Origin of the sequence: Actinosynnema sp. NPDC049800 (genome assembly GCF_040656635.1) — a bacterium.
In the GTDB taxonomy this organism is placed as follows: domain Bacteria; phylum Actinomycetota; class Actinomycetes; order Mycobacteriales; family Pseudonocardiaceae; genus Actinosynnema.
In genome coordinates, this window is sequence record NZ_JBFAMT010000022.1 from 57,672 (window position 1) to 115,342 (window position 57,671).

Annotated in this window: 48 protein-coding genes (2 of these 48 cut by a window edge); 37 read left to right on the forward strand and 11 right to left on the reverse strand. The window is 72.9% G+C overall.

Features of this window, described 5'->3' with window-relative positions; translation table 11 throughout:
* The 23 genes from AB0I91_RS24275 to AB0I91_RS24385 form a co-directional block, all read left to right on the forward strand.
* Window positions 1-4,917, forward strand: partial view of a proprotein convertase P-domain-containing protein gene (locus AB0I91_RS24275; RefSeq protein ID WP_499638942.1) — the 3' portion only. The gene continues 3,531 nt to the left of window position 1, outside the view; only the last 4,917 of its 8,448 coding nucleotides appear in the window; its start codon lies beyond the left edge, outside the window; the stop codon is at window positions 4,915-4,917.
* 246 nt (window positions 4,918-5,163) lie between these two features.
* Window positions 5,164-6,348, forward strand: coding sequence for an NAD(P)/FAD-dependent oxidoreductase (locus tag AB0I91_RS24280; RefSeq protein ID WP_499638944.1), 1,185 nt, complete (start codon window positions 5,164-5,166; stop codon window positions 6,346-6,348).
* The gene (locus tag AB0I91_RS24285) at window positions 6,348-6,605 is read left to right on the forward strand and encodes a (2Fe-2S)-binding protein (RefSeq protein WP_499638946.1); all 258 of its coding nucleotides are present in this window, start codon (window positions 6,348-6,350) and stop codon (window positions 6,603-6,605) included. The genes AB0I91_RS24280 and AB0I91_RS24285 overlap by 1 nt, the downstream gene beginning before the upstream one ends.
* Window positions 6,598-8,004 (forward strand): FAD/NAD(P)-dependent oxidoreductase, encoded by a 1,407-nt coding sequence (locus tag AB0I91_RS24290; RefSeq protein ID WP_499638948.1) that lies wholly within the window; start codon window positions 6,598-6,600, stop codon window positions 8,002-8,004. The genes AB0I91_RS24285 and AB0I91_RS24290 overlap by 8 nt, the downstream gene beginning before the upstream one ends.
* Window positions 8,001-8,933, forward strand: coding sequence for a dihydrodipicolinate synthase family protein (locus AB0I91_RS24295; RefSeq protein WP_499638950.1), 933 nt, complete (start codon window positions 8,001-8,003; stop codon window positions 8,931-8,933). The genes AB0I91_RS24290 and AB0I91_RS24295 overlap by 4 nt, the downstream gene beginning before the upstream one ends.
* Window position 8,934: 1 nt before the next feature.
* On the forward strand, window positions 8,935-9,936 hold the full coding sequence (locus tag AB0I91_RS24300; RefSeq protein ID WP_498777310.1) for a proline racemase family protein: 1,002 nt from the start codon (window positions 8,935-8,937) through the stop codon (window positions 9,934-9,936).
* Window positions 9,937-10,089: 153 nt separating this feature from the next.
* Window positions 10,090-10,758, forward strand: a complete 669-nt coding sequence (locus AB0I91_RS24305) for a GntR family transcriptional regulator (protein WP_230565214.1) — start codon at window positions 10,090-10,092, stop codon at window positions 10,756-10,758.
* 378 nt (window positions 10,759-11,136) lie between these two features.
* The gene (locus AB0I91_RS24310) at window positions 11,137-12,828 is read left to right on the forward strand and encodes an ABC transporter substrate-binding protein (protein WP_499638953.1); all 1,692 of its coding nucleotides are present in this window, start codon (window positions 11,137-11,139) and stop codon (window positions 12,826-12,828) included.
* A 2-nt stretch (window positions 12,829-12,830) separates the two neighbouring features.
* Window positions 12,831-13,787, forward strand: coding sequence for an ABC transporter permease (locus AB0I91_RS24315; protein ID WP_499638955.1), 957 nt, complete (start codon window positions 12,831-12,833; stop codon window positions 13,785-13,787).
* Window positions 13,784-14,782 (forward strand): ABC transporter permease, encoded by a 999-nt coding sequence (locus AB0I91_RS24320; protein ID WP_499638957.1) that lies wholly within the window; start codon window positions 13,784-13,786, stop codon window positions 14,780-14,782. Before AB0I91_RS24315 ends, AB0I91_RS24320 begins: the two co-directional genes overlap by 4 nt.
* Window positions 14,779-15,609 (forward strand): ABC transporter ATP-binding protein, encoded by an 831-nt coding sequence (locus tag AB0I91_RS24325; protein WP_499638959.1) that lies wholly within the window; start codon window positions 14,779-14,781, stop codon window positions 15,607-15,609. The genes AB0I91_RS24320 and AB0I91_RS24325 overlap by 4 nt, the downstream gene beginning before the upstream one ends.
* Window positions 15,606-16,547 carry an ATP-binding cassette domain-containing protein gene (locus tag AB0I91_RS24330; protein ID WP_499638961.1) on the forward strand — a complete coding sequence of 314 codons (942 nt, stop codon included), beginning with the start codon at window positions 15,606-15,608 and terminating at the stop codon, window positions 16,545-16,547. The genes AB0I91_RS24325 and AB0I91_RS24330 overlap by 4 nt, the downstream gene beginning before the upstream one ends.
* A gap of 73 nt (window positions 16,548-16,620) precedes the next feature.
* Window positions 16,621-17,910 (forward strand): alpha/beta fold hydrolase, encoded by a 1,290-nt coding sequence (locus AB0I91_RS24335; protein ID WP_498777323.1) that lies wholly within the window; start codon window positions 16,621-16,623, stop codon window positions 17,908-17,910.
* Complete coding sequence (locus tag AB0I91_RS24340; RefSeq protein ID WP_499638963.1) at window positions 17,907-19,268, forward strand: aminopeptidase P N-terminal domain-containing protein; 1,362 nt, start codon at window positions 17,907-17,909, stop codon at window positions 19,266-19,268. The genes AB0I91_RS24335 and AB0I91_RS24340 overlap by 4 nt, the downstream gene beginning before the upstream one ends.
* Window positions 19,269-19,399: 131 nt before the next feature.
* Window positions 19,400-22,471 (forward strand): beta-L-arabinofuranosidase domain-containing protein, encoded by a 3,072-nt coding sequence (locus AB0I91_RS24345; RefSeq protein WP_499638965.1) that lies wholly within the window; start codon window positions 19,400-19,402, stop codon window positions 22,469-22,471.
* A gap of 440 nt (window positions 22,472-22,911) precedes the next feature.
* Entirely contained in the window at window positions 22,912-23,607 is a 696-nt protein-coding gene (locus AB0I91_RS24350; RefSeq protein WP_498777329.1) for a hypothetical protein, read from the forward strand.
* A 194-nt stretch (window positions 23,608-23,801) separates the two neighbouring features.
* Window positions 23,802-25,388 (forward strand): S8 family serine peptidase, encoded by a 1,587-nt coding sequence (locus AB0I91_RS24355; protein ID WP_499638967.1) that lies wholly within the window; start codon window positions 23,802-23,804, stop codon window positions 25,386-25,388.
* Between the two features lie 137 nt (window positions 25,389-25,525).
* The gene (locus AB0I91_RS24360) at window positions 25,526-26,647 is read left to right on the forward strand and encodes a hypothetical protein (RefSeq protein ID WP_499638969.1); all 1,122 of its coding nucleotides are present in this window, start codon (window positions 25,526-25,528) and stop codon (window positions 26,645-26,647) included.
* Between the two features lie 363 nt (window positions 26,648-27,010).
* A complete protein-coding gene (locus tag AB0I91_RS24365; RefSeq protein ID WP_498777334.1) occupies window positions 27,011-27,940 on the forward strand; it encodes an ABC transporter ATP-binding protein in 930 nt (309 codons plus the stop codon).
* Window positions 27,933-28,793, forward strand: a complete 861-nt coding sequence (locus AB0I91_RS24370) for an ABC transporter permease (RefSeq protein ID WP_499615579.1) — start codon at window positions 27,933-27,935, stop codon at window positions 28,791-28,793. Before AB0I91_RS24365 ends, AB0I91_RS24370 begins: the two co-directional genes overlap by 8 nt.
* On the forward strand, window positions 28,790-29,701 hold the full coding sequence (locus AB0I91_RS24375) for an ABC transporter ATP-binding protein (RefSeq protein ID WP_499615576.1): 912 nt from the start codon (window positions 28,790-28,792) through the stop codon (window positions 29,699-29,701). The genes AB0I91_RS24370 and AB0I91_RS24375 overlap by 4 nt, the downstream gene beginning before the upstream one ends.
* Entirely contained in the window at window positions 29,698-30,414 is a 717-nt protein-coding gene (locus tag AB0I91_RS24380; protein WP_498777338.1) for an ABC transporter permease, read from the forward strand. The genes AB0I91_RS24375 and AB0I91_RS24380 overlap by 4 nt, the downstream gene beginning before the upstream one ends.
* A 95-nt stretch (window positions 30,415-30,509) precedes the next feature.
* Window positions 30,510-31,016 (forward strand): hypothetical protein, encoded by a 507-nt coding sequence (locus AB0I91_RS24385; protein ID WP_499638971.1) that lies wholly within the window; start codon window positions 30,510-30,512, stop codon window positions 31,014-31,016.
* Between the two features lie 18 nt (window positions 31,017-31,034).
* Here AB0I91_RS24385 and AB0I91_RS24390 read toward each other — a convergent pair whose 3' ends face one another.
* Window positions 31,035-32,603, reverse strand: a complete 1,569-nt coding sequence (locus AB0I91_RS24390; RefSeq protein WP_499638973.1) for an MFS transporter — start codon at window positions 32,601-32,603, stop codon at window positions 31,035-31,037.
* 107 nt (window positions 32,604-32,710) lie between these two features.
* Here AB0I91_RS24390 and AB0I91_RS24395 point away from each other — a divergent pair, with 107 nt between their 5' ends.
* Window positions 32,711-33,307: a helix-turn-helix domain-containing protein gene (locus AB0I91_RS24395; RefSeq protein WP_499615564.1), complete on the forward strand. Its 597-nt coding sequence runs from the start codon at window positions 32,711-32,713 to the stop codon at window positions 33,305-33,307.
* A 95-nt stretch (window positions 33,308-33,402) separates the two neighbouring features.
* The gene (locus AB0I91_RS24400) at window positions 33,403-34,260 is read left to right on the forward strand and encodes a class I SAM-dependent methyltransferase (protein ID WP_498777346.1); all 858 of its coding nucleotides are present in this window, start codon (window positions 33,403-33,405) and stop codon (window positions 34,258-34,260) included.
* A 32-nt stretch (window positions 34,261-34,292) separates the two neighbouring features.
* Here AB0I91_RS24400 and AB0I91_RS24405 read toward each other — a convergent pair whose 3' ends face one another.
* Both AB0I91_RS24405 and AB0I91_RS24410 read right to left on the reverse strand, forming a co-directional pair.
* The gene (locus tag AB0I91_RS24405) at window positions 34,293-34,967 is read right to left on the reverse strand and encodes a class I SAM-dependent methyltransferase (protein WP_499615561.1); all 675 of its coding nucleotides are present in this window, start codon (window positions 34,965-34,967) and stop codon (window positions 34,293-34,295) included.
* Window positions 34,964-36,112, reverse strand: coding sequence for an ABC transporter substrate-binding protein (locus AB0I91_RS24410; protein ID WP_498777352.1), 1,149 nt, complete (start codon window positions 36,110-36,112; stop codon window positions 34,964-34,966). The genes AB0I91_RS24405 and AB0I91_RS24410 overlap by 4 nt, the downstream gene beginning before the upstream one ends.
* A gap of 96 nt (window positions 36,113-36,208) precedes the next feature.
* On the opposite strand from AB0I91_RS24410, the gene AB0I91_RS24415 reads away from it, so the two are divergent.
* The 4 genes from AB0I91_RS24415 to AB0I91_RS24430 all read left to right on the forward strand — a co-directional run bounded on the left by AB0I91_RS24415 (window position 36,209) and on the right by AB0I91_RS24430 (window position 39,307).
* The gene (locus AB0I91_RS24415; protein ID WP_498777354.1) at window positions 36,209-36,940 is read left to right on the forward strand and encodes an ABC transporter ATP-binding protein; all 732 of its coding nucleotides are present in this window, start codon (window positions 36,209-36,211) and stop codon (window positions 36,938-36,940) included.
* Window positions 36,937-37,728, forward strand: coding sequence for an ABC transporter permease (locus AB0I91_RS24420; protein WP_499638976.1), 792 nt, complete (start codon window positions 36,937-36,939; stop codon window positions 37,726-37,728). The genes AB0I91_RS24415 and AB0I91_RS24420 overlap by 4 nt, the downstream gene beginning before the upstream one ends.
* A gap of 371 nt (window positions 37,729-38,099) precedes the next feature.
* Window positions 38,100-38,651, forward strand: a complete 552-nt coding sequence (locus AB0I91_RS24425; RefSeq protein ID WP_498777358.1) for an RNA polymerase sigma factor — start codon at window positions 38,100-38,102, stop codon at window positions 38,649-38,651.
* On the forward strand, window positions 38,648-39,307 hold the full coding sequence (locus AB0I91_RS24430) for a hypothetical protein (RefSeq protein WP_498777360.1): 660 nt from the start codon (window positions 38,648-38,650) through the stop codon (window positions 39,305-39,307). The genes AB0I91_RS24425 and AB0I91_RS24430 overlap by 4 nt, the downstream gene beginning before the upstream one ends.
* Window positions 39,308-39,381: 74 nt before the next feature.
* Here the strand turns inward: AB0I91_RS24430 and AB0I91_RS24435 are convergent, their stop codons facing one another.
* Together AB0I91_RS24435 and AB0I91_RS24440 are read right to left on the reverse strand one after the other, a co-directional pair.
* Window positions 39,382-40,077 carry a DJ-1/PfpI family protein gene (locus tag AB0I91_RS24435; RefSeq protein WP_499638978.1) on the reverse strand — a complete coding sequence of 232 codons (696 nt, stop codon included), beginning with the start codon at window positions 40,075-40,077 and terminating at the stop codon, window positions 39,382-39,384.
* Window positions 40,078-40,153: 76 nt separating this feature from the next.
* The gene (locus tag AB0I91_RS24440; protein WP_498777364.1) at window positions 40,154-40,600 is read right to left on the reverse strand and encodes a hypothetical protein; all 447 of its coding nucleotides are present in this window, start codon (window positions 40,598-40,600) and stop codon (window positions 40,154-40,156) included.
* 258 nt (window positions 40,601-40,858) lie between these two features.
* On the opposite strand from AB0I91_RS24440, the gene AB0I91_RS24445 reads away from it, so the two are divergent.
* Complete coding sequence (locus tag AB0I91_RS24445) at window positions 40,859-41,860, forward strand: phosphotransferase family protein (protein ID WP_499638980.1); 1,002 nt, start codon at window positions 40,859-40,861, stop codon at window positions 41,858-41,860.
* Between the two features lie 22 nt (window positions 41,861-41,882).
* Here AB0I91_RS24445 and AB0I91_RS24450 read toward each other — a convergent pair whose 3' ends face one another.
* Window positions 41,883-42,335: a DUF1877 family protein gene (locus tag AB0I91_RS24450; protein ID WP_498777368.1), complete on the reverse strand. Its 453-nt coding sequence runs from the start codon at window positions 42,333-42,335 to the stop codon at window positions 41,883-41,885.
* A gap of 139 nt (window positions 42,336-42,474) precedes the next feature.
* Window positions 42,475-43,074 (reverse strand): hypothetical protein, encoded by a 600-nt coding sequence (locus AB0I91_RS24455; protein ID WP_498777370.1) that lies wholly within the window; start codon window positions 43,072-43,074, stop codon window positions 42,475-42,477.
* Between the two features lie 187 nt (window positions 43,075-43,261).
* On the opposite strand from AB0I91_RS24455, the gene AB0I91_RS24460 reads away from it, so the two are divergent.
* A complete protein-coding gene (locus AB0I91_RS24460) occupies window positions 43,262-44,503 on the forward strand; it encodes a PQQ-dependent sugar dehydrogenase (RefSeq protein ID WP_499638982.1) in 1,242 nt (413 codons plus the stop codon).
* A gap of 143 nt (window positions 44,504-44,646) precedes the next feature.
* Here the strand turns inward: AB0I91_RS24460 and AB0I91_RS24465 are convergent, their stop codons facing one another.
* Both AB0I91_RS24465 and AB0I91_RS24470 read right to left on the reverse strand, forming a co-directional pair.
* Window positions 44,647-46,089, reverse strand: a complete 1,443-nt coding sequence (locus AB0I91_RS24465) for a carboxylesterase/lipase family protein (RefSeq protein WP_499638984.1) — start codon at window positions 46,087-46,089, stop codon at window positions 44,647-44,649.
* A 24-nt stretch (window positions 46,090-46,113) separates the two neighbouring features.
* Entirely contained in the window at window positions 46,114-47,031 is a 918-nt protein-coding gene (locus AB0I91_RS24470; protein ID WP_499638986.1) for an MBL fold metallo-hydrolase, read from the reverse strand.
* A 138-nt stretch (window positions 47,032-47,169) separates the two neighbouring features.
* Here AB0I91_RS24470 and AB0I91_RS24475 point away from each other — a divergent pair, with 138 nt between their 5' ends.
* Together AB0I91_RS24475 and AB0I91_RS24480 are read left to right on the forward strand one after the other, a co-directional pair.
* Complete coding sequence (locus AB0I91_RS24475) at window positions 47,170-48,078, forward strand: helix-turn-helix domain-containing protein (protein ID WP_499638988.1); 909 nt, start codon at window positions 47,170-47,172, stop codon at window positions 48,076-48,078.
* A 187-nt stretch (window positions 48,079-48,265) separates the two neighbouring features.
* Window positions 48,266-50,665, forward strand: coding sequence for a glycoside hydrolase family 9 protein (locus AB0I91_RS24480; RefSeq protein ID WP_499638990.1), 2,400 nt, complete (start codon window positions 48,266-48,268; stop codon window positions 50,663-50,665).
* A gap of 7 nt (window positions 50,666-50,672) precedes the next feature.
* On the opposite strand, the gene AB0I91_RS24485 is transcribed toward AB0I91_RS24480, so the two are convergent.
* Both AB0I91_RS24485 and AB0I91_RS24490 read right to left on the reverse strand, forming a co-directional pair.
* The gene (locus AB0I91_RS24485) at window positions 50,673-51,689 is read right to left on the reverse strand and encodes a LacI family DNA-binding transcriptional regulator (RefSeq protein WP_499638992.1); all 1,017 of its coding nucleotides are present in this window, start codon (window positions 51,687-51,689) and stop codon (window positions 50,673-50,675) included.
* Between the two features lie 408 nt (window positions 51,690-52,097).
* Entirely contained in the window at window positions 52,098-53,126 is a 1,029-nt protein-coding gene (locus tag AB0I91_RS24490; protein ID WP_499638994.1) for a LacI family DNA-binding transcriptional regulator, read from the reverse strand.
* A gap of 172 nt (window positions 53,127-53,298) precedes the next feature.
* Between AB0I91_RS24490 and AB0I91_RS24495 the strand changes: the two genes are divergently transcribed.
* The 4 genes in view from AB0I91_RS24495 to AB0I91_RS24510 are tightly spaced (at most 36 nt apart) and all read left to right on the forward strand, a layout consistent with a single transcriptional unit that may run on beyond the window.
* Entirely contained in the window at window positions 53,299-55,464 is a 2,166-nt protein-coding gene (locus AB0I91_RS24495) for an alpha-galactosidase (RefSeq protein ID WP_499638996.1), read from the forward strand.
* Complete coding sequence (locus AB0I91_RS24500; RefSeq protein WP_498777388.1) at window positions 55,461-56,339, forward strand: carbohydrate ABC transporter permease; 879 nt, start codon at window positions 55,461-55,463, stop codon at window positions 56,337-56,339. The genes AB0I91_RS24495 and AB0I91_RS24500 overlap by 4 nt, the downstream gene beginning before the upstream one ends.
* Window positions 56,340-56,351: 12 nt before the next feature.
* Window positions 56,352-57,236, forward strand: a complete 885-nt coding sequence (locus AB0I91_RS24505; RefSeq protein WP_499638998.1) for a carbohydrate ABC transporter permease — start codon at window positions 56,352-56,354, stop codon at window positions 57,234-57,236.
* A gap of 36 nt (window positions 57,237-57,272) precedes the next feature.
* Window positions 57,273-57,671, forward strand: partial view of an ABC transporter substrate-binding protein gene (locus AB0I91_RS24510; RefSeq protein ID WP_498777392.1) — the beginning only. The gene runs 948 nt beyond the window's last position; the window shows 399 of its 1,347 coding nt (coding positions 1-399); the start codon lies at window positions 57,273-57,275; its stop codon lies off the right edge, out of view.

Genomic DNA, 57,671 nt, shown 5'->3' on the forward strand with positions numbered 1-57,671 from the left:
GGCACGGCCGGGCACGCCTACACGGCCGGGCCCGTGATCAGCACGGACGCGAGCTTCACCGCGTCCGCCTGGGTGAAGCTGGACGCCCTCGACCGCCACCAGACCGTGATCAGCCAGGACGGCGCCCACGGCAGCGGCTTCCGCCTGCACTACGACAAGGACGCCAAGGCCTGGTCGTTCACGGTCGCGGGCGACACCGCGGCGGGCGGAACGACGCCCGACGGCGCGGTCCGGGCCACGACCGAGCCCAGGCTGGGGGAGTGGACGCACGTCGCCGGTGTCCACCACGCCGCCCTCGACCAGCTCCAGATCTTCGTCAACGGCAGGCTCCAGCGCACCGCGCCCTACGTCGGCGGCTTCCGCTCCGACCGGGGCCTGGTGGTCGGCCGGGCGCAGGGCGTGGCCGGCTCCGTCGACCACCTGTCGGGCACCGTCGACGACGTGGAGGTGAGCGACACGGCCGCCACGCCGACCCAGGTGTTCGGGCTCACCGGCCTCGGCGTGCCGGTCGCGTACAACAACTCGCCCACGGCCGTCGCGGACCTGGCGACCGCGGAGAGCGCCGTCACGGTCCTCGGCCTGACGCCGGACGTGGTGAGCACGCTGGAGGTGACGGTCAAGCTCAAGCACACCTACCTGGGCGACCTGGTGCTGCGCCTGATCTCCCCGGACGGCACCGAGTACCTGCTCGAAGACCTCACCGGCGCCGGCGACGTGGACGACTTCGACAAGACCTACCCGCTCAACGCCTCCGGTGAGATCGTCAACGGCGCGTGGAAGCTGCGCGTCGAGGACAAGGCCCTCGGTGACACCGGCTCGATCACCAGCTGGGGCTTGCGCGCGCCCGTGAGCGACGACCCCGCCTACTCCGCGCCGTGGCGGCGGATCAACGGCACCGGGTTCGCGGTCGGCAACAACACCACGACCGAGCGCTCGGTGACCGTGTCCGACATCCCCGGCAACGCGCCGACCAACCTCAACGTCACGATCGACAAGACCTACTCCTCGGCCTCGGACACCAAGCTCAGCCTGATCTCGCCGGACGGCAAGGAGCACGTGCTGCACGACCCGGCGGCACCCTCGCCGCCCGTGCCCGCCAACCCGTGCGGCCCGTACGTCGACCCGTACGGCCTCAAGAGCCACTTCGTGGTGAACGTGATGAGCGCGCCCGCGAACGGCGTGTGGAAACTGCGGTTCAAGCACACCAGCGCCACGGGTGCGCCCACCGTCACCGCGTGGCAGCTGTGGTCGCCGATCAACCTCCGGGCCTCGACCTCCGCGCCGAACACGAAGTTCGCCAACGCCACCGACACGCCGATCGAGAACTGGCAGACGACCAGTGCCGCCGACGCCTGCGGCCTGCCCGGCACGGCGGCCAACGACGTGCGCGTCGCGGTCGACGTCCGGCACCCCAACCGGGGCGACCTGAAGCTGGAGCTCCTCGCGCCGGACGGCGCGGCGACCTACCTGCTGGAGGACTTCGCCGACGACGACACCGGCGACAACGTGCTCAAGACCTACACCGTGGCGGGTTCCGCCCAGCTGCCCAACGGGCACTGGACCCTGCGGATCACCGACAACCGCAACGACTGGGTCGCCCACCTCAACGAGTGGAGCGTGCAGGTGCTGCCCAGCGCGCAGTCGACGCTGCCCGCCGGGTGGAAGGCGGAGAACACCGCGGACGTGCCGATCGTCGACGACGGCTGGAGCGAGTCGCCGGTCACCGTCACCGGGCTGACCGGGATGGCGCCCGCGGTGTGGCGGGTCGACGTCGCGATCAGGCACACCCACCGCGGCGACCTGGCGCTGTACCTGGAAGCGCCGGACGGCACCGGGTACCTGCTGGAAGACCTCACCACCACCGAGGACGCCGACGACCACGCCAAGACCTACCACGTCAACGCCTACGGCGAGATCGCGAACGGGGTGTGGAAGCTCAAGGTCCGCGACGCGGTGTGGGGCGACACCGGTTTCATCGACTCCTGGGGCCTGTCACCGCCCTCGTTCGGCGGCGCGAACACCGACGTGCGGGTGCCCGTGGCCGACCTCCAGACCGCGGAAAGCCCGCTGACCGTGACCGGGGTGACCGGCGCCGTGCCCAACGGCGTGCACGTCCGCGCGACCGTCACGCACCCCAAGCCCGAGCAGCTGGTCGTCACGCTGGTAGCGCCGGACGGGACCACGACGTTCCCGCTGCACGACCGCAAACCCGTGCTGCCCAAGGCGTTCCGGCTCGACGCGTCGGCCGTCGCGTTCGCCGGCACGTGGAAGCTGCGCGTGCAGGACGCGGTGACCGGCGAGGCGGGGTCGATCGACTCGTGGGGTCTCGCGCTGGCGCCGGCCGTGGCGTGGCCGGAACAGCGCGGGGCGGCGTTCAAGGTCGACGGCACTACCTCCGGCGTGATCGCCACGGGGTCCAAGCGGGTCACCGGGATACCGGGCAACGCCCCGCTCGACCTGCGGTTGTCGTTGGACACGTCGTACTACTGGGTGAGTGAGTTGAAGATCGCGTTGGTCGCGCCGGATGGCACGTCGTACACGGTGCACGATCGGGGTGCGGTGTTGGCGCGGACGTTCACGGTGGACGCTTCGGCGGAGGTGGCCAACGGTGTGTGGAAGTTGTCGGTGCAGCGCAACAGTTCCAGCGGCACGGTGGACATCACCGGGTGGAGCCTGTGGTCCCCGGTCAACCAGCAGGCCACCGCGCCCGGACCGAGGACGAAGTTCGCCAACGGCGACGACAGGGCCCTCGTCGACGACGGCTGGTCGTCGACGAGCAGTTACGCCGAGGTCTTCGGCATCACCGGCGCCGCAGCCAACGACGTGCGCGTGACCGTGGACGTCAAGCACCCCAACCGCGGCGACCTGAAGCTCCAGCTGCGCGCACCCGGCGCGGCGGCGACCTACCTGCTGGAGGACGTGCCCGACGGCGACACCGGCGACGACGTGTTCACCACCTACACCGTGCCGGGCGTCGCGCAGATCGCCAACGGCTCGTGGGAACTCCTCGTCACCGACACCAGGACCGGCAACACCGGGACCGTCGACGGCTGGAGCCTCCAGGTGCTGCCCAGCCCCCAGGTCGTGCTGCCCGCGGACTGGCGCGTCGAGAACGGCGCCGACACCCCGATCGCCGACTACGCCACCGTCGAGTCGCCGATCACCGTCACCGGGCTGACCGGGATGGCGCCGAAGGACTGGCAGGTCGCGGTGGCGCTGAGCCACACCTACCGGGGCGACCTGGCGTTGCACCTGGTCGCCCCGGACGGCACGGCCTACGCGTTGGAGGACTTCACCGGCACGGGCGACGCGGAAGCGCTGGTCAAGACCTACACGGTCAACGCCTCCGGCGAAGCCGCCAACGGCACGTGGAAGCTGCGGGTCCGCGACGGCGTGTGGGGCGACACCGGCCACCTCGACTCCTGGAGCCTGGCCGCCGCACCCACCGGCACGCCCGTGCCGGCCGTCGCGTGGCCCAAGGTGTCCGGTGCGGCGTTCAAGGTCGACGGCACCACCACGGGCGCGACCGGGACCGCTTCGGTCCGGGTGGCGGGGACACCGGGCAACGCTCCGTCCGACCTGCGGTTGTCGTTGGACACGTCGTACTACTGGGTGAGTGAGTTGAAGATCGCGTTGGTCGCGCCGGATGGCACGTCGTACACGGTGCACGATCGGGGTGCGGTGTTGGCGCGGACGTTCACGGTGGACGCTTCGGCGGAGGTGGCCAACGGTGTGTGGAAGTTGTCGGTGCAGCGCAACAGTTCCAGCGGCACGGTGGACATCACCGGATGGAGCCTGTGGTCCCCGGTGAACCAGGTGCCGACCGCGCCGGGTCCGCAGACGAAGTTCGCCAACGGCGCGGACGTGGCGCTGCCCGACGACGGCTGGACTACGGCAGAGAGCGCCGTGCAGGTCGCCGGCGTCACGGGCACCGCACCGGCGAACCTGCGCGTCTCGGTCGACGTCAAGCACCCCAACCGCGGCGACCTCGTGCTGCACCTGGTCGCCCCGGACGGCACCGCCTACCTGCTCGAGGACTTCGTCAACGCCGACACCGGCGACAACGTGTTCAAGAACTACGTGGTCAACGGCTCGGCCGAGACCGCCAACGGCTCCTGGCGGCTGCGCGTGCTCGACGGGGTGTCGGGCAACGCGGGCACGATCGACGGCTGGAGCCTGCACCTGGCCGGCCTGACGGCCGTGGCGCCGGGCACGCGGTTCGAGAACACCGCCGACGTGCCGGTGCCGGACAACGGCACGGCGGAGTCGACGGTGTCGATCGCGGGCATCACCGGCGCGGTGCCGCCGGGGCTGCGGGTCGGGGTGGTGGTCCGGCACGCCCAGCAGGGCGACCTGAAGCTGGACCTGGTGGCTCCCGACGGCACGGTGTACCCGCTCGAAGACCTCACCGGCGCCGGCGACGCGGACGACGTGGTCGAGGACTACGGCGTCAACGCCTCCGCAGAACCGGCCAACGGCACGTGGCGGCTGCGCGTGGCCGACACCGCGCTGGGCGACGTCGGGGTGATCGACTCGTGGAGCCTCACGTTCCCCGCGCCGACCAAGTACCACAACCCCCGCGACGTCGCGATCGCCGACAACGGCTCACCGGCCACGAGCGTGATCGCGGTCGACGGTCGGACCGGCGCCGCGCCGGCGGACCTGCGCGTCGTGGTGAGCGTCAAGCACCCCAACCGGGGCGACCTGACCCTGGACCTGGTCGCCCCGGACGGCACCGCCTACCCGTTGGAGGACGTCCCGGACGGCGACACCGGCGACGACGTGCGGCAGACGTACTGGGTGGACGCCTCGGCCGAGCCCGCCGACGGGGGGTGGGCGTTGCGGGTGAGGGACGTGGTGACGGGCAACAGCGGCGGCCTGATCGACGCCTGGAGCCTCCAGTTCGGTGCGGGGTGATCCTCCGACCGGGGCGATCCCTCCCGCTGCCGCCGGGGGTGTGATCCGTCGTCGGTCGGCCCGGGCGGGCTCTCGTCCGGGCCGACCGGCTCATCCGCACCGGGTACCGCTGTCCCGTCCGGAGCACCTGCCCGCGCCCGTGCGCCGAATCCCGGGGTGCAATGTCACCGCGGGGAGGTCACGTGATCCCGGGCCCGAAACCTGCGGCCCTTTCCAACTCGCTGCACCATGTGACATGGTACCGGCGTGTCCACTCCTCTCCGAGTAGTCGTGGTGGGTGCGGGCATCATCGGCTCGGCGATCGCCCGGGCAATGGCCCGCGAGGACTGCGCGGTCACCGTGGTCGACCGCGGTGCCAGTGCGGGCGGGACGTCCGCCGGCGGTGAGGGGAACCTGCTCGTCTCCGACAAGGAACCCGGTCCCGAGCTCCGGCTCGCGCAGCGCTCGCTGGCGTCCTGGCTCAGCATCGAGGACGAGTTGCGCGACGAGCTGCCACCCGGGTTCCCCGGCCTGGAGCTGGAGCGCAAGGGCGGCCTCGTCGTCGCCACCACCGAGGCGGGCGCGGTGGCGCTGCGGGAGTTCGCCGACGCCCAGCGCGCCGTCGGGGTCCGGGCCGAGGCGCTCGACGACGACCGCGTCCGCGACCTCGAACCCGACCTCACCCCGAACCGCACCGCCGCCGTGTTCTACCCCGACGACATGCAGGTGCAGCCCGTCGTCGCCACCGAGGCGCTGCTCGCCGCCGCCCGCCGCCACGGCGCGCGGGTGCTCCAGGGCGTCGAGGTCACCGGGCCGGTGCTCGACCGGGGCAGGCTCGTCGGGGTCGACACCACGGACGGCGTGCTGACCGCCGACGCGGTGGTCCTCGCCGCCGGTCCGTGGTCGGGCGCGGTCGCCGAGCGGCTCGGGGTCGTGCTGCCGGTCGCGCCCCGCCGCGGCACCGTGCTGGTGACCTCCCGCATGCCGCAACGCGTGTGGCACAAGGTCTACGACGCCGACTACGTGGGCGCGGTCGGCTCCGGCGCGGCCGACCTCCAGGTCTCCAGCGTGGTCGAGTCGACGGCGGCGGGCACCGTCCTCATCGGCTCCTCCCGCGAGCGGCGCGGGTTCGACGAGCGGATCGAGTCCGGGGTGCTCGCCGCGCTCGCTGCCAAGGCGCTGCTGCTGTTCCCCTTCCTCGCCGACGTCCAGGTCATGCGCGCCTACGGCGGCTTCCGCCCGTTCGTCCCCGACCACCTGCCCGTGATCGGCCCCGACCACCGGCTGCCCGGCCTCTGGCACGCCACCGGTCACGAAGGCGCGGGCATCGGCCTGAGCCTGGCCACCGCCGAGGTCCTCCGCGACCAGGTCCTGCACGGCGCCGACCCCGTGGCCGCCGAGTTCCGCCTGGACCGCCCGGCCCTGCGCCCGCACCTCGAAAGGGCCGCCTGATGACGCAGATCCGCATCGAGGTCGACGGCGCCCCGGTCGAGGGCCTGGCGGGGCAGAGCATCGCCGCGCTGCTGCTCGTCACCGGCCGCGCGTCCTGGCGCCGCACCCGCGCGGGCCGCCCGCGCGGCGTGTTCTGCGGCATCGGCACGTGCTTCGACTGCGTCGTCACCGTCAACGGCCTGCGCGACGTGCGGGCCTGCCAACGCCGCGCCGCCGAGGGCGACCGCGTCGAGCTGCAGGAGGACGACCGTGCCTGACGTCGTCGTGGTCGGCGGCGGACCCGCCGGGATGGCCGCCGCGCTCGCCGCCCGCCGCAACGGCGCGAAGCGGGTCGTCCTCCTCGAAGCGGGCGACGACCTCGGCGGCCAGTACTGGCGGCACCTGCCCGCTCGGCGCGCCGACCCCGACGAGGGGACGTGGCACCACGGTTGGCACCGCTTCCTCGACCTGCGCGCCGCCCTGCGGCGCGACCCCGGCTGCGAGGTCGTCACGAACGCCCACGTGTGGTCCGTCGACCGCCGCGACGACCGGCCCCCGCTCGTGCACGCCCTCGTCGGCGAGGTCGACGGGCAGGCCCGAGCGCCGCGCACGTTCGACCCCGGAGCGCTCGTCCTCGCCACCGGCGCGCACGAGCGCACGCTGCCGTTCCCGGGCTGGGACCTGCCCGGCGTCGTCACGGCGGGCGCCGCGCAGGCGCTGGCCAAGGGCGAGCGGGTGGCCGTCGGCCGTCGGGTCCTCGTCGCGGGTTCCGGCCCGTTCCTGCTGCCCGTCGTGGCCGGCCTGACCCGCGTGGGCGCGCGGGTCGTCGGCGTGGTCGAGGCCTCCGGTCCCGCCCGGCTCGCGAAGGGCTGGGGCGCCAGGCCCTGGCGACTGGCGGGCGCCGGCGGCAAGGCCGTCGAGCTGGCCGGCTACCTGCGGGTCCTCGCCGCCCACCGCATCCCCTACCGGCTGGGCGCGGGCGTCGTCGCGGCCCACGGCGCCGACCGGGTCGAGGCCGTCACCGTCGCCCGGCTGGGCCCCGACTGGTCGCCGGTGCCCGGCACCGGGCGGCGCGTCGAGGTCGACGCCGTCTGCGTCGGCCACGGCTTCGTCCCGCGCGCGGAACTCGCCACCGCGGCCGGCTGCGCGGTCGGCGCGGACGGCGCCGTCGAGGTCGACGACCGGCAGCGCACGTCCGTGCCCGGCGTCCTCACCGCGGGCGAGCTGACCGGCATCGGCGGCGTCGAGCTGTCCCTGGCCGAGGGCCTGGTGGCCGGGGCCGTCGCCGCCGGGGGAGAACCCGCGCCCGCCGCCCTGCGCCGCCGCGCGGTCTTCCGCGAGTTCGCCACCAGGGTCGACGCCGCCCACGCCATCGGGCCGGGCTGGCGGTCCTGGGTGGACGACGCCACCGTGGTCTGCCGCTGCGAGGACGTCACCGCCGGAGCCCTGCGCCGGGCCGCCGAGTCGACCCGCTCCAGGGGGCTGCGCTCGCTCAAGCTGACCACCCGTGCGGGACTCGGGCTGTGCCAGGGCCGCACCTGCGGCGCGGCGGTCGAGGACCTGCTCACCGGCGTGCTCGACCCCGGCCGCACCGCCAACCGCCCCGTCGCCGTACCGCTGCGCCTCGGTGAGCTCGCCGACCACAGCCGCACCAGCAACCGAGAGGACGTCCCATGAGTTCCGGACCGGCTTCCCTGCGCGGGGTCATCGTCGCCACCGCCCTGCCGTTCAAGGAGGACCCCTCCGCGCCCTCCGGTCTGGCGGTCGACTACGACCGCTACGCCGAGCACTGCGACTGGCTGATGGCCAACGGCTGCCACGGCATCGGTCCCAACGGCTCGCTCGGTGAGTACTCCGCGCTGACCGACGCCGAGCGCCGCGCGGTCGTCCGGGTCGCCGTGGACGCGGTCGGCGACCGGGGCGTCGTCGTCGCGGGCGTGCACGGCCCCGGCTGGCACCAGGCCAAGCACTGGGCGGAGCTGGCCGCCGAGGACGGTGCGCACGGCGTGCTCGCCCTGCCGCCCACCATGTACCGGGCCGGCCGCGAGCAGGTGATCGAGCACTACACCAGGATCGACGAGGTCGGCCTGCCGATCATGATCTACAACAACCCGATCGACACCAGGGTCGACCTCGTGCCCGACCTGGTCGCGGAGATCGCCGAGCTGCCCAACGTCCGCGCCATCAAGGAGTTCAGCGGCGACGTGCGCCGGCTCTTCGCGATCGCCGAGCTGTGCGACATCGACGTGGTCGTGGGCGCCGACGACGTGCTCTTCGAGCTGATGGCCGACGGCGCCGTCGGCTGGTTCGCGGGCTTCCCCAACGCCCTGCCCGCCGAGTCGGTCGCCCTCTACGAGCACCTGCTCGCGGGCCGCCTCACCGAGGCCAGGGAGCTGTACAAGCACCTCGTCGCGCTGTTCCGCTGGGACTCGCGCACCGAGTTCGTGCAGGCCATCAAGCTGGGCATGGACGAGGTCGGCCGCTACGGCGGACCGTGCCGCCCGCCGCGCGGCCCCCTCACGGCCGAGCAGGCGGCGAGGGTGCGCGCGGACCTGGGCCGGGCGGTGGCCGGCATGGAGGCCCTGCGCGTGGCGGGGGTGGCCTGAGGTGCGCGCCTCCCGGATGTTCTCCGCGGTCGACTCGCACACCGAGGGCATGCCGACCCGCGTGGTGACCGGCGGCGTCGGGGTCGTCCCGGGCGACACCATGAACGAACGGCGGCTGCACTTCGTCGAGCACCTCGACCACGTGCGACGGCTGCTGGTCAACGAGCCGCGCGGCCACTCGGCGATGAGCGGTGCGATCCTGCAACCGCCCACGCGGCCCGACGCGGACTTCGGCGTGCTCTACATCGAGGTGTCCGGCTGCCTGCCGATGTGCGGGCACGGCACCATCGGCGTCGCCACGGTCCTGGTGGAGACCGGCATGGTCGAGGTGACCGAGCCGGTGACCACGATCCGGCTGGACACCCCGGCGGGGCTGGTGGTGGCCGAGGTCGCCGTCCGCGACGGGCACGCCGACGGCGTGACCCTGCGCAACGTCCCGTCCTACTGCGACCGGCTCGACGAGGTCGTGGACGTGCCGGGGTTGGGCGCGATCCGCTACAGCCTCGCGTTCGGCGGCAACTTCTACGCGATGGTCGACCTCGACGAGGTCGGGCTGCCGTTCGACCGCGCCCGCAAGGGCGAGATCCTCGCCGCCGGGCTGGCGATCATGGACGCGGTCAACACCTCCGCGCCGCCGGAGCACCCGGAGATCGACGGCGTGGACCACTGCCACCACGTGGAGTTCATCGCGCCCGGCTCGGACGCGCGGTTCTCGCGGCACGCCATGGCCATCCACCCCGGGTGGTTCGACCGCTCGCCGTGCGGGACGGGCACGTCCGCGCGGATGGCCGAGCTGCACGCGCGCGGCGAGCTGCCGCTGGAGCGGGACTTCGTCAACGAGTCCTTCATCGGCAGCCGGTTCACCGGCCGCCTGGTGGGGGAGACGACCGTCGGCGGGCGGCCCGCGGTGCTGCCGACCGTCACCGGGCGCGCCTGGATCACCGGGGTCGGGCAGTACCTGCTCGACCCGACCGACCCGTACCCGGCGGGTTTCGAGTTCTGAAAGGTGCGCCACGGCGCGAAGGGCGCGAAGTACCGAATAGCGAACTCACGGGCACGGGGGGTGGGATACTCGGCAGCTCTCATACGGGTAAGGTCAGCGCTGTGTGACATTGCAGTGCGGGGGCGTACCCCACGACAGCGGGAGGCCGCAGAGGTGAGTCCGTCGACCATCAACCCGTTGGCCGTGGGCGCGAGCCTGCGCGGCACGGTGGAGGACGCGGTCGCCGCCGCCATCGTCTCGGGCGAGCTGGCGCCGGGCACCCTGGTCACGGCGCCGACGCTGGCCGCCCGCTTCGGCGTGTCCGCGACCCCGGTCCGGGAGGCGATGCTCAACCTGCAGAAGCGCGGGTTCGTCGACGTGGTGCGCAACAAGGGCTTCCGCATCACCGACGTCAGCGAGCAGGACCTCTGGGAGATCGTGCGGCTGCGCCAGCAGCTGGAGGGCCCGCCGATGCGCGAGATCGCCAGGACGATGCAGCCCTCGACCGTGGCCGAGCTGCGGGTCAAGGCCCAGGCCATCGTGGACGCCGCCGCGGCGGCCGACCTGGCCGCCTACCTGGCCGCCGACCTGGACTTCCACCTGCGGCTGCTGGAGCTGCACGGCAACCGCAGGCTCATCGCGATCGTGAAGGACCTGCGCCAGCAGACCCGCATGGTCGGGCTGGCCGGCATGGTCGGCACCACCGAGCTGGCCAGGTCCGCGGCCGAGCACCACAGCCTGGTCGACCTCCTGGAGGCCAGGGACGGGCGGGGCGCGGAAGCGCTGCTGACCGACCACATCGGCCACGTGCTCGGCTGGTGGAGCGGCAACTCCGAGGACTGAGACCGAGAACGACCGACGAGCCCGCCCGGTGCACGGCGGGCTCGTCGTGCTGCCCGGGAACCGTCGGCGCGCGTTCCGGGGCCGTTGCGGGCCATTGCCGCGTGATCGTTCCCGGGGTGGACCACCCCGGCCGGAAAAATATCGCGTCGGCGTCTTCAAGTGCGAGGTGTGACATACTACTGTCGCCCTATCGGTGATAGCGGTCACTGCTCCTTCGTCCCGCGTGACCGGCCGACGCTGTGCTTCGACGGCCCCCGCGCGCCGACTCTTCCCCGGTGCGCCCGACCTCAACGCCTCTCTCAGTCGCCGGTTCGACCAGGCCGTCCGCCATCCAGGGCGACGGCCTACCGAGCCGCACCCGACGGAAGGTAGGACCCCGTGAGGAGAACCACCACCCTGGCGATCGCCGGGTTCACGGCCGGCGCGCTCGCCCTGTCGGCGTGCTCGGGAACGGACCAGGCCGCCACCACCGGCGGTGGCACGGGCGGCACCCCCGCCAAGGGCGGGACGGTCGGCGTCCTGCAGTCGAGCGACTTCTCCTACCTCGACCCGTCGAGGGGGTGGGACGGCGGCGTCAACGCCTTCTACCGGCTGGTCTACCGCCAGCTGGTCACCAAGGCGGCCGGCGACGCCGAGAACCCCAACGAGATGGTCCCCGACCTCGCCGAGAGCCTCGGCACCCCGTCCGCGGACGGCCTGACCTGGACCTACAAGCTCAAGCAGGGCCTCAAGTTCGACACCGGCGCGCCGATCACCTCGCGCGAGGTCAAGTTCGGCATCACGCGCGGCTGGGACCCCGAGATCGGCATCGGCGCGCCCTACCTCAAGCAGTTCGTCGCCGCGCCGCCCGACTACCAGGGCCCGTACCGCTCCGGCGACCTCGACACCATCGAGACCCCCGACGAGCGGACGGTCGTCTTCCACCTCAAGGCGCCGTTCCCCGAGTTCGACGCGGTGCTGTCCATGCCGAGCGGCACCCCGTTCCCGGTCGGCTCCGGCGGCGGTGACTCGTTCATCAACGACGTGGTCGCCTCGGGCCCGTACGACGTGAAGTCGTTCACGCCCGGCAGCCGCATCGAGCTGACCCGCAACCCGAACTGGGACGCGGCCACCGACAGCGTCCGCAAGGCCTACCCGGACGCCTGGAACTTCACCATCGGCGTCGACGGCGCGACCATCGACGAGCGCCTCATCGCCGGTCAGGGCGCCGACGTCAACGCCGTCGCGGGCCAGGTGCAGACCGCGACCATCGCCCGGATCCAGACACCGCAGCTCAAGCAGCGCACCGTCAAGGTGCCCTCGACCTGCCTCACCTACATCGGGCTGAACACCACCAAGGGCCCGCTGGGCGACGTGCGGGTGCGCCAGGCGATCAACTACGCGGTGGACAAGAGCGCGGTGCTCAACGCCACCGGCGGCAACCAGTTCGCCACCATCTCCACCACGATCCTGCCGACCTCGGTCTCCGGCCACACCGACTACGACCTGTACCCGAGCAAGGACCACGCGGGCGACGTCGACGAGGCCAAGCGGTTGCTGGCCGAGGCGGGCCACGCGGACGGCTTCACCCTGACCCTGGACGTGCGCTCGAACGCCGTCGCCCAGCGCCAGGCCGAGGCCGTCCAGCAGTCCCTGGGGCGGGTGGGCATCGAGGTCGGGCTGAACGTGATCGACGTGTCGACCTACTACGAGACCATCGCCACCCCGGCGGCCCAGCACGACGCGGCGATCACCGGCTGGTGCCCCGACTGGGCCTCCAGCGCCTCGACCTTCCTGCCGCCGCTGTTCGACGGGCGCAAGATCACCGCGAAGGGCAACCAGAACCTCGCCCAGCTCAACGACCCCGCCGTCAACGCGGCCATCGACGCGGGCATCGCCGAGACCGACCTGGCCGAGGCCGACACCGCGTGGGGCGAGCTGGACCGGAAGATCATGGAGCTGGCGCCGATCGTGCCGCTGAACGTCGAGAACCGCATCTTCCTGCCGGGCTCCAACGTCACCGGCTTCCACGCGCCCGGCGGCGACATCGACTACGCCATCCTCGGCCTGAAGGACGCGGGGAAGAGCTGAGGATGACCATCACGCCTCCCGCCCTCCAAGCGCAGGCGGCGGCCGAGCAGGGCACCGTCGGCACCACGCCGGACCCGCGCCCGGGCGTCACCCGCGCGCTCCTGCGCCAACCGTCGACGGTGGCCTGCCTCGGCTACATCGCCCTGGTGCTGCTGATGGCCGCGTTCGCGCCGCTGATCGTGAAGGTCGGCGGCTGGGACCCCTACACGTTCGACCAGACCGCCATCGACCCCGACCTCGGCGGCGTGCCGCTCGGCCCCTGGGGCGGCATCTCCTCGTCGCACTGGCTCGGCGTCGAGCCAGGCACCGGCCGGGACGTCTTCGCCCGGATCGTGTACGGCGCGCGCACGTCCATGCTCATCGCGCTCGCCGCCACCACCCTCACCACCGTGCTGGGCGTGCTGCTCGGCCTGCTCGCCGGCTACTTCGGCGGCCGCGTCGACATGGTGGTCTCGCGGCTCATGGAGTTCCTGATGGCGTTCCCGGCCCTCATCTTCATGATCGCGGTGCTGTCCGCGCTGCCCGCCGACGACCGGCAGGCCCTGGTGGTGGTCGTGATCGCGGTGTTCGGCTGGCCCTACCTGGCGCGGATCGTGCGAGCGCAGACGCTCTCCCTCAAGGAGCGCGAGTTCGTCGAGGCCGCCCGCGCTTCCGGCGCCTCGCGCGCCACCATCGTGTTCACCGAGATCCTGCCGAACCTGCGCTCGACGTTGCTGGTCATGGTGACGTTGGCGGTGCCCGGCTACATCGGCACCGAGGCCGGCCTGTCGTTCCTGGGCGTGGGCGTCGTCCCGCCCACGCCGTCGTGGGGCCAGATGATCGCCGGCTCGGTGGGCTGGTACTCGGTCGTGCCCACGTACTTCCTCGTGCCCGGCACGTTCCTGGCCCTGCTGGTGCTGTCCTTCATGGTCCTGGGCGACCGGGTGCGTGCGGCGCTCGACCCCGGAGGCCACCGGTGACCCGCTACGTGGTGAACCGGGTGTTCGGCATGCTCGTGGTGCTGTTCCTGGTGTGCCTGCTCACCTACCTGGTGTTCTTCGCGCTCTCGCCCGACCCGGCGGTGCAGATCTGCGGCAAGAACTGCACGCCCGAGCGCATCGACCAGCTCCGGGCCAACCTGGGGCTGGACGCGCCGTTCCTCACCCAGTTCGCGGCGTTCCTCGGCGGGCTGGTCGCGGGCCGGACCTACGGCAGCGGCCCGTCCCTGGTCGAGTGCCACGCGCCGTGCCTCGGCTACTCGTTCCAGACCTCGCAGCTCGTCACCGACATGGTCGTGCAGCGGCTGCCGGTCACCGCCGTCGTCGCGATCGGCGCGGCCGTGCTGTGGCTGCTCATGGGCGTGGCCGGCGGTCTGGTCAGCGCCGTGCGGGAGGGCCGGTTCGCGGACCGGTTCATCACCGGGCTCACCCTGGGCGGCATGTCGATCCCGAACTACGTGCTCGCGCTCGCGCTGCAGTACGTCTTCGTGATCTGGTTGCGGTGGCTGCCGTTCCCGCAGGCCGTGCCCTTCGCCGACGACCCCGTCCAGTGGTTCCTCAACTTCGTCCTGCCCTGGACGGTCCTGGCGATCGGCTACGCCTCCTCCTACACCCGGCTCACCCGCGCGAACGTCCTGGACACGCTGGGCGAGAACTACGTGCGCACCGCGCGCGCCAAGGGCCTGCCGCCCGCGCTGGTCTGGCGGCGGCACGCGCTGCGCCCCGCGCTGACCCCGGTGGTCACCATCGCGGGCATGGACTTCGCGGGACTGCTCGGCGGCGCCCTGATCACCGAGACCGTGTTCGGGATCAACGGCGTCGGCAAGCTCGCGGCGGACTCCATCACCAAGAACGACCAGCCGGTCATCATGGCCGTCACGTTGCTGGCCGCGTTCTTCGTCGTGGTCGGCAACGTGGTGGTCGACCTGCTGTACCCGGTGATCGACCCCCGGGTCAGGGTGGGTGCCGCGACATGAGCGAGCTGCTGAGGGTTCGCGGGCTGACCGTGTCGTTCGACCGTGTCCCGGCGGTCGACGCGATCGACTTCTCCGTGCCGACCGGCGGGGCGCTGGGCGTCGTCGGCGAGTCCGGTTCGGGCAAGTCGATGGCGAGCCTGGCGGTCATGGGCCTGCTGCCGCCGGAGGCGAGCCGGTCCGGCTCCATCTCGTTCGGCGGCCAGGAGCTCACGGAGCTGTCCGAGCGGGGGATGCGTGCCGTGCGGGGCAACCGGATCGCGATGGTGTTCCAGGATCCGCTGTCCTCCTTGAACCCCTACTACACGGTGGGCGCGCAGATCGCCGAGGCCTACCGGGCGCACCGGCCCGGTGTCTCCCGCCGCGCGGCCCGTGCCGCCGCCGTCGAGGCGATGGAGCGGGTGCACATCCGCGAGGCGGGCAGGCGCGTGGACGACTACCCGCACCAGTTCTCCGGGGGCATGCGCCAGCGCGTGATGATCGCGATGGCGCTCAGCGCCGAACCGGAGCTGATCATCGCGGACGAACCGACCACCGCGCTGGACGTCACCGTGCAGGCGCAGATCCTCGACCTGCTGACCGAGGTCCGCCGGGACACCGGGGCCGCGCTCGTCCTCGTCACGCACGACCTCGCGGTGGTCAGCGAGGTCGCCGACGAACTGGTCGTCATGCGCGGGGGCCAGGTGGTCGAGACCGGGACGGCCGAGCAGGTCTTCTCCGACCCGCGGCACCCGTACACGCGGGCGCTGCTGGACGCCGTGCCCCGCATCGACGGTCGCACCGACGCCCCGCGCACGTCGGCCCAGGCCACCACCGGAGGAGGGACATGAGCCCGGAACCGCTGCTGAGCGCCCGAAACCTGGTCAAGGAGTTCCCGGTCGCGGGCACCGCGGGCCTGCTGCGCCCCGCGCGCACGTTCCGCGCCGTCGACGACGTGTCCTTCGACCTGCACGCGGGCCGGACGCTGGCCCTGGTCGGCGAGTCCGGCTCCGGCAAGTCCACCACCGCGCGGCTGGCCACCCGGCTGGTCGACGTCACCTCCGGCACGGTGCGCCTGGCCGGCCGCGACATCACCGCCGCGACCGGCCGGGAGCTGCTGGAGGTGCGCCGCCAGGTCCAGGTGGTGTTCCAGGACCCGTTCTCCTCCCTCAACCCCCGGCACACCGTGGAGCGGATCGTCACGGCCCCGCTGCGCTACCAGAAGCGGCCGATCCCCGGTGGGGCCAAGGCATTCGCGCAAGGGCTCATGGAACGGGTCGGGCTGGCGCCGGACCACGTGGGCCGCTACCCGGCGCAGTTCTCCGGCGGGCAGGCGCAGCGCATCGGCATCGCCCGCGCGCTCGCGGTGAACCCCCGCGTGCTGGTGTGCGACGAGGCCGTGTCCGCGCTGGACGTCTCGGTGCAGGCGCAGATCGTCGACCTGCTGCGCGACCTGCAGCGCGAGGAGGGCTTCGGGTGCCTGTTCATCGCCCACGACCTGGCGGTGGTCCGGCAGATCGCCACGAGCGTCGCGGTGATGACGGGAGGCCGGGTGGTGGAGGCGGGGGAGCGGGACGCGGTCTTCGACGACCCGCGGCACGAGTACACGCGCGCCCTGCTGGCCGCCGTGCCGCGCATCCGGCCCGAGTGGGATCGGGCCCGGCTGCGCAACGCCGCCAAGCGCCGGGACCTGGCCGATGTCGCCGCGCGCGACCGGACTGATGCCGCCGCGCGCGACCGGACCGATACCGCCGCGCGCCACCGGACCGACACCGGGCTCACCGCATGAGCGGGCTCGCGAACGAGTCGTTCGGCGCGGTGCCCCGGGTCCCCGCGACGCCGAGCGCCGGCGGGGTGCGCGCGTGAGCCCGGTCGAGTACGCCCTGCCCGGCGCGTGGGTGCGCGAGTTCACCGTCGACGCGCCCCTGGACTGGTCCGACCCCGGCGACGAGACCGTCGAGCTGTTCGTGCGGGAGTTCACCGACCCCGACCGCAGGCGCGACGACCTGCCGCTGCTGACCTACCTCCAGGGCGGTCCGGGCGGGGCCAACCCGCGTCCCGCCGCGCTCGACGGCTGGCTCGCCGAGGCGCTGCGGCACTACCGCGTGGTGCTGGTCGACCAGCGCGGCACCGGCCGCAGCAGCCCCGTCGACGGCACGGTCGTCGCGGGCTTCCCGGACGCGCGCGCCGCCGCCGGGCACCTGCTGCGGTTCCGCGCCGACTCGATCGTGCGCGACCTGGAGCACGTCCGGAACCGCTGCTACGGCGGGAGGACGTGGGCGACGCTCGGGCAGAGCTTCGGCGGCTGGATCACGCTGGCCTACCTCTCGCACGCACCGCAAGCGCTCGCCGCGTGCTACGTGTGCGGCGGCATCCCCGGCATGCCACCGGACCCCGACGAGGTCTACCGGCGCACGTTCACCCGCGCCGAGGCCAAGACCGCCGACTTCTACCGCCGCTACCCGCAGGACGTCGCCGCCGTCGCCGCGATCGCCGACCGGCTCGCGGAGGGCGACGTGGAGCTGCCGGACGGCTCGCCGCTGTCCGTGCGCCGCTTCCAGCTCCTCGGCGGCGACCTCGGCTTCACCACCGGCCACCAGCGGCTGCACTGGCTGGTGTCCGAGGCGCTGCGCCGCGACGGCCGGCTCACCGACCAGTTCCTGGAGGCGGTGGGGGTCAAGACGTCCTACGCGGGCAACCCGCTGTTCTGGGTGCTCCAGGAGTCGATCTACGGCGACGGCGCGAACGGCCCGTTCCGCTGGTCGGCGCAGCGCGAGCGGGACCGGCGGCCGGAGTTCGCCGAGGACCGCCGGCCGCTGCTGCTCACCGCCGAGATGACGTTCCCGTGGATGTTCCGGGAGATCCGGGCCCTGCGGCCGTTCGCGCCCGCGATGGAGGAGCTGGCGGACGTCGAGGTCTGGAGCCGGCTCTACGACCCGGAGCGGCTGGCGGCCAACGACGTGCCGCTCGCCGCGGTCGTCTACCACGACGACCTGTTCGTCGACGCGGGACTGCAGCACGACACCCTCGGCAGGCTCGGCAACGCGCGGGCGTGGGTGACCAACGAGTACGAGCACGACGGCATCGGCGACGGTCGCGTGCTGCGCAGGCTGCGGGAGATGGTCCGCGACCGCGGAGGTGAGAGGCGATGACCGAGGCGACCGTGCCACCGCACACCGGGACCAGACCACCTCGCCTGGCCGACGAGAGCCCCGGCTTCCTGGCCGGCATCGGCCAGGGCTGGGCCGACCGCGAGGTCCCGGCCCCGGTCGACGCCGCCGCCGCACGTGCCGCCGCCGAGCACCGCGCCCGGCTCAGCGCCGCACTGCCGCAGCGCACCATCGTCCTGGCCGCCGGTCACGCCCCGCGCCGCAACGGCGACGCGGACCACGCGTTCCGCGCCGACAGCGACTTCGTGTGGGCCACCTCCTGCCAGGTCGAGGGCGGCGTGCTGGTGATGACCCCGCGCACCGGCGGCCACGACGCGGTGCTCCACCTGCCCCCGCCCGCCCGTCCGGGGGAGCGCGACTTCCACGCCGGCGCCGCCCACGGCGAGCTGTGGGTCGGCCCGTCCGCCGGGATCGCCGCCTGGTCGACCGCGCTGGACCTGCCCGTGCGGCCCGCGGCCGACTACGACGGTCGGGAGGCCGACGACCCGGAGCGGCTGCGCGCCGTGCTCTCCGACCTGCGGATGGTCAAGGACGAGTGGGAGGTCGGGCAGCTGCGCGAGGCCGTCGACCAGACCGTCGCCGGATTCGCCGCCGTCGCCGACGAGGTGCCCCGAGCGGTGTCGCGGGGCTTGGGCGAGCGGTGGTTGCAGGGCACGTTCGACCGGCACGCCCGCACGTTCGGCAACGGTCCCGGCTACCGCACGATCGTCGGCTCGGGCGAGCACGCCCCGATCCTGCACTGGGTGAGCTGTGACGGCCCCGTCCTACCCGGCGAGACGCTGTTGCTGGACATGGGCGTGGAGGCCCGCTCGCTCTACACCGCCGACGTCACCCGCACCATCCCGGTCGGCGGCGCGTTCACCCCGGCCCAGCGGTCGGTGCACGACCTGGTGGAGGCCGCGCACCGCGCGGGCATGGACCGGGTGCGCCCCGGCAACACCTTCAGCGACTTCCACTTCGCCGCGATGGAGGTCCTGGCGCGGGGCCTGCACGACTGGGGCCTGCTGCCGGTGTCCGTCGACGAGGCGCTCGCCCCCGAGGGCCAGCACCACCGCCGCTACCTGGTGTGCGGCATCGGCCACCACCTCGGCCTGGACGTGCACGACTGCGGCTCGTCGGGCTACGAGCGGTACCAGGGCGCGCCGCTGCGGCCGGGCATGGTGCTGACCGTCGAGCCGGGCCTGTACTTCCACGCGCACGACGAGACGGCGCCGCCGGAGCTGCGCGGCATCGGCGTGCGCCTGGAGGACGACCTCCTCGTCACCGCCGCCGGCCACGAGGTCCTGTCGGGTGCGCTGCCGATCGACGCGGCGGGCGTCGAGGCGTGGGCCGCCCGGTGACCCGCCCTTCGCCCTGGCCGGTGGGACGCACGCGCTCGCAGTCCGCTCGGGCCTCGTAGACGCTGCGCCGTCGATCCGCGACGCGGTCGACGGCACGACAGGAAGCACTTCTCGGGAAGGGACCATCTCCAGTGGCCGAACCTCGCAAGGGCCAGTTCACCCGACGTCTGTTCCTCCGGACCTCCGCGCTCGGCACCGCCACCGTCGCGGGCGCGGGGCTGTTCGCCCTCGACCCCGCGGCCGCCGCCGTGCCGGGCGGTGCCGTGCCGGCCGGTGCGCCGCAGGCCGGTCCGGGCGGGACGGCCCCGGTGCGGCCGTTCCCGCTGCGCGACGTGCGGCTGGGCGCCGGTCTGCTCCAGGAGAAGCGCGACCGCGTCAAGGCGTTCCTGCGCGCCTACGACGAGCGGCGCTTCCTCGTGCTGTTCAACAACCAGGCGGGCAGGCCGAACCCTCCCGGCGTCGCGGTGCCGGGTGGCTGGGAGGACGGTGGACTGCTCAGCGGCCACTGGGCGGGGCACTACCTGAGCGCCCTCGCCCAGGCGTACGCCGACGGCGGGGAGGCGGTCTACAAGTCCAAGGTGGACTGGGTGGTGGCGGAACTGGCCGCGTGCCAGGCGGCGATCACCGCTCGCCTGGACTCCGCGCCCGGTGGCGGTGACCAGCCCCCGCCGGCGATCGGCCGGGTGCCGGGGCGGTTCGGCAGCGCGCTGAAGCTCAACGGGACGAGCAAGGCGCAGTACTGCACGTTGCCGCAGGAGGCGATCAACCAGCTGACCGACTTCACCATCGCCGCCTGGGTCAACCTCGCGTCCACCGGCAGCTGGAGCAGGCTGTTCGACTTCGGCCAGAGCACGGCGGTGAACATGTTCCTCACCCCGCGCGCGGGCGTGGCCGGGAACGTGCCGCGCTTCGCGATCACCACCGGCGGCTCGGGCCAGGAGCAGCGGATCGACGGCGCCTCGGCCCTGCCCACCGGTCAGTGGGTGCACGTCGCGGTGACGCTGGCGGGCTCGACCGGCACCCTCTACGTCGACGGCCGACCGGCGGGCGTGAACACGAGCATGACGCTGAACCCGTCCCACCTGGGCAACCCCGGGAACCGGTGGATCGGGCGGTCGCAGTACGGCGACCCGCACCTGGACGCGGCGGTCGACGAGTTCCACGTCTTCGACCGGGCGCTGACCGGGGCCGAGGTGCGGTCCCTGCTGGACTCGCCGGCCGGGACCACCGGCGGCGGGAGCATCGCGTGGTACCGGTTCGACGAGGCCGACGGCACCACGCTGGAGGACGCCTCGCCGAACAACCGGGACGCGGGCGTCGTGGCGGCCTCCTCCGCCGGGCCCGCGGACTGGGTCCCGACGTTCCCCGGCTACCTCGGCGCGATCCCCGAGGACGCGGTGCTGCGCCTGGGTCCGCCGCGCTGGGCGGTCTACGGCGGCAACGCCCAGACGAACACGTGGGCGCCCTGGTACACCCAGCACAAGATCATGCGCGGTCTGCTCGACGCGTACTACCACACCGACAACGCCCAGGCCCTTGACGTCGTGACGAAGATGGCGGACTGGGCCCACCTCGCGCTCACCGTCGGGGACAAGAACCACCCCGCCTACGAGGGCCCGCTGACCCGCGACGACCTCAACCGCATGTGGGACCTCTACATCGGCGGCGAGTTCGGCGGCGCGAACGAGGTCTTCCCGGAGATCGGCCACCTGACCGGCGACCCGAAGCACCTGGAGACCGCCAAGTGCTTCGACAACCGGGAGTCGCTGTTCGGCGCCGCCGTCGAGAACCGGGACATCCTCGTGGTCACCCCGCAGAACCGCCCCGGCCGCCGTCGTCCCGAGCGGTTGCACGCCAACACCCACGTGCCGCAGTTCGTCGGCTACCTCAGCGTCTACGAGCGGGGCGGCGGCCGGGAGTACTTCACCGCGGCGAAGAACTTCTTCGGCATGGTCGTCCCGGGCCGCATGTTCGCGCACGGCGGCGTGGGCGGCAACTACCCCGGCTCCAACAACAACCTCGAACTGTTCCAGAACCGCGGCAACGTCGCCAACGCCATCGCCACGAGCGGCGCGGAGACCTGCGCGACCTACAACCTGCTCAAGCTGGCCCGCAACCTGTTCCTGCACGAGCAGGACCCGGTGTACCTGGACTACTACGAGCGCGGCCTGTTCAACATGATCACCGGGTCGCGGGCCGACACGACGGCCACCGGCGACCCGCAGGTGACCTACTTCCAGCCGGTGGCGTCGGGCACTGTGCGCGGTTACGGCAACACGGGGACGTGCTGCGGCGGCACGGGCCTGGAGAACCACACGAAGTACCAGGAGACGGTCTTCTTCCGCACGGCCGACGGCAGCGCGCTGTGGGTCAACCTCTACGTCCCCGCCACGCTCACCTGGCCCGAGAAGGGCTTCACCGTCACGCAGCGGACCTCCTTCCCGCGCCAGGACCGCACGGAGCTCGTCGTCGACGGCGACGGCAGGCTGGACCTCAAGCTGCGGGTGCCCGCGTGGGCGCGGTTCGGCTTCACCGTCACCGTCAACGGCCGGGAGCAGGACGTCGACGCGCGGCCCGGCACCTACGTGACGCTGAGCCGGGACTGGAGCCGCGGTGACGTGGTGGGGGTCCGGATGCCGTTCGGGCTGCGGATCGAGCGCGCGCACGACCGACCCGACACCCAGGCGGTGTTCTGGGGGCCGCTGCTGTTGCAGATCATGGGCGACCCCGGCGACGGGGCGTTCCGGGAGCTGTCGCTGTACCGCCACCTCAAGCGGGACGGCGACTACGGCCGTGCCGCGATCACGCCCGGCGCGGTCACGGCGTCCGGTGACCCGACGTTCACCGCGGGCGGCTTCACGCTGCGGCCCTACCACATCAGCGACAACCAGCCGGCGTCCTCGTACTTCCGGCGGGTCGAACCGACGGTCGTCTTCGGCTCCGTCGACACCGGCGTGCCCAACCGCAAGCGCAACGACGGCCTCCCGCGCTACGACGTCCCCGTCCAGGGCGTCGTCTCGCCCGGCGTCGACGGCCCGACCTTCCTGGACCTGCTCTGGGACCAGGCGCCCTTCGCCAACCACGGGCGGTTCGTCGCCTCGGTCACCGCCCTCGCCAACGCCTTCGCCACCGCGGGCGCGTTCACCCAGGCCGAACGGGACACGGTCGTGGCCAAGGCGGCCTCGGCCGAGCGGGAGCTGTAGCCGGCAGGTCTCCTCGACCGGGGACGGGTCTTCCCGCTCGGCGGACGTCGGTCGCACCGCCGCCGTGCCGCCGGAAGACCCGTCCCCGGCGAGCGCTCCGCCCGGTCCTGCAGCTCCCACGCGTGGTCGAGGACGTTCGCGGCGATCCGACGGGCGGCGTAAGGGCGGTCCGTCGGACAGAGGTGTGCCATCCGATCGGAGTATGCGCTTCCTCCTCCTCGGTTCCGACCTCCAGGCCGACCGCCCTCGTCGGAAGGACTCCACTGTGGAACGGGATCGCAAGCATTGCCGAAAGGATTTTCGGCTGCCACAGTGCTGAGAGGCGCACTCACCGCCGGTCGCGGGGCCGGCGGGCGAGTCGATGCGTCCTGTGTGGACGATGCGTCCTCCGCCGCCTCCCGACCGGACGATCAGCTCTCGCGTGAGGATGTGAGGATTCGATGAGGCGTTTCGGCAGAGTGGTCGTGCCGGTGCTGGCGGGCCTGCTCGCGGGCCTCGTGACGTGGCCGGGCGCGGCGCAGGCGGCGGCCGGCCCGCCGGTGGTGGCCCCGCCGACCGGCACCGTCCGGGTGCACCTGCTGGTCCCGTCCGACGTGCCGCACGACCAGCGCTACGTCGACGGCATCACCAGGGTGATGGTGGAGGCCCAGCGCTACTACAAGCAGGAACTGGGCAAGACGTTCCGGCTGAACACCCCGGTGGTCGAGGTCGTCACCGGCGAGCGCGTCCGCAGCTGGTACGAGAACACGCCCAACGGCTCGGACCGCTACTGGTGGACGGTGTTCAACATGCAGCAGGAGCTGATGCGCCGGCTCGGCCTCGGCGCGCCGGACCGCCGGTGGCTCAACGTCGGCGAGATCCGCGCGGAGGGCCCCGGCGCGGGCGGCGGTGGCGGCAGCGGTTGGGTGATCCTGTCCGGGCACGACGCCGACGGCGCGGCGGGCGTCAACGGTCCGATGAACCGGTGGTACGGCGGCATGGTGCACGAGCTCGGGCACGCGTTCGGCCTGCCCGACTCCCGCTACACCGACGGCACCCCGATGTCGGCGTCCTTCTACGACTACCCGAACACGCACTTCAACCAGAGCCAGAAGAACGCCATCCTCAACGGCCCGTACGGCAGCTTCCTGTACTGACGCCGGGCCACCGGGCACCACCGCACGCCGCTGGGCGCCGAGCATCCCGCAACCGGGGTGCGACCCGCGCTCCGGTGCCGCGCGCCGTCCCACGCCTCGCCGGCCGGGCGGTCCACCGCCGGACCTCCGGGTCGTTCGCCGTCATCGCGTTCAGCCCAGCCTCATCCCTGCGCTTCCACCAAGAGGTCTCCGTGTTGAAGAACTCGCGAACGACCGGTTCACGACGCCGGGCGCGCACCACCGCCGTCTGGCTCATAGCGGCGCTCTCGTTGGCGTCCGCCACGCCCGCCCGAGCCGCCGGGCCGGGCGCACCCACGTCCGAAGACCGTTACCCGACAACGGAAAAGCCGATCTCGACCGTCCTCACCGAGAACGACTCGCGTGAGCACGTGCACGTGAAGTTCGCGGAAGGGACTCAGGTCCGACTGCGCAACGCCGAGTTGACGTCGGCCGCGGGCGCGGACCTCTCGGCGGTCCGGAACGTGCTGCGGTCCCGCTCGGTCTCGGCGGTGCGGCGGCTGTTCACGGCGTCGGAGGAGGCGTTGCGGACGTTCACCGACCAGGCGGCGGCCCGCTCGGGTCGCGGGCAAGCCGACCTGAACCTGTGGTACCGCCTCGACCTGCGGCCGGGCACGGACCCGGCCGCGGTGATCGACGCGCTCAACGCGCTGCGCGAGGTCGAGGTCGCGTACGCCGAACCGCTCGCCGTGCGACCGCCGATCGCCCCCGACTTCACCCCTCGCCAGGGTTACCGCTCCGCCGCCGGCAGCGGCGGCATCGACGCCGACTACGCGCGGACGATCCCCGGCGGCACCGGCGCGAACGTGCGCGTGGCCGACATCGAGTACGCCTGGAACTTCGCCCACGAGGACCTCTCCAAGCTGCGGGCCCCCGGCGTGTTCGTCCGCAACGGCACCGCGACGGACCCGTTCAACGACAACAACCACGGCACCGCCGTGGCGGGCATCCTCGTCGGCGACGTCAACGCGGGCGGCGTGACCGGGTTGGTCCCGGACTCCCCGATCCACGTCACGAACGCCGCCAACGCCGAGCGCGGTTGGGACGTCGCGAACGCCGTCATCGTCCTGGCCCGCGCGCTCCGGCCCGGTGACGTGCTGCTGATCGAACAGCAGACGTCGGGTCCGGCCGGCTGCACCGGGTACGTCGCGCCCGAGTGGGTCCCCGCGATCTACGACGCGATCGTCGCGACCACGTCCTCGGGCATCACCGTGGTCGAGACGGCGGGCAACGGTTCGATGAACCTGGACAACCCGTGCTTCGGCAGCAGGTTCCCCCGCGGCAAGCCCGACTCCGGCGCGATCATCGAAGGCGCCGGTGCCGCTCCCGGGTGCGGCACCGCCCGCACCCGGCTGAACTTCTCCACCTACGGCAGCCGCATCGACGTCCAGGGCTGGGGAAACTGCGTGGTGAGCACCGGGTACGGGAGCCTCTACAGCAACGGCGCCAACGCCTACTACACGGCGACCTTCGGCGGGACGTCCAGCGCCGGTCCCATCGTGGCGGCGGCCGCGGCCTCCCTGTCCAGCATCGCCGAGCAGCGGGGCGTCACCCTCACCCCCGGCCAGGTGCGCGCCATCCTGAAGTCCACCGGAACCCCGCAGGTGAACCCCGGCACCGGGAACATCGGCCCCCTGCCGAACCTGCGCGCCGCGATCGCCGCCCTGCCGACCGGTGGCAACCGGCCACCGGCCACGTCCACCGCCGGGACACCGGACGAGGCGCCGGCCGGCCACCGCTCCACCGCGATGGCGCCCAGGTGAGCACGTCGTCCGGCACGTGACGGCGGGCCACCCGTTCCGCCCTGGCGTGCCGCCTCTCCAACCCCGCACCGACCGGCCGTCGCCATCCGGCTCGGCCCACGCGCGACCCTGCCCGACCTCCGGAGGTCCCAGTGTCCATGAAGAAGCTCCTCGCGGTGATCGCCTCCGGCGTGATCTCCGCGTCCGTCCTGGCCTTACCGGGCCCGGCTGCCGCGAGCACCCCCGCCCCGGTCGCCGCCCACACCTTCGACGACCACGACCACGCCGATAGCGCGGCGCCGCACTCGCACGGGCAGTCGGCTGCGGACCGTTGCCACCACGCCGACGAGTTCGCGCCCATGGCCGGGCTGGGCGAGCGCGTGTGCTCGTTGGGCAACGGCCAGTTCAAGGTGCGCACGGCGCACGGCGACCGGGTGACCCACTTCGACGCCCCCCTGGCCAAGGACAAGGGCGTTCGGGACGAGGTGACGTCGTCGGCGGTCATGCCCCTGGCTGCGCGTGCGCACCACTGCGCCACGGACTCGTACCGCATCCAGCTCGTGTACCTGATCCCCGCCGGTGCGCCCGACGCGTCGGCCACGATGGTGCCGCTGATGAGGCAGCACTTCCTCGACTCCAACGCCATGGTGTCCAACCGCGCCGCGCAGTACGGCGGGGACCTGGCGTTGCGCGTCGCGTGCGACTCCGCGGGCCAGCCGGCCGTCCGAGTCCTGCGCAGCAGCCACAACAACAGCGCCATCAGCGCCATCGACCAGGAGGTCGCGCGCCAGGGCCAGCGGATCACCGGTCAGGACAACGTCGTGTACTGGGGAGACGGTGGTTGCGGCGGCGGCGTCGCCTACGGCAGCGGTGACACGCGGCCCGGCGTGGAGAACGGCGTCAACAACGCGCCCGGCATCGCGGTGGTCTACGGGCGGTGCCCGTTCACGTACATGCTGCACGAGCAGGGGCACTCGATGAGCGCCGTGCTGCCGAACACCCCGAACAGCTCGGGCGCCGGTCACTGCAACGACGACGCCGACGTGATGTGCTACAAGGACGGCGGCCCGCGCTCGGGCAACTACCGCTCGAACGTGTGCCCGTCCCCGAACGGCAACCTGGACTACTACTGGGACTGCAACGTCAACGACTACTTCCACCCGAACCCGCCCGCCGGGTCGTTCCTCGCGACGAACTGGAACCTGGCGAGCTGCAACAACCGGATGGTGTACCGGCCGAACTGCGGCGCGACCCCACGGACGGTCCAGCTCCCGTCGTAACCGCTCCACCCGGCACCACCCACGACCGCCCGGTCGTGAGCCGGCCGAGCACGACGAACCCCTTTCACCGTGCGGCGGAAGGGGTTCGTCGTGCCCGGCGCGCCATCCACCTCGACCCGCGGGTCTTCCGGTCGAGGGACGGTGCGCCGGCCGCCCACATCCTCACCGCCGCCGGGGCGGTCGCGCTCGCGGCGCCCCGAGCCGCACGGGCGGCGTCGGCGTTGTCCCCCTCGCACGCCGACCGGGCCGAGGCCGAATCGATGCCGGGACCGCTCGGGACGGCCGACCCTTAGGGGTCGGGAGGCCACCGGTCTCAGGGTGCGGCCGGATGTGGCGGGTGGACGGCGGCCGTAAGGTCCTCGTGTGCCACTCATAGAGACCGCCGCGCTGGGAATGCGCTACGACGGCAAAGTGACCGCGCTGGCGGATCTGACGTTGGAGATCGAGGCTGGGGTCGTCGGCCTGGTCGGGGTCAACGGCGCGGGCAAGACCACGCTGATCAAGCTCGCGCTGGGCCTGCTCACGCCCACCAGCGGGCGGATCCGGGTGCTCGGGCTCGACCCGATCGCGGACGGGGAGCAGGTCCGGGCGAAGGTCGGCTACATGCCCGAGCACGACTGCCTGCCGCCGGACATGGTCGCCGCCGAGTTCGTCACGCACATGGCGCGCGTCAGCGGCCTGCCCGCGGCGGCGGCGCGGGAGCGGGCGTCGGAGACGTTGCGGCACGTGGGCCTCTACGAGGAGCGCTACCGCCGGATCGGGGGTTACTCCACCGGCATGAAGCAGCGGGTCAAGCTCGCCCAGGCGCTGGTGCACGACCCCGAACTGCTGCTGCTCGACGAACCCACCAACGGGCTCGACCCGGCGGGCAGGCGGGCGATGCTCGACCTGGTGCACCGCATCGGCACGGAGTTCGGCATCTCGGTGGTGGTCTGCTCGCACCTGCTCGGCGAGATCGAGCGGATCTGCACGTCGCTGGTCGCCATCGACGCGGGCACCCTCCTGCGCTCGGCGACGCTGTCGTCGATGACCGAGCACAACGACCTGCTCGTCGTCGAGGTCGACGAGGGCGCGGAACGGCTGGCCACCGCGCTCACCGCCGGGGGGCTGGACGTGCGCCGGCAGAACCGCGTGCTGACCGTCCGCCTCGGCGAGGACGACGGCGCGGTGTACGACCTCATCCGGGACGCCGTCGCGGACCTCGACCTCTCCCTGCACCGGCTCGAACGGCAACGGCACCAGGTCGCCGACCTGTTCCGCGACCGCCCGGCCCAGGAGGTGTCCCATGCCTGAGTCCGGCGTCATCCACGACATCGGCTACCAGCGCTACACCGGCCCGAGGCTCGGCCCCGGCCACTCGGCCCGCGCGCTGTACGTGCACAGCGTCCGCAGCGCCTACGGCCTCGGCCGCAGCCCGTGGGCGAAGGTGCTGCCGATCGGGCTGATGGGCCTGGCCTCCCTCGCCTCGCTGATCATCGTGATCATCAACAGCCAGCTGCCCGAGCCGGTGCTCGACTACGTCGGCATCGCCTCCACCTTCACCTTCGCCGCGGCGGTGTTCGTGGCCGTGGTCGCGCCGGAGCTGGTGTCGGTGGACCTGCGCACGAACCTGGTGCAGCTGTACCTGTCCCGGCCGCTGAGCCGGTCGGGCTACGCGCTGACCAAGGTCGCCGCGCTGGCCACGGCGACGTTCCTGCTGTTCGCGGCGCCCATGCTGATCATGTTCATCGGCATGGCCTTCGGCACCGACGACGGCGTCCCGGGGGTGCTGGAGGAGTTCGGCGGGCTGCTCGTCGGCCTGGTCGCGGCGGTCGTCCACGCCGTGCTGCTGGCGGCGCTGGGCCTGCCGATCGCCTCGCTGTCGGGACGGCGGGTGTTCGCCACCGGCATGATCATCGGCGTCTTCCTGCTCACCGCCCCGATCTCGGCGGTCCTGAGGGAGCTGGACTCCGGCACGATCGGCCGGCTCGCCGGGGTGCTCGACCCGGCGAGCCTGCTCAACGGCGTGGACCAGTGGCTGTTCGGCGCGGACGTCGACCTGGTCTCGATCGGCTCGTTCGGACCGGTGTACGGCCTGGTCGCGGTCGCGCTGGCCGCGCTGGGCACGATGGCCGCGGTGTGGCGGTACAGGGGGATGAAGTCGTGAACACCGTCGAACTCACCGGCGTCTCCCGCTGGTACGGCAACGTGGTCGCGGTCAACGACGTGACCCTGTCGGTCGGCGCCGGGCTGACCGGCCTGCTCGGACCCAACGGCGCGGGCAAGACCACCGTGCTGCACCTGATGGCGGGCCTGCTGGCCCCGTCGCAGGGCCAGGTCGTGATCGGCGGTGAGCCCGCGTGGGCCAACCCCGCCGTGTACCGCAAGCTCGGCCTGGTCACCGAGCGCGAGAGCGTGCCCGGGTTCCTCACCGCGTGGGAGTTCGTCCTCGCGAGCGCCAAGCTGCACAAGCTCCCCGACCCGACGGCCGCCGCCCGCGCCGCGCTGGACGTCGTGGACCTGCGTGACGCGCAGGACCGCCGGATCTCCACCTACTCCAAGGGGATGCGCCAGCGGAGCCGGGTCGCCGCGGCGCTGGTGCACGACCCGGACGTGCTGCTGCTGGACGAGCCGTTCAACGGCATGGACCCCCGGCAGCGGATGCAGATGATGGAGCTGCTCGACGGCATGGCCGCGGCGGGGCGCACCATCGTGTTCAGCTCCCACATCCTGGAGGAGGTCGAGCAGCTCTCCGGCACCGTGCAGGTGATCGTGGCGGGCAGGCTGGCCGCCTCCGGCGACTACCGGCACATCCGGCGGCTGATGACCACCCGCCCGCACGTGTTCACCATCGCCTCCTCCGACGACCGCCTCCTCGCGACCGCGCTGATGGGTGAGCCGTCGGTCTCCGGGGTGAGCCTCGCCGAGGCGGGTCTCCAGGTGCACACGAGCGACTACGGCGCCTTCACCCGTGCCCTGGCCAAGCTCGCCAAGGCGCGGGGCATCCGGCTGACCACGATCCTACCTTCGGACGAGTCCCTCGAGAAGGTCTTCTCCTACCTGGTGACCACATGAACCCGACGATCATCCGCCTCACGGCGAGGGCGCTGCTCGGCCGCAGGCGCGTGTTGCTGCTGCTCCCCATGCCGATCATCCTGCTCGGGCTGACCCTGCTGAGCGTGAGCAGCGAGGACGATCCCCCGTCCGACTGGGGCCCGCTGGTCTTCTCCAACCTGGGGCTCGCGGTCATCCTGCCGCTGACCGCGCTGATCGTCGGCAGCAGCGCACTCGGCCTGGAGATCGACGACGGCACCATCACCCACCTGATCACCAAGCCGTTGCCGCGCTCGGAGATCATCCTGTCCAAGCTCCTGGTGTCCTGGCTGGTGACCACCACGGCCACCGCCTTGCCGCTGGCGATCGCCGCCCTGATCGCGGGTTCCGGCACGTTGGCGGTCGGCCTGGTCCTCGGCACGGCGCTGGGCGCGTTGGCCTACAGCGCCCTGTTCCTCGCGCTGAGCGTGATGACCAAGCGCCCGGTCGCGGTCGGCCTCGTCTACATCGTGCTGTGGGAGAACCTGCTGGTGTCGTTCGTCGACGGCGCCCGCGTGTTCAGCATCCGCCAGCACGCGACCGCCATCGCGGACGCGATCGGCGACACCCCGCTGATCGCCTCGACGATGTCGGTGCCGACCGCGTTGATCTTGGCGTCGGCGTTCGTCGTGGTGGGCACGGTCGGGGCCACCCGGCGGCTGCGGTCGTTCGCGCTGACGGGGGAGGCGAACTAGACGTTCCTCCGGCGGGATGCGTCGAACGGGGCGAAGAGCGCGGCCCGGTCCGCTTTACTTGTCGTGGCACCGCATCAGGGGGTTCGACGGCCACGGTGAGACACCTGCTGGACCGCCGGTTCAACGGGTACCTGGGGATCAAGCTGCCGCACGAGCTGGACGACGTCGTGGAGTCGGTCGTGGCCGGGTACCTCGACGCGACGCCCGCCGCGCGGCAGGAGATCCTGGACGCGATCCGGCCCCGCGCGGCGGGCGTGCTCTGCGTGTTCGGTCAGCGGATGGCGACGATGGCCGTGCGGACCGACTCGACGGTGCCGCTCTACCGCGGCCTCATCGGGATGGGGATGGCGGAGCGGACGCTGGACGACCCGCGCAACAGCCTCTTCGTGCTGGCGGCGGTCAACCACAGCGCCACGACGCTGGGCACCAGCATCACCCGGGTCGCCACGGACCTGCGCCGGTACCTGCCGGAACCGGCGTTCGAGAAGTTCCTGGCGTTCGACCGGCGCGACGAGCGGGACAAGTCCCTCCCGGCGTTCGCGATGGCCGCGTACGGGTCCGGGGCCGAGTTCCGGTACGGACACGGCCCCACGCAGGCGTGAGCGCGGGGCCGCAGGTCGTCATCCGGCGGCATCGTCCCTGGGATTCTTCGGGCCGCGCACGACGATGTAGGCGAACAGCGCGCCCATGACGGCGACGCCCGCCCACATCGCCTGCTGCCAGCCGTCGACGAACGACTGCTGGGCGGCGTGGACGAGCTGCTGCCCGGGCGAGCCGCCGCCGCCCGCGACCTCGACGGCGTTGGCGATGCCCGAACGGGCGGTGTCCGCGGCGGCCTGCGGGACGCCGTGCAGCCGGTCGTCGATCGCGTCGCGGTAGCCGGCGGACACGAGCGCGCCCAGCACGGCGACGCCCAGCGCGGTGCCGAACTCGCGGGTGATGTCGTTGAGCGCGGAGGCGACGCCCTGCTTCCCCCGCGGCAGCGAGCGGGTGATGGCCTCGGTGGACGGCGTCATGGACAGGCCCAGCCCCGTGCCCATCACGAGCATGCCCGGCAGGATGGCCGGGTAGCCGCCGTCCACGGAGACGAACAGCGCCATCAGCACCAGGCCGGCTCCGGCCAGCGCGATGCCCGCGGCCGTGGTCGGGCGGGAACCGATGCGGGCGGCCACCTTGGGCGCCAGGCCGGAGGTCGCCATCATCATGAGGGCCATCGGCATCATGGCCGCCGTCGACAGCAGTCCCGACCAGCCGAGCACCGCCTGGAAGAACGGGAACAGGACCACGGCGATCCCCGCCTGGACGCCGAAGACCACCAGCAGCGTGATCGAGCCGCCGGCCAGGCCGCGCTCCCGGAACAGGCGCACGTCCAGCAGCGACGCGTCCCGGCGGTGCAGCTCCCAGGCCACGAAACCGAGGCCGGCGACGAGGCCGACGGCGAGGCCGATCAGCGTCACGGGTGCGGTCCAGCCGCGTTCGGGTCCTTCCTGGAGCGCGAAGACGAGGCCGATGACCGCGACGGTGGAGACCAGCGCGCCGAGGGTGTCGAAGGAGTGGGTCGAGCGCTCACGGGAGTCGGGCACCGATTTCAGCGCCATGCCCAGTGCCACGACGACCAGGGCCACCGGCAGCACGAACAGCCCGCGCCAGTCCGCGACGTCCACCAGGAGGGCGGAGAGGAACATGCCCAGCACGCCGCCGCCTCCCGCGACGCCGGTCCACACGCCGATCGCCTTGCCGCGCTGCCCCTCGGGGAAGGTGGAGGTGATGACGGCGAGGGTGATCGGCATGATCATCGCGGCGCCGACGCCGGCGGCCACCCGGGTCGCGATCATGATTTCGGCGGTCGGCGCCAGGCCCGCCGCGACGTTGGCGACGCCGAAGAGGCCGAGTCCGGCGACCAGCACGGGCTTGCGGCCCAGGCGGTCACCGAGCGCGCCGAGCGGCAGCAGCAGCGCGGCCAGGGCCAGGGTGTAGACGTTGATGATCCACAGCACCGTGCTCTGCGAGGCGCCGAACTCGACGGCCAGGTGGGTCTGGGCGACGTTCAGCCCGGACACCGACGCGATCACGGCCATCAGCGCGACGGAGACGGCGATCAGGATGGCGCGGAGCTGACGCGCGTCCGGTGCGCCGTGCCCACCGCCGGTGTCGGCGGTGGTCTCCTGCGCGGACTGGTTCGTACTCATGGATTCCTCTCGACAACGGCATGGGGGAGGAGCGGCAGTGCGTGCCGATCGGGCCGCTGCTTTCGGACGGTAAGCGCACTTTGCGTCGACGGCATAGCATGTTGCGTATGACGCAAGAAGAAGGCACGCTGGACGGCCTCGTGCGCAAACGCATCCGAGCCCTGCGGGTGGCCCAGGGCCTGTCCCTGGAGGAACTGGCCGTCCGCGCCCACCTCAGCCAGTCCTCGCTGAGCCGCATCGAGAACGGGCAGCGCCGCCTGGCGCTGGACCAGCTCGTCACGCTGGCCCGCGCCCTGGACACCACCCTCGATCAGCTGGTCGAGAACGCCGCCGACGACGTCGTCATCAGCCCGATGGTCCACGGCGCCCACGGTCTGAGCTGGCCGATGAAGGGCGACCCGGCCATGAGCGTCATGCGTCGGCGGCTGACCGGGCCACCGCCCGACAACCCGTCCAGGATGCGCGCCCACCCGGGTCGGGAGTGGTTCGTCGTGCTGTCCGGCACCGCGATCCTGATGCTGGGCGACCGCCGCTTCCGGATGGAGGCCAACCAGGCCGCCGAGTTCCCGACGATGATGCCGCACGCCATCGGCGCGGAGGGCCGTCCTTGCGACATCATGTTCATCTTCGACCGCGACGCCCGCCGCGGCCATCGCGAGACCGACGACCAGCGCGAGAACGGCGACGCGCAAGACGGCCGGTAGCCACACCTTGCGCGGCCCGCAGCACGCCGGGCCATTTCCTTGCGTAATGCGCAAGAGGGTGTGCTTGACGAGCATGAAGCACCTAGCGTGGGGGTATGCCGCAAACACACACCCACGAGCACGGCCACCACCAGCAACGCGGCGCGGACGACGGGCAGGCGGAGATCCTCGACCTGGACGCGGAAGTCCTCGCCGGGCACATCGCCGCCATCACCGAGTGGCTGCCCCTCAAGAGCGGCCCTCGGCGGATCGTGGACCTGGGCTCCGGCACGGGAGCGGGCACCTTCGCGCTGCTCGATCGCTTCCCCGAGGCGCACGTCACCGCCGTCGACGCCTCGCCCGGCCACCTGGCACGGCTGCGGGAGAAGGCGCGTGCCCGTGGCGTGGACGAGCAGGTGCGCACCCTGGCGGCCGACCTCGACGACGCCACCTGGCCCGACCTGGGCACGCCCGACCTCGTGTGGGCCTCGGCGTCGATGCACCACCTGGCCGACCCGGACCACGCCCTGCGGGCCGTGCGCGACCTGCTCGCGCCCGGTGGCCTGTTCGCCGTCGTCGAGCTCGCCGGCCTGCCCCGCTTCCTGCCCGAGGACGCCCCCGCCGACCGGCCGGGCCTGGAAGCCCGCCTCCACGCCGCCACCGACCGCTTCCACGCCGAGCACGTGCCCCACCGCGGCGCCGACTGGGGACCCGTGCTGACCGCCGCCGGCTTCACGGTCGAGGGCGTGCTCACGGTCGCCGTCGACCTCGACGGGTCACGCGACGCGGCGATCGGCCGCTACGCCTCGGAGGTGCTGCACCGCCTCCGCGGGGCCGTCGCCGCGGAGCTCGCGCCGGCCGACCTCGTCGCACTCGACCGGCTGCTCGACCGCGGCAGCCCGCACGGCCTCCTGCGCCGCGACGACCTCGCGCTGCGCACCGAGCGCACCGTCTGGGCGGCGCGCCGCGACTGACGGTCCATCCCGAGCGACAGCCCGGCCCCGGATCAGGCCGGGGCGTTCCAGACCACGCCGCACAGGTAGCGGTCGAGGGAGTCGTCCAAGCGTGCGCCCGGGAAGGCCCGCCGGTAGTGCGCGTGGCACTCGTCGCGCGTGGGCGGGGTGTTCCGGGTCACGTGCTCCAGCCACGTCGGGTGCAGGCGCAGGCGGAGGACGTCCAGGGCCACGGCGGGTGACCGGTGCCGCACGGCCATCATCACCGCCACCCGGAACGCCTGCGCCCGGTGCCACGATGGACCGCGCCCCGGCGGGTTCACCACGTCGATCACCACCAACCGGCCACCCGGTGCGATGAGCGACCGGACGTGCGGCAGGACGCGGCCGTAGTCGCGCACGGCGAAGAGGGTGTTCACCGCCAGCACCAGGTCGAAGCGCCCGTCCCGGTCCGGTGCCACGTCGAACAGGTCCCTGGCCTGGTAGGTGATGTTGGGCCGGGCGTTGTCGGCCTCCGCCAGGGCGATCTCGCGCGCCGCGCCGTCCACCGCCAGGACTTCCGCGTAGCGGTCCGCCAGCAGACCGCTGTACCGGCCCGAGCCGCACCCCAGGTCCAGCGCCCGCGCACCGTCGCCGACGACACCGGTCAGCCACGGCCGGTACAACAGGTCGGTGACCTCCGCGTACCGTCGGTAGCGGCGGGCCAGGATGTCGAAGTGCGCGGTCACCAGGCGATCGTCGGGTCGACGAACGCGTTGCTCACCAGGGCTTCCGCCGTCAGCCCGGCCGGGACCGCGCGGCGCTTGGCTTCCTGCAACGGCTTCAGGTCCTCGATGAGCTTCGCCACCCGGGCGGTGTCGAAGTCGCCGACGGTCGGCGTGACGCCGTCGTTGCCCAGCCCCAGCCCGCGGATCTGCTCGCCCGCGTACTCGGCCCGCGCGACGCTGTACTCGGTGCCCGCGTTGAGCTCGCGGACCATCCGCACCAACGCCTCGTTGGTCGCCTTCGGCTCCGCCGAGTAGGCGCGCGTGCTGCGCTGCAGGATCGGCACGAGCTTCGTCAGGCACGGGCTCAGCCGCTCGACCTCCGCCGACGACACCGCCAGCGTCTCCGGGTAGATCGGATAACCGCTGTCGTGCACCAGCGCGAAGTCCACCGGCCGCTTCCAGGCGTCGATCTCCCGCTCGTAGCGGTACGGCTCGTTGGTCGCGTACCCCTGCTGCGCGATCGCGCCGTCGGCCGCGACGAACCGGGCCGGCGCGCCGTCGTAGGAGCCGTCCACCTGCGCCTGCTTCAACTGTCCGCTCTGGACCAGGTAGTCCATGTAGGACGCGCCGTTGGCGTACACGACCGTGGTGTCGGTGCGGCCGATGTCGGCGATGGACGCCCAGTCCGGGTGGTGCTCCTTCGACCACATGATCATCTGCGGGCTCTTGTCCAGCGGCGCGAACACCGCCGTGGTCGGGAACGTCCCGGCCTCCTGCACCGCCTCGTCGGTGGCGATGCTGCCCAGCGTGATCGAGGGGTCCGCCGCCATCAGCGCCGACACCCGCTGGAACCCGGTCACCGGTCCGCCCGCGCGGACCTGGAGCCGCACGCCCGTGTCGCGCCCGTCGTCCAGCAACGGCCCCTCGACGGCCTTGCGCTGACCGTCCACGGTGAAACCGCTGCCCAGCAGCCGGTACAGGCCGCCGTGCTCGGCCTGCGGGAACCAGTTCATCTGCACCACGACGGTGTCGGGGCACGTCCCGCGAAGTGACTCGGCGGCGGGGGGCAACGGCTCGCCGCCCTGGCCCGCGTCGGGCGTCGCGCAGCCCGCCAGTAGCAACACCGATAGCGCGAGCAGTGATGACGCACGTCGGGCAGAGGACATGAAGCCCATCTTCGCATAGCGACGAACCAGGTCGTGCGCCGTTCTCCCGTATTGCCGTCCTTCGGATGTGAGAGTCTCCCCGGCAGGGAGGTGGCGATGGAGGGGTTGCTGGCACTGTCCGAGGTCGACGTGGCGTTCCCCGGCGGGGTGCACGCGGTGGACCGCGTCGGCTTGGACGTCCGGGCCGGCGAGATCGTCGCGCTGATGGGTCCTTCCGGGTGCGGCAAGAGCACGGTGCTGCAGGTCGCCGCCGGGTTGCGCGCGCCGACGTCGGGCACGGTCACCCGGCGCACCGACCGGGTCGGCTACGTCTTCCAGGACCCGACCCTGCTGCCGTGGCGGACCACCCGGCGCAACGTCGAGCTGTTCGGCGAGCTGGACGGCCTGGCCAAGGCCGAGCGCCGCGCCCGCGCCGACCGGGTGCTGGCGGCGGTGGGGCTGGCGGAGTTCGGCCACGTCCGGCCCGCGCGTTTGTCCGGCGGGATGCGAATGCGGGTCGCGTTGGCGCGGGCGCTGCTGGTGGAGCCGGAGCTGTTCCTGTTCGACGAGCCGTTCGCCGCGCTGGACGAGCTGACCCGGCACGAGCTGGGGGACGAGTTGCTGCGGCTGTTCGCGCGGCACGGGTTCGGGGCGTTGTTCGTCACGCACTCGGCGGGGGAGGCCGTGTACCTGGCGGACCGGGTGCTGGTGATGTCGCCCCGGCCGGGCCGGATCGTGGCCGAGGTGGCGGTGCCGTTCGGCTACCCGCGCCCGCCTGGGCTGCGGTCCAGCGGCGAGTACGCGGCGTTGGTGGGGTCGGTGTCGGAGACGTTGGTGCGGGCCTCGTGAAGATCAAGCGGGTCGCGCGGACCGTGCTGCCGCCGTTGGCGGTGTTGTTGGTGGTGCTGGGCGCGTGGACGTTCGTCAGCCACGTCGTGCTGTCGCCGCGCCGCCGGTTCCTGCTGCCGCCGGTGGACGAGGTGATCAGGGTCGGGTTCGGCGATCCCGACAACCTCGCCGAGCTGCTCGCGGCGCTGTCGCTGACCAGCCGGGTGGCGGGGTTGGGGCTGCTGATCTCGGTGGTGCTCGGCGTGGGGCTGGCCGTGCTGATGGCGCAGTCGCGGTGGCTGGAGCGCGCGGTCTACCCCTACGTCGTGGTCGTGCAGACGATCCCGGTGTTGGCGCTGGTGCCGTTGTTCGGGTTCTGGTTCGGCTTCGGGTTCTCCAGCCGGGTGCTGGTGTGCGTGCTGCTCTCGCTGTTCCCGTTGGTGGCCAACACGTTGTTCGGCATTCGGTCCGTGCCCGCGGCCCAGCACCAGCTCTTCGACCTGCACCGGGCGGGGCGGTGGACGCGGCTGTGGAAGCTCCAGCTGCCGGCCGCGCTGCCCGCGATGTTCACCGGTTTGCGGATCGCGTCGGGCGGCAGCGTCATCGGCGCCGTGGTCGGCGACTTCTTCTTCCGGCAGGGCGAGCCGGGCCTCGGCGTGCTGATCGACCAGTACCGGTCGCAGCTCGCGTCGGCCCGGATGTTCGCCGCGGTGATCCTGGCGAGCGCGCTGGGCATCGCGGTGTTCGTGGTCTTCGGCGCCCTCGCCCGCTGGGTCGTCGGCCGGTGGCACGAGTCGGCCGACGGGTGACGGCCGGCGGGTCGTGACGGGGAGGGCCGGCGGGTCGTGACGGGGAGGGTCGGCGGGGCGTGACGGGGAGGGTCGGCGGGCCGTGACGGGGGAGGGACTCCCGAGGCGGCCCGGCCGGGCGCCCGCTGCAACGGCGCGGCTTGCCGGGCACGTTCTCCGCCCACCGCCGGCGCCCCGCCGCGGCCGCCACCGCGCGACCAGCAGGCCGCCGACCAGCAGCCCCACGGTCCGGGCGGCGATCACGCACCCCCACGCCGTGCGGCCGACGGTCGCGTCGGCGACGGCGGGTCCGGGACTCGTGTAACGGGCCGGCGGGATCGCGGCAACCATGTGGTGTGAGCGAGACAATGGCAGACGCGGTGGCGGACCACGTGGAGCCACTCCAACACCCACCACCCGGGACGCGGGCCGGCGCCGCGGCCGAGTTCGAGAAGGTCTACCGGGCGAACGTCGGCATGATCACCGCCTACTTCGCGCGGCGCAGCGCCGATCCGCAGACGGTGGCCGACCTGACCGCGGACACCTTCGTCCGGGCGATCACGTCGTTCGCCACCTTCGACCCGGTCAAGGGCAGCGCCCGGGCCTGGCTGACCGGCATCGCGAGCCGGGTGTTCGCCCGGCACTGCGAGGCGCACAGCCAGCGCGCCGACAGCACGCGGCGCATCGCCGGGCAGCGGCCGCTCGACCCCGACGTGGTGGACGACCTGCTCGACCGGATCGACGCCGAGCAGGCGGCGGGCGCGCTGCTCGCCCGACTGGCCGAACTGCCCCGGCCCGACCGCGAGGTCGTGGAGCTGGTGGACCTGGACGGCCTCACCCCGAAGGAAGCCGCCGAGGCGCTGGGCGTCTCGGCGGGCGCCGTGCGCATCCGACTGTTCCGGGCCCGGGCGAAACTCCGGAAGACCACTGGGAGGCAACGATGATGGCCAAGTTCGAGGACCAGCTCTTCGAAGACCTGATGCGCAGCCACGGGTCCGAGCTGGACGCCGTGCCGGACCGGGCGGCGAGCGGGCGGCGCGGCGTCGGCCGCGCGGTGGGCATCGGCGGCACGGTGCTGGGCGTGGCGGGCGTGGTCGCGCTGACCGGTGCGTTGCTCCCCGGCGGCGCCCCCGCCGCCTACGCGGTCACCAAGGGCGCCGACGGCTCGGTGACGGTGTCGATCACCGACGTCACCGGCGTGACCGGTGCGAACGAGGAACTGCGCAGGCTGGGCGTTCGTGCGGCCGCGGTGCCGATGCGCGACGGCTGCGTCGCGCTGTCCAGCCTGCCCGTCGACACCGACAGCCACGGCACCGGGATCACGTCGTTGACGAAGGGGCCGGGCGGGCTCGGCACCGGCTCGCTGACGTTCGACGCGGACGTCATCCCGGAGGGCGACACGCTGCTGCTGGCAGCGGCGCAGTCGTCCACCAGCGTCTCCCTGGCCGTCGCGTTGGTCGTCGGCCCCGCGCCGGACTGCGTGAGCGTGTCGACGCCGCCGGCCGACGGCTCGACGGACGGCTCGACGGACGCCGAGTCGGGCCAGGAAGTCCGGCCGGGAACGCCCGCCGCGAGCTCCGTCCAGCAAGGCGGCCGTTGATCCGGCCGCTGATCCGGCCACGAACGCCCCGGGAAGCGCGCCGCCGCTGCCCGGGGCGTTCGCCGTGGATCGGGTCAGGCGCGCCAGACGGTGCCGCGCCGTTCGTACTCCAGGAAGGTCTCCACCTGCTGGGCCTGCCGCGGGCCGAGGAAGCGCTCGACCAGCCACAGCGCCACGTCCAGGCCGGAGGTGACGCCGCCGCCGGTGACCAGGTCCCCGTCGTCGACCACGCGGGCGTCGACGACGGTCGCGCCGTGCGCGGCCAGGTCCGCCTTCGCGCGGTGGTGGGTGGTCGCGTTGCGGCCCCTGGCCAGTCCCGCCGCCGCGAGCACCATGACACCGGTGCAGATCCCGACGTGCAGCACGGCGGCGTCGGCCAGGCGGCGCAGGAAGTCCCGGTCGGCCATCAGCCGGCGCACGCCGACGCCGTCCGGGTCGGTGTAGCGGCCACCGCCGGGCACCACCAGCACGTCCGCCTCGCGCGGCGACCAACCCCGGCCCACCTCGACGCGCGCACCGAAGCTGCACGTCACGGTCCCGGGCCGACCGGTGGTGACCAGCGTGGTGGTGAGCGCGCCGTCGCTCATCGCCGCGGCCAGGCCCAGCACTTCCGCCGGCGCGGCCCAGTCCTGCTCCTCCACCCCGTCGAACATCAGCACCTGCACCCGCAACGGGTTCGCCGCCGTCGGCGCTCCCGTCGCCCGTGCGCCCGGACCGGCGGTCGCGCCGACGGACAACGCCGCTGCCCGCAGGAAACCACGACGCTCCACGGTGAACCTCCCGGTTTCGTCCCCGTCCAGGAAGTCGTTCCGACCCGGCCGCGGGTTCCCGGCGCTCTTCGGGCGGCTACCGGGATCCGTCGCCGCGGACGTCGCAGCGCAGGCTCGCCGCCATCGTCGACGGGCCGAGCACGAACAGCACCAGGGGCACCAGGAGACCTCCGGCCTGGCGGATGCCGGACGCGAACTCCGAGGGCGCCACGACGATCAGCGGAACCATCAGCAGGGGGAGTGCCAGGGCGACGGCCCCGCCCACCACCGCGAGGGCCCGACCCACGGGTTGCCGCAGCATCAGCAGCACCCCGCCGGCGAGGCAGCACGCGCCTTCGACGCCCAGCACGCTCCTGAGCACGGTGCCGAAGGCGTTCGCCGGGGTGTCCGCCGCGCCCAGCGCCCCGAACGCCGCCGCCGGCGTCAACGCACCGAGCGCCAGCGCGAGGGTCACCGCGAGCGGGACTCCGCGCGTCCGGCGGCCGTGCGGCTGCGGCTGCGGTTGTGCGACCGGTCCGTACATCAACTCGTCCTCCGATCGGCCGACTCCGGCACCACGTCCAGCGGTCCCGCCACCCCGTCGGGAGCGGCTCCTCGCTCGCCGTCGTGGTGGCCCAGTCAACGCCATCCGGTGGCGGCAGGGCGTGGCCTTGGCCGCAAACGGTCACCTTGGCCGCACGTCGCCCGCCGGGTCCGGTGATCAGGTCGCCCTTGACCGGACCGCCGCCGAACCGCATTGTGGGAGCGCTCCCGTGATCCCTGCCGTCGAGAGTGGACCCCCGTGCAGAGCCAGACCAAGCGCCGCCTGTCGCCCGAAGACCTCGACGCGCTCGTGTCCGACGCCGTCGGCGTCGGGTGCCGGCTGGAGGCGGAGTTGACCGACGGCTGGTTCAACACCGCCTACCGCGTCCTGCTCGACGACGGCCGGGCCGCCGTGATCAAGATCGCGCCGTCGGCCGATGCCCCGGTCCTGCGCTACGAGCGCGGCATCCTGGGGACGGAAGCCATGGTCTACCGGCGGATCGCGGCGCTGCCCGGCGGTGGTGTGCCGACACCCGACCTGCTCCACGCGGGCAAGGAGTTCCTCGCCGTCTCCCTCCTGGAGGGCGAACCGTGGGACAAGGCGGCCAGCCGCGTGCCCCCGGCCACCCAGCGGGCGCTGCGCCGCGAGCTGGGCGCGATCACCGCCCGCCTGCACACCCTGGCACCGGAGGACGGCCGGTTCGGCTACCCGGCCGCGGCGTCCGGGCTGTCCGCGCCGGACTGGCGGACGGCCTTCACCGCCATGGTCGACGCGCTCCTCGACGACGCCGCGCGCTGGCACTCCCCGCTGGGTGCGACGCCCGCCGAGGTCCGCGCCCTGGTGGCCGAGGGCGGAGCCGCCCTCGACGAGGTCGCCGAACCGCGGCTGGTCCACTTCGACCTGTGGCCGGGTAACATCTTCGTCGACCTGCCCGGCGACGGCGACGGTGACCGGCCGCCCCGGATCGTCGGCCTCATCGACCATGAGCGGGCGTTCTGGGGTGATCCGGCGGCCGAGCTGATCTCCCTGGCCTTCGGCGGCGACGCGGGCCCCGACAGCGACCTCGTCACCGGGTACGCCGAGGCCGGCGGCGTCCTCGACTTCACGCCCGCGTTCCGGCACCGCCTGGCGCTGTACCACCTCTACCTGGGCCTGCTGCTCGTCATCGAGTGCGGCCCCCGCGGGTACGGCCCCGACCACCTCGCGTTCTGCCGCGGCTACCTGGCCGACGGCTTCGACCGGCTGCGGACGCTGGGGTGAGGCGACACCGGCGACCTGGGCGTCAGAAGCTGATCTCCCGGATCAGCGCACCTCCCGACGCGGCCGTCTCCTCGAAGAACTCGACGAGGTCCACGTAGTCGTCGCGCAGGTTGTCGATGCCGTCGTCGTCCCAGAACCGCCGCCAGGGGTAGACCTCCTGCGCACTCAACTCCCGCGGGTCGTAGTGGGTCGCCAACACCTCGAACGGCGTCGCCCTCAGCGTGGTGGCGGCCTCGGCGACCATGTGGTCGGTCCACCCCGAGAGGGTGCTCTCCTCGTCGATGACGAAGCCGTCCTCGTTCAGCTCGATCGCCACCCCGGCCGCGTCCAACAGGAACTGGATGCCCGCCCACGACTTCTCCAGGGAGTAGTAGGGCAGGTCCTCCTCCAAGTGCTCCAGCGCCCATTCCGGATCCTCGATCGCCCGGTCCAGTTCCGCCGGGCTGACCCGGGTGAACGCCAGTGTCGTGCTCATGTGCCCGCCGTTTCCGCGTTGATCTTGTGGGGCCACCAACCTGCACAGGATCTTCGGCGCCGTCAATCGGTCGATCGACCGACACGGCCGCGGACCCGTGCCGCCGGCCGCGGGTGTGGTGGTTCCCGGTGCTCCGGCGTCAGCGGTTCGCCGGCGTGTAGGTCAGCTGTCCGTCGGCGGGCAGCAGGTAGCCGTTCCAGCGCTGTTCGGGCACCTCGCCGCCGAGTTCGGCCGCGGTGACGAGGTCGACCTCGAAGCCGATCAGTCCGAGCCGGAAGTCGACCTGTCGGAACACCTCCTCCGCCACACCGGCCAGCCACGCGTCCAGCGGAGCACGCCAGGCCTGCGACCGCGGCTCACCGTCCGGTCCGAACGGGAAGCCGCCGACGCGCCGGTCCACTCGGGCCAGCGCGCCGAGCGGGAGGTACCACGTCACCCAGTCCTCGGCCTCGTCGAAGCGGGTGGCGAGGCAGCCGCACACGACCGAGCCGACCGGCGTGCGCGCGATGCCGCGCAGGTGGCCGAACTCGTCGAGCGACGCCACGGTGACGGGTACCGCGACCTGGTCGGCCGGTTCCCGGTCCCGGTGGCCGTAGCCGTCGGTGGCGGCGGCTGCTCCCCACAGCGCGGTCAACGCGCGTTGAAGGCGTTCGTCGTCGTGGTCGCCGACCTCCAACGACAGCTCGTAGAAGCCGCCGGTCCAGTTCTCCGCGTCGGTGAACGCCATCGGGTCGTGCACCGCCGCAGTGTGCCAAAGGGTGACGCGCTCGTCGTGCGCTTTCTTCCCCGCGGTACCGCCGATCGGACCAGGGCCGCCGAGCGGATGCCCGGGCGGCAAGACCGCGGCTGGATGTTGTGCGGAAGTCGCGGTACGTTTGGGAGCGCTCCCAGAATGTGTCTTCCACCCTGCACGAGGAGCCGAAAACATGTTGCGACGGCGTTGTCGCCCGGCCACCTTGATGGCCGGCCTGCTCGTCCTGGCCCTGTCCGCGTCCCTGCTGCCGTCGGTGTTGGTGAGCGGCAGCGCCGCGGCCGGCAGATCCGACACCCGTGCGGCGCCGCTCACGGAGCTGACCGTGGCGTCCGAACAAGTGGCGTCCGGCCTGCGGCGCCCCATCGCGATCACCGGTCTGCCGGACGGCCGGATGCTGATCGCGGAGAAAGAGGGCACCGTCCGCGCGTACCACCCCGACACCGGCCTCGCGGCCGCACCGGTGCTCGACCTGACCTCCCGGATCGACGCGTCGGACAACGAGCGCGGGCTCCTCGGCATCACGCCCGCGCCGAACTTCGCCCGGACCGGGATCCTCTACGTGGCGTACACGAGCCTGCCTGCGGGCGAGCTGACCCTGGCGCGAGTGCCCATCGGCGCTCCTGAACGCGTGCAGGTGCTGCTCACCCAGGAGCACGCCGAGTACGGCAACCACAACGGCGGCCAGGTGGCGTTCGGCCGCGACGGCTACCTCTACTGGTCCCTCGGCGACGGCGGCGGCGCGTACGACCCGTTCAAGTCCGGTCAGGACCTCGGCACCCTGCTCGGGAAGATCGTGCGGATCGACGTCAACCGCACCTGCGGGCCGAAGCCGTACTGCGTGCCCACCAACAACCCGTTCGTCCGCGTGGCGGGCGCGCGGCCGGAGATCTGGCTCTACGGGCTGCGCAACGCGTGGCGGTTCTCCGTCGACCCGGTCGACGGCTCGCTGTGGATCGGTGACGTCGGCCAGGGCCTGGTCGAGGAGGTCAACCACATCCGCCCGTGGCAGGGCGGGGCGAACCTCGGCTGGTCGTGCAAGGAGGGCACCCCGGTGTTCGACCCGCAGCAGTGCAAGCCGGGCGGGCGGTACACCGATCCGGTCTTCGAGTACGACCACTACAACGACAACTGCTCGGTGACGGGCGGTGTGGTGTACCGCGGGTCCCGGACGCCGGAGGCGTGGGGGACCTACGTCGCGGCCGACTACTGCTCGACCCGGGTGTACGCCGTGCGTCCGAAGTTCGACGGCACCTACGAGTCCGCCGCGATCGGCCACCTCCCCACCCAACCGTCGGCGATCGCCACCGACGCCAAGGGTGAGCTGTACTCGCTCAGCGACCTCCCGGGGGGCCTGAACCGAGTGCGGTTCGAGCGGGTCCAGCCGGCCGCGGGCAGCGGGGTCGCGAACCGCTGACGCGTCCGCAAGACCTCCGGGGACGGCCGCGACCGCGCGGCCGTCCCCGGCTCGTTCCGGTGGCGGCCTCGGCCAGGGCCGGGAACGACCGCGCGGCCGCCCCCGGCTCATTGCGGTGCGGGCCTCCGCCGGGACCGGGAGCTTCAGCCGATGCCGAGGGTCTCCGCCACGGGGCGCCGCGGGTCGTACGCGGGCCAGCCCGGGTCCCCGGTGCCGGCGAACGCGACCCAGGCGTCGTGCACCCGGGCCGCGAGGCCGGGCGGGACGGGGTCGGGGCCGAGCAGGCCCGTGTCACCGTGCAACCAGGGCTCGTCGGCGACGTCGAAGACGAACGGCAGCTCGACGGTGTGGGCGGCGCCGAGTCGTCCGTCCAAGGCCGTCGAGCGGTACCCGAACGAGTAGACGTGGGTGCGGCCACCCGAGAGCCGGGCGTGGGCTTGCGCCAGGCGGGCCGTGCCGGCCCCGAACAGCGCCTCCCCGAGCACCGCGGAGCGCAGCTCGCCCGGTGTCGCGTCGGGCAGCGCCGTGCGGTGCGCGGCGACCTTGGCCTCCGGGTCCGCGTGCACCCTGGCGGCGAGGGCGAGCACGTCCGCCGTCGTGGAGGACTCCAGGTCGCCCCGCGGCACGAGGTAGAGGCGCCCCTCCTCGGTGTTCGCCCCGATCAGCAGGTCGACGTCGCCGGCCGGGCCGTCGGTGAGGCCGTCGGCCGGCTGGACGGCGAGGACCAGGCTGAACGGGCTGAGGCCGACCAGCGGGTCCGTCGCGGCGCCGGTGCGCAGGTCGAGGCCGGCCAGCGCGGGCAGGACCTCCAGGAAGCGCTCGTCCGGGATCGCGGCGAACGCTTCGGCGGTCGGCTCGACGCCCAGCGCCGTGGCGGCTGCCGCGGTGACCCGTCGCGCCTGCTCCGGGGTGAAGGCGCCGGTGCCGCTGCCGCTCTGGACGATCGCCCGCCGGAACAGGCCCTTGGCCTCTGGGGTGGCGAGCAGCGCTCCGACGAGCGTGCCGCCAGCGGACTGGCCGAAGACCGTGACGTTGTCCGGGTCGCCGCCGAACGCGCTGATCGCGGCGCGCACCCAGCCGAGCGCGGCGAGCACGTCGAGCAGCCCGCGGTTGGCCGGAGCGCCTTCCAGGTCGAGGAAACCGGGGACGCCGAGGCGGTAGTTCACCGTCACGAGGACGACGCCGTCGCGGGCGAACGCGCGGCCGTCGTAGAGCGCGGCACGCGTCGAGCCGGTGACGAATCCGCCGCCGTGCACGAAGACCATGACGGGGCGCTTGCCGCTGTCGGCGGCGGGCGTGCGGACGTCGACGGTCAGGTACTCCTCGCCACGCACCCAACCCGGCCCGAAGTAGGGGGACAGGTCGAGCCGGCCGAAGTCGCGGACCGGTTGCGGAGCCGTGGGCGACGGTCGGGTGCCGTCGCGGACGCCGGACCAGCCCGGGTGCGGCGCGGGCGGTGCGAAGCGGCCGGCGCCGATCGGCGCCGCCGCGTAGGGGATGGCGCGGTAGAACTCGCCGGAGTCGTCGCGGACGCCGCGCACGGCGCCCGCCGGGGTCGCGACGACCGGGTCTGCGTGCTGGGTCACGGGAAGCGCTTCCTTTCGGGGGGTTCAGGAGAGGCGGGAGAAGGCCGCCCACTCCTTGATCGCGAACTTCGACCCGTCGCGCTCGACTCGCGCGGCGCCGTGGCCGCCGAAGTGCGCGGGGAAGACGAGCGCGTGGTGCTCGGCGGCGTGGCCGAGCAGCTTGTGCCGGGTGGCCCGGGACTCGGCCGGGTCCTCGCAGAAGCAGGAGTTGATCCCGGGCTCCGCGATCTGCAGCGCGGTGTGCACCAGGTCCCCGACGAACAGGGCCCGATCGCCGCGGGACTCCAAGGCGAGCACGGACGAGCCGGGGGTGTGCCCTGGTGCGAGGTCGAGCCGCAGGTTCCCGTCGATCCGGTACGACCCCTCCCACAGCCGGGTCAGGCCGGCCTCGTGGACCGGGGTGACGCTGTCCTCGAAGACGTTCTGGTTCCCGCGGCCCAGCACGGACCTGTGCTCGTTGGCCGGGTCCCAGAACTCGAAGTCCCGCCGCGTCATCAGGTAGGTGGCGTTCGGGAACGTCGGCACCCAGTCACGGCCGTCGAGCCGGGTGTTCCAGCCGACGTGGTCGACGTGCAGGTGCGTGTTGACCACGATGTCGACGTCCTCGGGGCGCACGCCGGCGGCGGCGAGCTGGTCGAGGTAGCCCGTGTCCAGCCGACTCCAGACCGGCGAGTACGGCCGGTCCTTGTGGTTGCCCACGCCGGTGTCGACGAGGATCGTGCGCCCCTCGCTGCGCAGCAGCCAGGACTGGGCCGCCGTGTGGCACTCGTCCGTCTCGGGGTCCCAGAAGTCGGGCGCCAGCCAGTCGCGGTGCTCGTCCCACGAGCCGTCGGGACTGTCCGGGAAGAACTCGCCCGGCGTCAGGCCGACCGGGCCGTAGAACTCCTTGATGCGGGTGACGGTGACGTCGCCGAGGGTGATCTCCTCGGGGTGCTGCTCCATGTGCGTCCATCCTCGATCCAGTGTGTATGGCCGAACAGGACCGAGCCTGGACACGCGGACGGGCACGAACCACTCCCGCGTTGTCCTACCCCTCGCAGGGTGTGGTCGGGGTCCCGCCGTGCCCCGGATACTGGGCGCATGGACGCACCTGGCCCACTCGGCGACTTCCTGCGGGCCAGACGGGCTCGGCTGCGACCGGAGGACGTCGGTCTGCGCGACCTCGGGCCCCGCAGGCGGGTCGCCGGCCTCCGGCGCGAGGAACTGGCCCAGCTGGCGGGCGTCAGCGTCTCGTACTACACGAGGTTGGAGCAGGGCTTGTCCCGCGGCGCCTCGGCCGAGGTGCTCGACGCGATCGCCCGCGCCCTGCTGCTCGACGACCACGAGCGCGAGCACCTCGACCGGCTCGCCGGGGCCGCCCGCCGCACGCCTCGCGCGCGCCGCCCCCGACCCGAGAAGCTCGCCGACGAGACGCGCGACCTGCTGCGCGCCGTGGACGGCGTCCCGGCGCTGGTGCTCGGCCGGCGTGCGGACGTGCTGGCGTGGAACACCCTCGGGCACGCCCTGCTGGCCGGCCACCTGGACTTCCACGGCCCGGACGACCTGGCGGCGCGGCCGAACATGACCCGGCTGCTGTTCCTGGACCCGCACTGCCGGGAGCTGTACGCGGACTGGAAGCGCAAGGCCCACGCGGTGGTCGGCAACCTGCGGATCACCGTCGGCAAGCACCCGCAGGACCCGCTGCTCGCGGAGCTGATCGGTGAGCTGACGATGAAGAGCCGTGAGTTCGTCGCGCTCTGGGCCGACCACCGGGTGGCGCCCTGCGACGCCGCGACGTACGACCTGCACCACCCCGTCGTCGGCGCCTTGACGGTGACCCAGCAGACGCTGTCGATCGCCCGCTCGCCGGACCAGGTGCTGGTCGTGTGCACGACCTCCGGCGGCTCGTCCTCCGAGGAGGCCCTGGCACTGCTCCGCCAGACGAGCGGCCGACCCGGGCAGACCCCCCGTGCGGGCGACCGGCCGATCGCGGCCATCCGGGGTGCCTGACCGCGACGGGGTGGGGGCGCTAAGAAAATTTCTCGCCAACGAGAGAACGTTGACCCGGACATGCCTGGTGGGTCACCATGGCTGACGGAAGGCGTTCTTCTGGGAGCGCTCCCGGTCCGCAACACTGTCGTTCTGGATCGAGAACATTTCGGCCAGGGTGGCGGCGTGATCCAAGGAGGATCTGTCCGTGCGCACTCATCTTCAACGTCGTCGAGGGGCGGCGGTCGCGGCGGCTCTGGCACTGGTCGCCGCCACGCTGGCACCGTCCGCCGCGCAGGCGGCCCCCGACGCCGGCCCCTCGGTCAAGGTCAACCAGGTGGCCTACGTGCCGGGCCTGCCGAAGCAGGCCACGGTGGTCAACGGCTCGGGCTCGCCGGTGGCCTGGGCGCTGCGCAACGCCTCCGGGGTGACGGTGGCGTCGGGGCAGACCAGCGTGCGCGGCGCGGACCCGTTGTCGGGTGACCACGTGCACATCGCCGACTTCTCGTCCTTCGACACCCCCGGCGCCGGCTACGTGCTGTCGGTGGCGGGCGCGAACAGCAACCCGTTCGACATCTCGGCCGACCCGCTCAAGCGCCTGCGCTACGACGCCCTGGCGTTCTTCTACCACCAGCGCAGCGGCACCCCGATCCAGGCCGAGTACGTCGGCTCGCGGTACGCGCGGCCCGCCGGGCACCTCAACGTCGCCCCGAACACGGGTGACGACGGCGTGCCGTGCCGGGTGTCGTGCGGTTACACCTCCGACGTGCGGGGTGGCTGGTACGACGCGGGCGACCACGGCAAGTACGGCGTGAACACCGGGATCGCCGCCTGGCAGCTGATCAACGAGTACGAGCGCACCCTGCACGTGGCCGACGCGGACCGCGCGGCCCTCGGCGACGGGAAGCTCGCGATCCCCGAACGCGGCAACGGCGTGCCCGACATCCTCGACGAGGCCCGGTGGGGCGTCGAGTTCCTGATGAAGATGCAGGTGCCGCCGGGGCGGGCGGACGCGGGCATGGTGCGGCACAAGGTCAGCGACGAGAACTGGACCGCCTTGCCGACGCGCCCCGACCAGGACGCGCAGCCGCGACTGCTCTCCGCCGTGACGACCGCCGCCACGCTCAACCTCGCCGCCGTGGCCGCGCAGGCCGCACGGGTGTGGCGCGACATCGACGCCGACTTCGCCTCCCGCGCCCTGACCGCCGCGCAGCGCGCCTACACCGCGGCCAAGGCCAACCCCGCCCGCTACGCCGATCCCAACGACGGCAACGGTGGCGGCACGTACGTCGACAACAACGTGACCGACGAGTTCTTCTGGGCCGCCGCGGAGCTGTTCACCACCACCGGTTCCAGCGCTTACCGCGGCGACGTGACCGGGTCGTCGTTGTTCCGCGGCAAGGGGTTCGACCAGGGCGGGTTCGACTGGTGGTGGACCTCGGGGCTGGGCGACACGACGTTGGCGCTGGTGCCCAACGGCCTGTCGGCCTCGGACGTGTCGGCCACCCGCGCGGCGTTCGCCTCCTACGGCGACCGGCTGCTCGACCAGGCGTCGTCCCAGGGCTACCCGGCGCCGGCGAGCGGCTACTACTGGGGCTCCAACGGCGTGGTCGCCAACGCGGCGAACGTGCTGGCGCTGGCGCACGACTTCACCGGCCAGGCCAAGTACCGCACGGGCGTCTACCGGACGTTGGACTACCTGTTCGGGCGCAACCCGTTCAACCACTCCTACGTGACCGGCTACGGCGAGCGCGCCACCCGCAACTCCCACCACCGGTTCTGGGCCAACCAGCTGGACCCGTCGCTGCCCATCCCGCCGGCCGGGTTGCTCGCCGGCGGCCCCAACGCCGACCTGCAGGACCCGGTCGCCCAGGCGCAGTTGGCGGGCTGCAAGCCCCAGAAGTGCTACCTGGACGACATCAACGCCTGGTCGGTCAACGAGGTCGCGCTGAACTGGAACTCCGCGCTGGCGTGGCTGTCGGCGTGGGCGGCGGAGAAGGCGGGGCCCGGTTCGCCCGCGGACACGACCGCCCCCAGCACGCCGTCCGGCCTGACCGCGACCGCCTCGGGCGGCTCGGTGTCCCTGTCGTGGGGCGCGTCGACCGACGACGTCGGCGTGACCGGCTACGACGTCCTGCGCGCCACCGGCTCGTCCGGCACGTTCACGCAGGTCGCCACGGCGCCCGGCACGACGCACACCGACAGCGGCCTGGGCGCGGGCACCTACCGGTACCAGGTGCGGGCGCGGGACGCGGCGGGCAACACGTCGGCCGTGTCGTCGTCGGTCTCGGTGACCGTGCCGGGCGGCGGGGCCGGCTGCACGGTCGTCGCCACGACGCAGACCCAGTGGGGCACCGGCTACGTCGTGCAACCGGTGCGGATCACCAACACCGGGACGTCGACGATCACGTGGGCGGTGGCGTTCACCCTGCCGTCCGGGCACTCGATCACCGGGTCGTGGAACGCGGCGGTGACCACCAGCGGCCAGGCCGTGACCGCGCGGGCCACCCGCTCGCTGGCGCCCGGGGCGACGGCCGAGTTCGGGTTCCAGGCCGCGCGCCCGGACGGCAGCACCGCGCTGCCCTCGGGCTACACCTGCACCGGCTGATCCCGCGTCACGGCGGCGGCGCGGTGCTGCCCCGGACGACCAGCTTCGTCGGCAGCTCGACGCGGTCGTTGTCGGGCTCACCGCCCGCCGCCAGGGTCAGCAGCATCCCGGCGGCCTCCGCGCCCATCCGCCGCAACGGCTGCCGCACGGTGGTCAGCGGGGGATCGGACCACTGGGTGAACGCCAGGTCGTCGAAGCCGACCACGCTCAGGTCGTGCGGGATGCGCAGCCCCGCTTCGCGCGCGGCGTCGTAGACGCCCAGGGCCTGCAGGTCGTTGGCGGCGAAGACGGCGGTGGGCTGGTCGGGCAGCCGCAGCAGCTCGCGCGCGGCGTCCCGGCCGCCGTCGTGGTAGAGCGGCGCGGTCCGGACGAGCTTGCGGTCCTGCGGCACGCCGGCCGCGTCGAGGGCCGCGCGGTAGCCGTCCAGGCGGGCGCGGCAGCACAGGAACTCCGACGGGCCGTTGACCATGGCGATGCGGCGGTGGCCGAGGCCGACCAGGTGGCGGGTCGCGACCAGGCCGCCGTTCCAGTTCGTCGCGCCCACCGACGGGATCGAGTGGGTCGGCTCACCGGTGGGGTCCAGGGCGACCAGCGGGATGGCGCGGCTGCCGAGCTGGGCCAACTGGGCCTCGCTGAACTCGGCGGAGACCGCGATGACGCCGACCGGCCGGCGGGCCAGCATCTGCCGCGCCCAGGCGCTCTCCGGCGTGTGGCCGCCCTGCATCTCCGTCAGCGTCACCGCCAGGCCGTGCGGGCGGACCGCCTCCTCCACCCCGCGGATGATCTCCAACGCCCACAGGCTGTCCAAGGACTGGAAGACCACCTCGACGATCGGGACCGCCTCGGTCTTCTCGTTCTTCTGGAAGCCGTGCTCGCGGATCAGCTCCTCGATGCGCCTGCGCGTCCCGTCGGACACCCCCGGCCGCCCGTGGATCACCTTCGACACGGTCGAGGCGGACACCCCGGCCAGGTCCGCGATCCGGGAAACCCGCACCTCACCGCCCCCGCGCCCATCCACAGCCACGAGCGGCAGCCTACGCGAAACGGCGCAGTCGACCGATCTTGACCCGACACCCCGCGCGCGGCGTGACCGGTATGGGTGGCAGGCTGAGCCGACTCGAGGGCGCGGGTTGGGTCGAGAGCTTCTGGGAGACCTCTAGTCGGTCCGACCGCGGGCCGCGCCGCCGCTTCTACCGGCTCACCGCCGACGGCGCCGACGCCGCGCGGGCCCTGTTGCTCGAACGTCGGGGTGCGTCGCGCCGGCGCGGCGCGGTATCGGCGGCTGGTCGAAAGGTGGACGCCGGTCCTCTGGCACGTCGCGCGGGGCCGCGGGCTCCCGGTCGAGAGGGCCGAGGAGGTCGTGCGTGCGGGCCGCCGATGAGCCTTCCGGATTGAACGTTCAACAGGGACGTGGCGGTCCGTCGTGCCCCCGTCAGGCGCTGCCGCCGCGCACCAGTTCGGTGGGCAGGAGGAGACCGGATTCGCCGTCGTGCCCGTGCTCGACCTGGCGCAGGCAGCGGGCGATCAGTTCGCGGGAGATGCGCTCGACGGGGATGCGGGCGCTGGTGAGGGTCGGTTCGGTCACCAGGCCGACGGCGCCGCCGTCGAAGCCCGTGATCGCCACGTCGGCGCCGACCCGCAGCCCCAGGGAGTGCGCGACGCTGAGGACGACCGCGGCCACGGCGTCGCTGCCCGTCACGATGGCGCTCGGCGGGTTCTTGCCGGTGAGCAGTTGGTGCGCACGCCGGCGGACGCCCTGGTCGGGACCGCGGAAGACCGACGCCTTGGGCACGCGCAGGCCGTGGTGGGACAGGCGCTGGAGGAAGCCGTCGAGGCGTTCGGCCTTCCAGTACTGGTCGCCGTCGGTGCCGAGGTAGGCGAACCGCTGGTGGCCCTCGGCGACGAGCAGGTCCACCACCGCGCGCATGCCCGCCACGTTGTCCACGTCCACCCAGTGCTGCGGCAGGTCGGGGGAGAGGCGGCCGAAGGAGGCGAAGGGGATGTCGCTGTCGGCCAGGAAGCGGGCCCGCTCGTCCCGCACGCTGGACTCGGACAGGACCACCGCGTCCACCGCGTGCCGGGCGACGAGGTCCTTGAACACGCCGAGGGGGTCGTCGCGGTGGTGGGTGAAGACGAGCACCTGGTGGTCGACGTCGGCGCCGGCCTTCACCAGGGCGAGCAGGAAGTGCAGGGTGAAGCCCTGCGCCCGGTCCAGCTGCTCGCCGAAGATGTGGTAGCCGATCTGCATCGTCCGCCGTGAGCGCAGGGTCTGCGCGGCGCGGTTGGGCTGGTAGCCCAGTGCCCGCATGGCGCTGGTGACCTTCTCGTGGGTCGCGGCGGAGTAGTACTCGTCGCGTCCGTTGAGGACGTTGGACACGGTCTGCCTGGACACGCCCGCGGCGGCGGCCACGTCCACGATGCCGACGCGCCGCCTTCCCTGGTCCGCACCGTCTCTGGGCACCGGGGTCCACCTCCTCGTACCGGGACATCATTCACCCCGGGTGACCACGTCGTCGCATTGAACGTTCAATGTTGCGCACTCGTTACCACCGCCACCGTTGACCCGCCGAGATCGTGCTGACATCTTCCATGGAACGTTCAATGTGACGAGCGCTTCACCGCCTGGAGGTCGTGTGTCCACCGCACCACCGGTCATCGCGCCGGCCGTCGACGGCGTCGGCCGGATCGTCCACTTGCGAGCCGACGGCGTGAGCTTGGTGCTGCACCACAAGGACTCCGGGCTGCCGCAAATCCTGCACTGGGGCGCCGACCTCGGCCCCGACGCCGGTCTCGAGGCGTTGGCGTCGACGAGCGTGCCCGCTGTGGTGCCGAACGCCACCGACACGCCGGGCGCCGTGGCGGTGGTGCCGGAGCACGCGACCGCGTGGCCGGGGCTGCCCGGCCTGCGGGGCCACCGGGAGGGGCGTGACTGGTCGCCGCTGTTCACCGTCGAACGGGTCGTCGAGGACGGTGGCTCGTGCCTGGTCCGGGCCGTCGACGCGGCGGCCGGTCTCGCCCTGGACCTGGAGGTCGGGCTCACCCCCGCGGGGCTGGTGCGCCTGCGCGCCACCGTGCGCAACACCGGTGACACGGCCTACACCCTCGCCGGGTTGGTGCTCGCGCTGCCCCTGCCGCGTCGTGCCACCGAACTGCTCGACCTCACCGGGCGCTGGGGCCGGGAACGCACGCCCCAGCGCAGGCCGTTCGGCGTGGAGGCGCACGTGCGGGACAGCCGGCGCGGTCGGACCGGGTCGGACGCCACGCTGGTCCTGGTGGCGGGTGAGAGCGGCTTCGGCTTCCGACGGGGGCAGGTGTGGGGCGTGCACGTCGCGTGGAGCGGCAACCACCGCACCTACGCCGAGCGGGTGCCCACCGGCGAGGCCGTGATCGGAGGCGGCGAGCTGCTGCTGGAGGGCGAGGTGCGGCTGGAGCCGGGGGAGACCTACACGACCCCCGAGGTGTTCGGCTCCTGCGGCGACGGGTTGGACGAGCTGTCGGCCCGCTTCCACCGCCACCTGCGGTCGAGGCCCCACCACCCGCGGGGGCCGCGGCGCGTGGTGCTCAACACCTGGGAGGCGGTGTACTTCGACCACGACCTGGAGCGGCTGCGCGACCTGGCCGACCGGGGCGCGGAGGTGGGCGCGGAGCTGTTCGTGCTGGACGACGGCTGGTTCCGCAACCGGCGTGACGACACCGCCGGCCTGGGCGACTGGCACGTCGACGAGCGGGTCTGGCCCGACGGCCTGCACCCGCTGGTCGACCACGTCCGCTCACGGGGCATGGAGTTCGGCCTGTGGGTGGAGCCGGAGATGGTCAGCGCCGACTCCGACCTGCTGCGCGAGCACCCGGACTGGATCCTGTCGACCGGTGGTCGTCGCCCGCCGCTGATGCGCGGCCAGTACGTGCTCGACCTGACCCGGCCGGAGGTGCGGGACCACCTGCTGGAGCGCCTCGACGCGCTGGTCACCGAGTACCGGATCGCCTACCTCAAGTGGGACCACAACCGCGACCTGGTCGACGCGGGCGACTCGCGCACCGGCCGCGCCGCCGTGCACGCCCAGACGTCGGCGGTCTACGGCCTGCTCGACGAGCTGCGCCGCCGCCACCCCGGCCTGGAGGTCGAGTCCTGTTCCTCCGGCGGGTCGCGGGTGGACCTGGGCATCCTGGAGCGCGCCGACCGGGTGTGGGCCAGCGACTGCATCGACGCGTTGGACCGGCAGGGCATCCAGCGCTGGACGGGCCTGCTGCTGCCGCCCGAGCTCATCGGCGCGCACGTCGGCGCCGCCCGGTCGCACACCACCGGGCGCAGGCACGACCTGTCCTTCCGGGCCGTCACCGCGCTGTTCGGCCACCTGGGCATCGAGTGGGACCTCGCCGCCGCCGACCCGGCGGACCTGGCCGGGCTGGCGCGCTGGGTGGCGTTCTACAAGGAGGTCCGCGGCTGGTCGCACCGCGGCCGGGTGGTGCGGTCGGACTCGCCGGACCCGGCGATCCTGGTGCACGGCGTGGTGTCCGAGGACGACGTGCAGGCGCTGTTCGCCGTGGTCGCGGTGGCCTCGGGGACGACGACGTCGCCGGGGCGGGTGACGCTGCCCGGCTTGCCGCCCGACGCGCGGTTCACCGTGCGCCCGGTCGACCACGCCGGCCTGCCGCCGTCCACGTCCCTGGTCGCAGTCCCGTGGCTGGCCACCGGCACCTGCCTGTCCGGGCGGGAACTGGCCGAGGTGGGCGTCCAGATCCCGCCGCTGCACCCCGAGCAGGCCCTGCTGCTGCACCTGGAGCGGGAGGAGGGCGCATGACCGCCGCACGCCGCGGCGATCTGCGGGTGGCCCTGCTCTTCCTGCTGCCGGCGGGTTTCGGGTTCGTGCTGTTCTACGCCTGGCCGGCGCTGCAGACGTTCTACCTGAGCTTCACCGACTACAGCCTGCTGGCCGCGCCGAACTGGGTGGGCGCGCAGAACTACCGCGACGCCCTCGGCGACGCCAGGTTCGGCAACGCGCTGCTGGTCACCGTCGAGTACGTCGTGATCAACATCGGCGTGCAGACCGTCGTGGCGCTGCTCGTCGCGGTCCTGATGCACCGGCTGACCAAGTCGTCCTTCGTCCGGGGCCTGCTGTTGCTGCCCTACCTGATCGCCAACGTCGTGGTGGCGCTGGTCTGGTACAACATGCTCGACGCCCAGCTGGGCATCGTGAACGCGGTGCTGTCGTGGGTCGGGATCGACCCGGTGGCGTTCTTCGGCGAGACCTCCACGGCCATCCCGACCATCGCGCTGGTCAACGTGTGGCGGCACCTGGGCTACACGGCACTGCTGATCTTCGCCGGGCTCCAGGCCATCCCCAGGTCGGTGTACGAGGCCGCGGCGATCGACGGCGCGTCGGAGTGGCGGATCTTCCGCGGCGTCACGCTGCCGCTGCTGCGGCCGGTGCTGGCCATGGTGCTGGTGCTGACCGTCATCGGGTCGTTCCAGATCTTCGACACCGTCGCGGTCACCACGCGCGGCGGCCCGGTCGACGCCACCCGCGTCATCTACTTCTACATCTACGAGAAGGCGTTCCAGCAGTTCGACTTCGGCTACGCCGCGGCGCTCTCGGTCGTGTTGTTCGCCATCCTCGCGGGCTTGGCGGTGGCGCAGCTGCGCCTGCTGCGCGCGGGCAGCTCGGACCTGGACTGAAGGGAGCCCGCGATGACCGCAATCGGTACGGGGTGGCGCAAGGCGCTCGGCTGGGCGGTGTTGGCGCTGCTGGTGCTGATCACGCTGTTCCCGTTCTACTGGATGCTGCGCGTCTCCCTGTCGGACAACCGGGCGTTGGCGGCCGACGCCGACTCGCTGCTGCCCGCCGGGTTGACGCTGGGCGCGTTCGAGCGCGTGCTCGGCCTGGCGTCGCTGGAGGAGGCCCGCGCCCAGGGCGGGTCCGGCGCGTCGATCGACTTCGGGCGCTTCCTGCTGAACTCGGTGCTCACCTCGACGCTCATCACCGCCGGGCAGGTGCTGTTCAGCTCGATGGCCGCCTACGCCTTCGCGCGGCTGCGCTGGCCCGGGCGCGACGCGGTGTTCTTCGTCTTCCTCACCGCGCTGATGATCCCGCCGATCTTCACCGCGCTGCCCAACTTCGTGCTGATGCGCGACCTCAAGCTGCTCAACACCTACGCCGCGATCGTGCTGCCGTTCTTCTTCATGACGCCGTTCGCGGTGTTCTTCATGCGCCAGTTCATGCTGGGCATCAGCCGCGAGGTCGAGGAGGCGGCGCGCATCGACGGCGCCGGGCACCCGAGGATCTTCTTCCGGATCATCCTGCCGATGAGTCGGGCCCCGTTGGCGACGCTGGCGCTGCTGGCCTACGTCACCGCGTGGAACGAGTACTTCTGGCCGCTGCTGGTCGGCCAGGGTGAGGGCGTGCGCGTCCTCACGGTGGCGCTGGGCGTGTTCCGCTCCCAGACCCCGCAGGGCAGTCCCGACTGGGCCGGCCTCATGGCCGCCACCCTGCTCGCGGCGCTGCCGGTCATCGCGCTGTTCGCCGCCTTCGGTCGGCGGATCGTCGACTCCATCCAGTTCTCCGGCATCAAGTAGCCGTCCGGACACGGGTGGGACAAAGGAGTTTTCACCGTGCACAACAAGTTGTCCAAGCCGGCCGCCCTGGCCGCCGCCGTCTCGTTGGCGCTCGCCGGCTGCGCCGGGGCGCCGGGCGGCGGCAGCGGCTCCGACGAGATCACCTACTGGCTGTGGGACGCCAACCAGCTGCCCGCCTACCAGGCGTGCGCCACGTCCTTCCAGCAGGCCAACCCCGGCACCACCGTGAAGGTCGAGCAGTTCGGCTGGGCCGACTACTGGAACAAGCTGACCACCGACCTCGTCGCGGGCACCGCCCCGGACGTGTTCACCAACCACCTCAACTACTTCCCGACCTACGCGGGGAAGAACCAGCTGCTCCCGCTCGACGAGTTCGTCGCACGCGACGCAGTGCCCACCGACGTCTACCCCAACGACCTGGCCGACCTGTGGACC

Bases quoted from the DNA above. Each gene is read 5' to 3' on its own strand.
- AB0I91_RS24285 (WP_499638946.1), top strand. From the start codon at position 6,348: ATGACGCAGATCCGCATCGAGGTCGACGGCGCCCCGGTCGAGGGCCTG.
- AB0I91_RS24295 (WP_499638950.1), top strand. From the start codon at position 8,001: ATGAGTTCCGGACCGGCTTCCCTGCGCGGGGTCATCGTCGCCACCGCC.
- AB0I91_RS24315 (WP_499638955.1), top strand. From the start codon at position 12,831: ATGACCATCACGCCTCCCGCCCTCCAAGCGCAGGCGGCGGCCGAGCAG.
- AB0I91_RS24325 (WP_499638959.1), top strand. From the start codon at position 14,779: ATGAGCGAGCTGCTGAGGGTTCGCGGGCTGACCGTGTCGTTCGACCGT.
- AB0I91_RS24330 (WP_499638961.1), top strand. From the start codon at position 15,606: ATGAGCCCGGAACCGCTGCTGAGCGCCCGAAACCTGGTCAAGGAGTTC.
- AB0I91_RS24340 (WP_499638963.1), top strand. From the start codon at position 17,907: ATGACCGAGGCGACCGTGCCACCGCACACCGGGACCAGACCACCTCGC.
- AB0I91_RS24350 (WP_498777329.1), top strand. From the start codon at position 22,912: ATGAGGCGTTTCGGCAGAGTGGTCGTGCCGGTGCTGGCGGGCCTGCTC.
- AB0I91_RS24360 (WP_499638969.1), top strand. From the start codon at position 25,526: ATGAAGAAGCTCCTCGCGGTGATCGCCTCCGGCGTGATCTCCGCGTCC.
- AB0I91_RS24370 (WP_499615579.1), top strand. From the start codon at position 27,933: ATGCCTGAGTCCGGCGTCATCCACGACATCGGCTACCAGCGCTACACC.
- AB0I91_RS24380 (WP_498777338.1), top strand. From the start codon at position 29,698: ATGAACCCGACGATCATCCGCCTCACGGCGAGGGCGCTGCTCGGCCGC.
- AB0I91_RS24390 (WP_499638973.1), bottom strand. From the start codon at position 32,603: ATGAGTACGAACCAGTCCGCGCAGGAGACCACCGCCGACACCGGCGGT.
- AB0I91_RS24395 (WP_499615564.1), top strand. From the start codon at position 32,711: ATGACGCAAGAAGAAGGCACGCTGGACGGCCTCGTGCGCAAACGCATC.
- AB0I91_RS24400 (WP_498777346.1), top strand. From the start codon at position 33,403: ATGCCGCAAACACACACCCACGAGCACGGCCACCACCAGCAACGCGGC.
- AB0I91_RS24410 (WP_498777352.1), bottom strand. From the start codon at position 36,112: ATGTCCTCTGCCCGACGTGCGTCATCACTGCTCGCGCTATCGGTGTTG.
- AB0I91_RS24415 (WP_498777354.1), top strand. From the start codon at position 36,209: ATGGAGGGGTTGCTGGCACTGTCCGAGGTCGACGTGGCGTTCCCCGGC.
- AB0I91_RS24430 (WP_498777360.1), top strand. From the start codon at position 38,648: ATGATGGCCAAGTTCGAGGACCAGCTCTTCGAAGACCTGATGCGCAGC.
- AB0I91_RS24440 (WP_498777364.1), bottom strand. From the start codon at position 40,600: ATGTACGGACCGGTCGCACAACCGCAGCCGCAGCCGCACGGCCGCCGG.
- AB0I91_RS24450 (WP_498777368.1), bottom strand. From the start codon at position 42,335: ATGAGCACGACACTGGCGTTCACCCGGGTCAGCCCGGCGGAACTGGAC.
- AB0I91_RS24460 (WP_499638982.1), top strand. From the start codon at position 43,262: ATGTTGCGACGGCGTTGTCGCCCGGCCACCTTGATGGCCGGCCTGCTC.
- AB0I91_RS24470 (WP_499638986.1), bottom strand. From the start codon at position 47,031: ATGGAGCAGCACCCCGAGGAGATCACCCTCGGCGACGTCACCGTCACC.
- AB0I91_RS24475 (WP_499638988.1), top strand. From the start codon at position 47,170: ATGGACGCACCTGGCCCACTCGGCGACTTCCTGCGGGCCAGACGGGCT.
- AB0I91_RS24500 (WP_498777388.1), top strand. From the start codon at position 55,461: ATGACCGCCGCACGCCGCGGCGATCTGCGGGTGGCCCTGCTCTTCCTG.
- AB0I91_RS24505 (WP_499638998.1), top strand. From the start codon at position 56,352: ATGACCGCAATCGGTACGGGGTGGCGCAAGGCGCTCGGCTGGGCGGTG.